Origin of the sequence: Streptomyces bullii, from assembly GCF_042657145.1 — a bacterium.
GTDB classification, from domain to species: domain Bacteria; phylum Actinomycetota; class Actinomycetes; order Streptomycetales; family Streptomycetaceae; genus Streptomyces; species Streptomyces bullii.
This window is the reverse complement of the sequence record NZ_JBHSNY010000008.1, coordinates 272,810-330,356: the sequence shown is the minus strand read 5'-3', so window position 1 is coordinate 330,356 and position 57,547 is coordinate 272,810. Positions and strand designations below refer to the sequence as shown.

48 protein-coding genes, 1 tRNA gene and 2 pseudogenes (1 of these 51 only partly in view) are annotated in these 57,547 nt (G+C 71.8%); 26 read left to right on the top strand and 25 right to left on the bottom strand.

The genetic code is table 11. The annotated features are described in order from the left end of the window. From trpB to lgt, 4 genes and pseudogenes are all read left to right on the top strand, one after another. A protein-coding gene (trpB, locus tag ACFPZJ_RS24400; protein ID WP_381025391.1) for a tryptophan synthase subunit beta crosses the window boundary here: on the top strand, positions 1-97 show its 3' end. 1,190 nt of this gene lie to the left of the window's left edge; only the last 97 of its 1,287 coding nucleotides appear in the window; the start codon falls outside the window, past its left edge; its stop codon occupies positions 95-97. Next, the gene (trpA, locus tag ACFPZJ_RS24395) at positions 94-912 is read left to right on the top strand and encodes a tryptophan synthase subunit alpha (RefSeq protein WP_381025388.1); all 819 of its coding nucleotides are present in this window, start codon (positions 94-96) and stop codon (positions 910-912) included. Before trpB ends, trpA begins: the two co-directional genes overlap by 4 nt. Positions 913-999: 87 nt before the next feature. After that, positions 1,000-1,773 (top strand): DsbA family protein, encoded by a 774-nt coding sequence (locus tag ACFPZJ_RS24390; RefSeq protein ID WP_381025385.1) that lies wholly within the window; start codon positions 1,000-1,002, stop codon positions 1,771-1,773. 84 nt (positions 1,774-1,857) lie between these two features. Next, positions 1,858-2,677: pseudogene (lgt, locus tag ACFPZJ_RS24385) on the top strand (prolipoprotein diacylglyceryl transferase); the annotation flags it as partial. A 314-nt stretch (positions 2,678-2,991) separates the two neighbouring features. Here lgt and ACFPZJ_RS24380 read toward each other — a convergent pair. From ACFPZJ_RS24380 to ACFPZJ_RS24355, 6 genes are read right to left on the bottom strand one after another with little or no spacing between them, the layout of a single operon-like run. Further along, positions 2,992-3,822 (bottom strand): HpcH/HpaI aldolase/citrate lyase family protein, encoded by an 831-nt coding sequence (locus ACFPZJ_RS24380; protein ID WP_381025382.1) that lies wholly within the window; start codon positions 3,820-3,822, stop codon positions 2,992-2,994. Next, positions 3,819-5,006 carry a CaiB/BaiF CoA transferase family protein gene (locus tag ACFPZJ_RS24375; protein WP_381025379.1) on the bottom strand — a complete coding sequence of 396 codons (1,188 nt, stop codon included), beginning with the start codon at positions 5,004-5,006 and terminating at the stop codon, positions 3,819-3,821. The genes ACFPZJ_RS24380 and ACFPZJ_RS24375 overlap by 4 nt, the downstream gene beginning before the upstream one ends. Then, a complete protein-coding gene (locus tag ACFPZJ_RS24370) occupies positions 5,003-6,367 on the bottom strand; it encodes an ADP-ribosylglycohydrolase family protein (RefSeq protein ID WP_381025376.1) in 1,365 nt (454 codons plus the stop codon). The genes ACFPZJ_RS24375 and ACFPZJ_RS24370 overlap by 4 nt, the downstream gene beginning before the upstream one ends. Next, positions 6,355-7,530, bottom strand: a complete 1,176-nt coding sequence (locus tag ACFPZJ_RS24365) for an ADP-ribosylglycohydrolase family protein (RefSeq protein ID WP_381025373.1) — start codon at positions 7,528-7,530, stop codon at positions 6,355-6,357. Before ACFPZJ_RS24365 ends, ACFPZJ_RS24370 begins: the two co-directional genes overlap by 13 nt. 7 nt (positions 7,531-7,537) lie before the next feature. After that, positions 7,538-8,917: an ADP-ribosylglycohydrolase family protein gene (locus ACFPZJ_RS24360; RefSeq protein ID WP_381025370.1), complete on the bottom strand. Its 1,380-nt coding sequence runs from the start codon at positions 8,915-8,917 to the stop codon at positions 7,538-7,540. After that, positions 8,914-9,888, bottom strand: coding sequence for an ADP-ribosylglycohydrolase family protein (locus ACFPZJ_RS24355; protein ID WP_381025367.1), 975 nt, complete (start codon positions 9,886-9,888; stop codon positions 8,914-8,916). The genes ACFPZJ_RS24360 and ACFPZJ_RS24355 overlap by 4 nt, the downstream gene beginning before the upstream one ends. Positions 9,889-10,147: 259 nt before the next feature. Between ACFPZJ_RS24355 and ACFPZJ_RS24350 the strand changes: the two genes are divergently transcribed. The 5 genes from ACFPZJ_RS24350 to qcrB all read left to right on the top strand — a co-directional run bounded on the left by ACFPZJ_RS24350 (position 10,148) and on the right by qcrB (position 19,945). Continuing rightward, positions 10,148-10,879 carry a VIT1/CCC1 transporter family protein gene (locus ACFPZJ_RS24350; RefSeq protein WP_381025364.1) on the top strand — a complete coding sequence of 244 codons (732 nt, stop codon included), beginning with the start codon at positions 10,148-10,150 and terminating at the stop codon, positions 10,877-10,879. A 377-nt stretch (positions 10,880-11,256) separates the two neighbouring features. After that, a complete protein-coding gene (gltB, locus tag ACFPZJ_RS24345; protein ID WP_381025778.1) occupies positions 11,257-15,852 on the top strand; it encodes a glutamate synthase large subunit in 4,596 nt (1,531 codons plus the stop codon). Further along, the gene (locus ACFPZJ_RS24340) at positions 15,845-17,308 is read left to right on the top strand and encodes a glutamate synthase subunit beta (protein ID WP_381025361.1); all 1,464 of its coding nucleotides are present in this window, start codon (positions 15,845-15,847) and stop codon (positions 17,306-17,308) included. The genes gltB and ACFPZJ_RS24340 overlap by 8 nt, the downstream gene beginning before the upstream one ends. Positions 17,309-17,455: 147 nt before the next feature. Then, the gene (locus tag ACFPZJ_RS24335; RefSeq protein ID WP_381025357.1) at positions 17,456-18,193 is read left to right on the top strand and encodes a vWA domain-containing protein; all 738 of its coding nucleotides are present in this window, start codon (positions 17,456-17,458) and stop codon (positions 18,191-18,193) included. Positions 18,194-18,292: 99 nt separating this feature from the next. After that, entirely contained in the window at positions 18,293-19,945 is a 1,653-nt protein-coding gene (gene qcrB, locus ACFPZJ_RS24330; protein WP_381025355.1) for a cytochrome bc1 complex cytochrome b subunit, read from the top strand. On the opposite strand, the gene ACFPZJ_RS24325 is transcribed toward qcrB, so the two are convergent. Both ACFPZJ_RS24325 and ACFPZJ_RS24320 read right to left on the bottom strand, forming a co-directional pair. Beyond that, positions 19,920-20,882 carry an acyl-CoA dehydrogenase family protein gene (locus ACFPZJ_RS24325; protein ID WP_381025353.1) on the bottom strand — a complete coding sequence of 321 codons (963 nt, stop codon included), beginning with the start codon at positions 20,880-20,882 and terminating at the stop codon, positions 19,920-19,922. The genes qcrB and ACFPZJ_RS24325 overlap by 26 nt on opposite strands. Positions 20,883-20,898: 16 nt before the next feature. Continuing rightward, positions 20,899-22,038, bottom strand: a complete 1,140-nt coding sequence (locus tag ACFPZJ_RS24320; protein WP_381025351.1) for an acyl-CoA dehydrogenase family protein — start codon at positions 22,036-22,038, stop codon at positions 20,899-20,901. A gap of 68 nt (positions 22,039-22,106) precedes the next feature. On the opposite strand from ACFPZJ_RS24320, the gene ACFPZJ_RS24315 reads away from it, so the two are divergent. Genes ACFPZJ_RS24315 through ACFPZJ_RS24305 form a run of 3 tightly spaced genes read left to right on the top strand, consistent with a single transcriptional unit; the run spans position 22,107 to position 24,711 of the window. Further along, on the top strand, positions 22,107-22,892 hold the full coding sequence (locus tag ACFPZJ_RS24315; RefSeq protein WP_381025348.1) for an SDR family oxidoreductase: 786 nt from the start codon (positions 22,107-22,109) through the stop codon (positions 22,890-22,892). Positions 22,893-22,914: 22 nt separating this feature from the next. Beyond that, positions 22,915-23,529, top strand: coding sequence for a TetR/AcrR family transcriptional regulator (locus ACFPZJ_RS24310; protein WP_381025346.1), 615 nt, complete (start codon positions 22,915-22,917; stop codon positions 23,527-23,529). Positions 23,530-23,553: 24 nt separating this feature from the next. After that, positions 23,554-24,711: an acetyl-CoA C-acetyltransferase gene (locus ACFPZJ_RS24305; protein ID WP_381025344.1), complete on the top strand. Its 1,158-nt coding sequence runs from the start codon at positions 23,554-23,556 to the stop codon at positions 24,709-24,711. A 76-nt stretch (positions 24,712-24,787) separates the two neighbouring features. Here ACFPZJ_RS24305 and ACFPZJ_RS24300 read toward each other — a convergent pair whose 3' ends face one another. From ACFPZJ_RS24300 to ACFPZJ_RS24285, 4 genes are read right to left on the bottom strand one after another with little or no spacing between them, the layout of a single operon-like run. Then, the gene (locus tag ACFPZJ_RS24300) at positions 24,788-25,840 is read right to left on the bottom strand and encodes an NAD(P)H-dependent flavin oxidoreductase (protein ID WP_381025775.1); all 1,053 of its coding nucleotides are present in this window, start codon (positions 25,838-25,840) and stop codon (positions 24,788-24,790) included. Next, the gene (locus tag ACFPZJ_RS24295) at positions 25,840-26,580 is read right to left on the bottom strand and encodes a CoA-transferase subunit beta (RefSeq protein WP_381025341.1); all 741 of its coding nucleotides are present in this window, start codon (positions 26,578-26,580) and stop codon (positions 25,840-25,842) included. The genes ACFPZJ_RS24300 and ACFPZJ_RS24295 overlap by 1 nt, the downstream gene beginning before the upstream one ends. 56 nt (positions 26,581-26,636) lie before the next feature. Beyond that, a complete protein-coding gene (locus tag ACFPZJ_RS24290) occupies positions 26,637-27,485 on the bottom strand; it encodes a CoA transferase subunit A (protein WP_381025338.1) in 849 nt (282 codons plus the stop codon). Then, entirely contained in the window at positions 27,486-28,229 is a 744-nt protein-coding gene (locus tag ACFPZJ_RS24285) for an enoyl-CoA hydratase family protein (protein WP_381025335.1), read from the bottom strand. Positions 28,230-28,328: 99 nt separating this feature from the next. Between ACFPZJ_RS24285 and ACFPZJ_RS24280 the strand changes: the two genes are divergently transcribed. Together ACFPZJ_RS24280 and ACFPZJ_RS24275 are read left to right on the top strand one after the other, a co-directional pair. Beyond that, positions 28,329-29,111 (top strand): SDR family oxidoreductase, encoded by a 783-nt coding sequence (locus ACFPZJ_RS24280; RefSeq protein ID WP_381025332.1) that lies wholly within the window; start codon positions 28,329-28,331, stop codon positions 29,109-29,111. A gap of 13 nt (positions 29,112-29,124) precedes the next feature. Then, positions 29,125-30,033: an SDR family oxidoreductase gene (locus ACFPZJ_RS24275; RefSeq protein WP_381025329.1), complete on the top strand. Its 909-nt coding sequence runs from the start codon at positions 29,125-29,127 to the stop codon at positions 30,031-30,033. Between the two features lie 484 nt (positions 30,034-30,517). Here ACFPZJ_RS24275 and ACFPZJ_RS24270 read toward each other — a convergent pair whose 3' ends face one another. Beyond that, on the bottom strand, positions 30,518-31,420 hold the full coding sequence (locus ACFPZJ_RS24270; protein WP_381025326.1) for a hypothetical protein: 903 nt from the start codon (positions 31,418-31,420) through the stop codon (positions 30,518-30,520). 120 nt (positions 31,421-31,540) lie between these two features. On the opposite strand from ACFPZJ_RS24270, the gene ACFPZJ_RS24265 reads away from it, so the two are divergent. The 9 genes and pseudogenes from ACFPZJ_RS24265 to ACFPZJ_RS24225 all read left to right on the top strand — a co-directional run bounded on the left by ACFPZJ_RS24265 (position 31,541) and on the right by ACFPZJ_RS24225 (position 40,934). Beyond that, positions 31,541-32,017, top strand: a complete 477-nt coding sequence (locus ACFPZJ_RS24265) for a GNAT family N-acetyltransferase (RefSeq protein WP_381025323.1) — start codon at positions 31,541-31,543, stop codon at positions 32,015-32,017. 11 nt (positions 32,018-32,028) lie between these two features. Next, positions 32,029-32,379, top strand: coding sequence for a chorismate mutase (locus ACFPZJ_RS24260; RefSeq protein ID WP_381025321.1), 351 nt, complete (start codon positions 32,029-32,031; stop codon positions 32,377-32,379). 141 nt (positions 32,380-32,520) lie between these two features. Next, on the top strand, positions 32,521-33,072 hold the full coding sequence (locus ACFPZJ_RS24255) for a response regulator (protein WP_381025318.1): 552 nt from the start codon (positions 32,521-32,523) through the stop codon (positions 33,070-33,072). Positions 33,073-33,139: 67 nt separating this feature from the next. After that, positions 33,140-35,638, top strand: a complete 2,499-nt coding sequence (gene pepN / locus ACFPZJ_RS24250) for an aminopeptidase N (RefSeq protein ID WP_381025315.1) — start codon at positions 33,140-33,142, stop codon at positions 35,636-35,638. 110 nt (positions 35,639-35,748) lie between these two features. Further along, positions 35,749-35,841: pseudogene (locus ACFPZJ_RS24245) on the top strand (NAD-dependent epimerase/dehydratase family protein); the annotation flags it as partial. Positions 35,842-36,187: 346 nt separating this feature from the next. After that, entirely contained in the window at positions 36,188-36,760 is a 573-nt protein-coding gene (locus tag ACFPZJ_RS24240; protein ID WP_381025796.1) for a Rossmann-fold NAD(P)-binding domain-containing protein, read from the top strand. A gap of 194 nt (positions 36,761-36,954) precedes the next feature. Then, positions 36,955-38,400 (top strand): pyridoxal phosphate-dependent decarboxylase family protein, encoded by a 1,446-nt coding sequence (locus ACFPZJ_RS24235; RefSeq protein ID WP_381025313.1) that lies wholly within the window; start codon positions 36,955-36,957, stop codon positions 38,398-38,400. After that, on the top strand, positions 38,397-39,836 hold the full coding sequence (locus tag ACFPZJ_RS24230; RefSeq protein WP_381025310.1) for a lysine N(6)-hydroxylase/L-ornithine N(5)-oxygenase family protein: 1,440 nt from the start codon (positions 38,397-38,399) through the stop codon (positions 39,834-39,836). Before ACFPZJ_RS24235 ends, ACFPZJ_RS24230 begins: the two co-directional genes overlap by 4 nt. After that, positions 39,837-40,934, top strand: a complete 1,098-nt coding sequence (locus tag ACFPZJ_RS24225; protein ID WP_381025308.1) for an SGNH/GDSL hydrolase family protein — start codon at positions 39,837-39,839, stop codon at positions 40,932-40,934. Here ACFPZJ_RS24225 and ACFPZJ_RS24220 read toward each other — a convergent pair. After that, entirely contained in the window at positions 40,931-42,733 is a 1,803-nt protein-coding gene (locus tag ACFPZJ_RS24220; protein ID WP_381025306.1) for a bifunctional metallophosphatase/5'-nucleotidase, read from the bottom strand. The two genes, ACFPZJ_RS24225 and ACFPZJ_RS24220, sit on opposite strands and share 4 nt — an antisense overlap. 164 nt (positions 42,734-42,897) lie before the next feature. Between ACFPZJ_RS24220 and ACFPZJ_RS24215 the strand changes: the two genes are divergently transcribed. After that, positions 42,898-43,614 (top strand): SIMPL domain-containing protein, encoded by a 717-nt coding sequence (locus tag ACFPZJ_RS24215; RefSeq protein WP_381025303.1) that lies wholly within the window; start codon positions 42,898-42,900, stop codon positions 43,612-43,614. Positions 43,615-43,783: 169 nt separating this feature from the next. After that, positions 43,784-45,220: a pyruvate kinase gene (pyk, locus tag ACFPZJ_RS24210; protein ID WP_381025300.1), complete on the top strand. Its 1,437-nt coding sequence runs from the start codon at positions 43,784-43,786 to the stop codon at positions 45,218-45,220. A 163-nt stretch (positions 45,221-45,383) separates the two neighbouring features. On the opposite strand, the gene ACFPZJ_RS24205 is transcribed toward pyk, so the two are convergent. Beyond that, positions 45,384-45,457, bottom strand: a tRNA-Leu gene (locus ACFPZJ_RS24205). Between the two features lie 104 nt (positions 45,458-45,561). Here ACFPZJ_RS24205 and ACFPZJ_RS24200 point away from each other — a divergent pair. Further along, positions 45,562-46,218: an ANTAR domain-containing response regulator gene (locus ACFPZJ_RS24200; protein ID WP_381025297.1), complete on the top strand. Its 657-nt coding sequence runs from the start codon at positions 45,562-45,564 to the stop codon at positions 46,216-46,218. Between the two features lie 80 nt (positions 46,219-46,298). Here the strand turns inward: ACFPZJ_RS24200 and ACFPZJ_RS24195 are convergent, their stop codons facing one another. The 10 genes from ACFPZJ_RS24195 to ACFPZJ_RS24150 form a co-directional block, all read right to left on the bottom strand. Next, positions 46,299-47,015, bottom strand: a complete 717-nt coding sequence (locus tag ACFPZJ_RS24195) for an ABC transporter ATP-binding protein (RefSeq protein ID WP_381025294.1) — start codon at positions 47,013-47,015, stop codon at positions 46,299-46,301. After that, a complete protein-coding gene (locus ACFPZJ_RS24190; protein WP_381025292.1) occupies positions 47,012-47,929 on the bottom strand; it encodes an ABC transporter ATP-binding protein in 918 nt (305 codons plus the stop codon). Before ACFPZJ_RS24190 ends, ACFPZJ_RS24195 begins: the two co-directional genes overlap by 4 nt. Before the next feature lie 5 nt (positions 47,930-47,934). After that, positions 47,935-49,761 (bottom strand): branched-chain amino acid ABC transporter permease, encoded by a 1,827-nt coding sequence (locus ACFPZJ_RS24185; protein ID WP_381025290.1) that lies wholly within the window; start codon positions 49,759-49,761, stop codon positions 47,935-47,937. Between the two features lie 5 nt (positions 49,762-49,766). Further along, positions 49,767-50,699, bottom strand: a complete 933-nt coding sequence (locus tag ACFPZJ_RS24180) for a branched-chain amino acid ABC transporter permease (protein ID WP_381025288.1) — start codon at positions 50,697-50,699, stop codon at positions 49,767-49,769. A 112-nt stretch (positions 50,700-50,811) separates the two neighbouring features. Beyond that, complete coding sequence (locus ACFPZJ_RS24175; RefSeq protein WP_381025285.1) at positions 50,812-52,044, bottom strand: branched-chain amino acid ABC transporter substrate-binding protein; 1,233 nt, start codon at positions 52,042-52,044, stop codon at positions 50,812-50,814. Positions 52,045-52,330: 286 nt separating this feature from the next. Beyond that, positions 52,331-52,948 carry a Tat pathway signal sequence domain protein gene (locus ACFPZJ_RS24170; protein WP_381025282.1) on the bottom strand — a complete coding sequence of 206 codons (618 nt, stop codon included), beginning with the start codon at positions 52,946-52,948 and terminating at the stop codon, positions 52,331-52,333. After that, entirely contained in the window at positions 52,945-53,361 is a 417-nt protein-coding gene (locus ACFPZJ_RS24165) for a hypothetical protein (RefSeq protein WP_381025280.1), read from the bottom strand. Before ACFPZJ_RS24165 ends, ACFPZJ_RS24170 begins: the two co-directional genes overlap by 4 nt. 146 nt (positions 53,362-53,507) lie before the next feature. Next, positions 53,508-54,380: a trypsin-like serine protease gene (locus ACFPZJ_RS24160; protein WP_381025277.1), complete on the bottom strand. Its 873-nt coding sequence runs from the start codon at positions 54,378-54,380 to the stop codon at positions 53,508-53,510. A 122-nt stretch (positions 54,381-54,502) separates the two neighbouring features. Next, the gene (locus ACFPZJ_RS24155; RefSeq protein WP_381025274.1) at positions 54,503-54,991 is read right to left on the bottom strand and encodes a PaaI family thioesterase; all 489 of its coding nucleotides are present in this window, start codon (positions 54,989-54,991) and stop codon (positions 54,503-54,505) included. A 59-nt stretch (positions 54,992-55,050) separates the two neighbouring features. Further along, positions 55,051-57,330 carry an FdhF/YdeP family oxidoreductase gene (locus tag ACFPZJ_RS24150; RefSeq protein WP_381025272.1) on the bottom strand — a complete coding sequence of 760 codons (2,280 nt, stop codon included), beginning with the start codon at positions 57,328-57,330 and terminating at the stop codon, positions 55,051-55,053. Between the last annotated feature and the right edge of the window lie 217 nt (positions 57,331-57,547).

Below are 57,547 nucleotides of genomic sequence, written 5' to 3'. Positions count from 1 at the left end.
CACCGCCGCCCGCTACTTCGGCCTGTACGACACCGACGCCGAGGTCGCCGCCGACGCCGACACCGACACCGCCGAGATCGAGGGGGACGCCAAGTGAGCGGGAACATTCAGCTGCTGACCGACACCCTCGCCGCGGCGAAGTCCGAGGGACGCTCGGCGCTCATCGCCTACCTCCCGGCCGGGTTCCCGACCGTGGACGGCGGCATCGAGGCGATCAAGGCCGTCCTGGACGGCGGCGCCGACGTCGTGGAGGTGGGGCTGCCGCACAGCGACCCCGTCCTCGACGGCCCCGTCATCCAGACCGCCGACGACATCGCCCTGCGCGGCGGCGTCCGGATCGCCGACGTCATGCGCACGGTCCGGGAGGCCTTCGAGGCCACCGGGAAGCCCGTCCTCGTCATGACGTACTGGAACCCGATCGACCGCTACGGCGTCGAGCGGTTCACCGCCGAACTCGCCGAGGCGGGCGGGGCGGGCTGCATCCTGCCCGACCTGCCGGTGCAGGAGTCGGCGCTGTGGAGGGAGCACGCCGACAAGCACGGGCTCGCCACCGTCTTCGTCGTCGCGCCCAGCAGCAAGGACGAGCGGCTCGCCGAGATCACCGCGGCGGGCAGCGGCTTCGTCTACGCCGCCTCCCTCATGGGCGTCACCGGCACCCGCGAGACGGTCAGCTCGCAGGCCCGGGACCTGGTGGCACGCACCCGTGCGGCCGGCACCGGCCTGCCGGTCTGCGTCGGGCTCGGTGTCTCCAACGCCCAGCAGGCGGCCGAGGTCGCCGGCTTCGCCGACGGCGTGATCGTCGGCTCGGCCTTCGTCAAGCGGATGCTGGACGCGCCCGACCACGCGGCCGGTGTCGAGGCGGTCCGCGCGCTCGCCGCCGACCTCGCGAAGGGCGTGCGCCCGCAGGCATGATCCACCGCGCGGTCATACGGGTCCCTCGTACGGGTGGACCTGGGACCGGGGAGGCGCGCTGCGCCTCCCCGGTTCGTTCTGCGGGGTGTGAGCGAGAAGAACCGTGAGGGAAAGCGCACCGCCAGGGAGCGGCTGGCGGTCGAGCGTGAGAAGCAGAAGGCCGCGGACAAGCGCAGGCGCGCGCTGATCGTGGGCGCGACCGTCGCCGCCGTCCTGGGACTCGCGGCGGTGATCGGTGTCGTCGCCGCCAACGCCGGCAAGGACGACAGCGAGGCGACGGGCCCGGTCGTCGCGCCGTCCGGAGCACAGGGCAAGGACGGCCTGGCCATCGCGGTCGGCAAGGACAGCGCCAAGTCCACCCTCACGGTGTGGGAGGACTTCCGCTGCCCGGCCTGCAAGGCCTTCGAGCAGGCGTACCGCCCGGTCATCCACGAGCTGACCGAGGCGGGACAGCTGAAGGTGGAGTACCACCTGGTCCGGCTCATCGACGGCAACATGGGCGGCGCCGGCTCCGGTGCCTCGGCCAACGCCGCGGCGTGCGCGCAGGACGCCGGGAAGTTCGCCGCGTACCACGACGTGCTGTTCGACAACCAGCCCGCGGAGGCCGACGACGCCTACGCCGACAGCGACAGGCTCATCGAGCTGGCCGGCAAGGTCGACGGCCTCGACACCCCCGCCTTCCGCACCTGCGTCGAGGACGGCACGCACGACGGCTGGGTCGAGAAGTCCAACGAGGCCTTCCAGAAGGGCGGCTACTCCGGCACGCCGACCGTGCTGCTGGGCGACAAGAACATCTACCAGGACCAGACGATGACGCCGGCGAAGCTGAAGCAGATGGTCCAGGAAGCAGCCAAGGGGTAAGGCACATTCTCACCCGCCCGTTATGGAGCCGTAGCCGGGCTGCCTGCCGCGCCCGCGGTCCGGCACGGTAGCGTCGACCTTGCCATGGAACTTGCCTACATTCCCAGCCCGTCGCGCGGGGTGATCCACCTCGGCCCCATTCCGCTGCGCGGCTACGCCTTCTGCATCATCATCGGCGTCTTCGTCGCCGTCTGGCTCGGCAACAAGCGCTGGATCGCCCGCGGCGGGCGGGCCGGCACGGTGGCCGACATCGCGGTCTGGGCCGTGCCCTTCGGTCTCGTCGGCGGCCGGCTCTACCACGTGATCACGGACTACGAGCTGTACTTCAGCGAGGGCCGTGACTGGGTGGACGCCTTCAAGATCTGGGAGGGCGGCCTCGGCATCTGGGGCGCCATCGCGCTCGGTGCGCTCGGCGCGTGGATCGGCTGCCGACGCCGGGGCATCCCGATGCCCGCGTACGCCGACGCCGTCGCGCCGGGCATCGCCCTCGCGCAGGCGATCGGCCGCTGGGGCAACTGGTTCAACCAGGAGCTGTACGGGCGGCCCACGGACGTGCCGTGGGCGCTGGAGATCACGTCCTCGGCGGACGGGCGGGTTCCGGGCACCTACCACCCGACGTTCCTCTACGAGTCCCTGTGGTGCATCGGCGTCGCGCTCCTGGTCATCTGGGCCGACCGCCGCTTCAGGCTGGGCCATGGCCGGGCTTTCGCGCTGTACGTCGCCGCGTACTGCGTGGGCCGCTTCTGGATCGAGTACATGCGGGTCGACGACGCCCACCACATCCTCGGCCTGCGGCTGAACAACTGGACCGCGATGTTCGTGTTCATCCTCGCGGTGATCTACATGGTGCTGTCGGCGAGGAGGCGGCCGGGCCGGGAAGCCGTGGTGGAGCCGGGTGCCTCCGACGGGGGAGCCGACGGGGCGTCCCCCACGGATGGGGACGAGGAGGCCGCCGCGGAGTTCTCCGACAAGGAGTCCGCGGGCGAGCCCGGGCGGAAGTCCGCAGGGCAGTCGGGCTCGAAGTCCGAAGGGGCGTCCGACTCGAAGGCCGCAGAGACGTCCGGGCCGGAGTCCGGGGACACCTCCGGTGACGAGTCCGGGGAGCAGGAAGACGTGAAGGACGGGGCCGAGTCGGCGAAGAAGAGCTGACGGCCGCGTGAACGACGCCGAGGGCGCCCGGGTTGCCGGGCGCCCTCGGCGTCGTCCGGCGCGGGGGCGTCAGGTCCTGCGGGCCAGTGCCAGCGTGCGGCGGGCTTCCGCCACCACCGCCGCGTCGACGAACCTCCCGTCGGGGAGCGCCTGGGCGCCCTGCTGGGCGGTTGCGGCCTTGATGATCGTCTCCGCCCGTTCGGTCTCCTCCTGGGTGGGCAGGTAGGCCCGCTCGATCACCGGCAGCTGCCGGGGGTGGACGGCGGCCCGGCCCAGGAAGCCGAGGGAGCGGCCGTGGGCGCAGGAGGCGGCAAGGCCCGCCAGGTCACGGGTGTCCGGATGGACCGACTGCGCCGGCGGGGGCAGGCCGGCCGCCCGGGCGGCCACGACCACGCGGGAGCGGGACCAGTCCAGGCCCGCGTCGTCGCGGACGCCCAGGTCGGCGCGCAGGTCGGTCTCTCCGAGCGCGATGCCGCGCAGGGCGGACTGGGCCGTGGCGACGGCGAAGGCGCGCTCCACGCCGAGCGCCGTCTCCAGCAGGGCGTACAGCGCAAGCTCCCCGCCGCCGGCGGGGACCGCGCGTCGGGCGACGCCTGCGACCTCCGCGGGAGAGGTCACCTTGGGCAGCCGGAGGGCGGACAGGCCCGGGGCCGGGGCGATGGCGGCGAGGTCCGCTTCCGCCCAGGGCCCGTCCAGGGCGTTGACGCGGACGTGCACCGGGACGGGCTGCCGGTCACGGAGCAGTTCGGCCGTGGCCTGGCGGGCGTAGGCCTTGCGGTCGGGGGCGACCGCGTCCTCCAAATCGATCACGACGACGTCGGCGCCGCAGGTGAGGGCCTTGGCGACGACGTGCGGTCGGTCGCCCGGGGCGTACAGCCAGGTCAGCGGGACGGCCGTCACAGGGCGCCCTCCGCCCGCAGGGCGGCCAACTCGTCCGGGGTGAGGCCCAGTTCCGTCAGGACCTCGTCCGTGTCCGCGCCGTGCGGCCGGCCCGCCCAGCGGATCGCCCCGGGCGTGGCGGACAGGCGGAAGAGGACGTTCTGCATGCGGAGCGGGCCCAGTTCCGGGTCGTCGACGGTGGTGATGGTGTCCAGGGCCCGGTACTGCGGGTCCGCCATCACGTCGCGTACGTCCTGCACCGGGGCGACCGCCGCCTCGGCCTTCTCGAAGGCCGCGAGGACCTCCGTACGGGTGCGGCCGGCGATCCAGGCGCCGACCGCCTCGTCGAGGACGTCGGCGTGCCGGGCCCGGTCGGCGCCCGTCGCGAACCACGGTTCGTCGATCAGCTCGGGGCGGCCGACCAGGCGCATCACGCGCTCGGCGACCGACTGGGCGGAGGTCGAGACGGCGACCCAGGTGCCGTCCGCGGTGCGGTAGATGCCGCGCGGGGCGTTGTTCTGGGAGCGGTTGCCGGTGCGGGGCTGGACGTGGCCGAGCTGGTCGTACCAGAGCGGCTGGGGGCCGAGGGCGGTCAGGATCGGCTCGATCAGGGCCAGGTCGACGATCTGCCCCTCGCCGGTGCGGTCGCGGGCGGCGAGCGCGGTGAGCACCGCGTACGCCGTGGTCAGACCCGCGATCGAGTCGGCCAGCCCGAAGGGCGGGAGGGTCGGCGGCGCGTCCGGCTCCCCGGTGATCGCGGCGAAGCCGCTCATGGCCTCGGCGAGCGTGCCGAAGCCGGGGCGGTGCGCGTACGGGCCGAACTGGCCGAAGCCGGTGACCCGGGCCAGGACCAGGCGGGGGTTGGCGGCCGACAGCTCGGGCCAGCCCAGGTCCCACTTCTCCAGGGTGCCGGGGCGGAAGTTCTCGATGACCACGTCGGCGGTGGCGGCCAGGCGCAGCAGGGTGGCGCGGCCCCCCGGTGTGGACAGGTCGAGGGTGATGGTGCGCTTGTTGCGGCCGAGCAGTTTCCACCACAGGCCCACGCCGTTCTTCGACGGGCCGTGGCCGCGCGAGGGGTCGGGCTTGGCCGGGTGCTCGACCTTGACGACGTCCGCGCCGAAGTCGCCGAGCAGTGTCGCGGCGAGCGGGCCGGCGAAGAGGGTGGCGAGGTCGAGGACGCGCAGGCCGGTGAGGGGGGCGGTCATGAGCGACGGGTCTCCTGGTGCGTGAGGTGGGCGAGCGCGTCGAAGCCGATGCCGTCGAAGTCGCCGACGGACGTGGACAGTCGGTTCTTGAGGGGGGCGGTCCAGTGGTCGGGGAGCGCCGCGGGGTGTCCGGCCAGCAGGGCCGCGATGCTGCCGGCCGTCGCGCCGTTGGAGTCCGTGTCCCAGCCCCCGGACACCGCACGGCAGATGGAGCCGGTGAAGTCGCCGTCGGCGTGGGTGAGGGCGGCGGCGACGAGGGCGGTGTTGGGGACGGCGTGCACCCAGTGGTGAGTCGCGCCGTGGGTGGCGTGGAGTTCGTCCACGACCGTGTCGAAGTCGTCGTGGGCCCGGGCCAGGTGGACGGCGTGGCGGACGGCGCGGGCCAGACGGGAGTTGGGGGGGACGACCGCGAGGCCGGTGCGCAGGCAGGCGTGCACGTCCTGGCCGCCGGTCGCGGCGGCGGCGATGGTGGCCGCCGCGAACATCGCGGCGTAGACGCCGTTGGCGGTGTGGGTGAGCGTGGCGTCGCGGTGGGCCTGTTCGGCGGCGGCCGCCGGGTCGCCGGGGTTGGTCCAGCCGTGCACGTCGGCGCGGATCAGCGCGCCGATCCACTCGCGGAAGGGGTTGCGGTGGCGGGCCGTGCGCGGGGGCTCCACCCCGGTGAGGAGGTTGCGGTAGGCGATGCGTTCGGCGGTGAAGGTGCGGCCGGCGGGGAGGTGGTCGAGCCAGGTGCGGGCCACGTCCGCGGTGGTGAAGTCCCTGCCGTGGCGTCGCAGCAGGAGCAGGTTGAGGAGCGGGTAGTTGAGGTCGTCGTCCTCGGGCATGCCGTCGATGTTCTCGGCGAGGGAGGTGGCCGCCGAGCGGCGGTTCCAGGGGTACCGCGCTGCCAGGTCCTCGGGGACTCCGCGGGCGGTGAACCAGGTGTGCAGGGGCCAGTTGCCGGTGGACCGGGCGAGTCGGCGGATGCCGTCGAGGGGGAGTTTCTCGACCGGCTTGCCGAGCAGGCAGCCGACGGCCCGGCCGAGCCATGCGGCCTCCAGGGAGGCTGCCGCTCCACCGGCGCGACGGCCCGCGGGCTGCGGCCAGCCGGGGCACAGCGACCTGATCCGCTCCAGGTCCGTCGGTTCGTCGTCCGCCAACCTGCTGGGCAGGTCGGCCAGTTCGTCCAGCAGGTCCTGCGCGAGCCGGCGCAGGTAGCGGGAGGCCGGTTCGGGGGAAGCACCCGCGCGCGACGGGGCCTCGCTGCCGCCCGCCGCTCGCCATCGCGCCGCGATCGCGGACGGTTCGCGGCCGTCCTGGACAGCCTGGCGCAGTTCGTGGCCGATGAGGTCCTCCGGCTGGACCCAGGTCAGTCGGAGCATGCCGGGCCTCCCAGCTCCGCGAACGCCCGCTCGTGGGCGCGGCGTCGGCGTACGTCGCGGGCGAAGACCTCCCGCGTCACCTCGGTGAGCGTGCGCGCCGGCTCCCACAGGTCCAGGCGGCTGGCCTCCCCGACCGCTTTCGCCCAGTCCTCCGGCACGGGTGAGCCCAGCGCCCCGGCCAGGGCGCCGGCCATCGTGGCGATGGAGTCGCAGTCGCGGCCGTAGTTCACCGCGCCCAGAACCGCGTGGCGGTAGTCGCCCCGGGCCACCAGCAGCATGCCCAGCGCGATGGGCAGTTCCTCGATGGCGTGCAGGCGGGAAGGGCGGCGGGCGCCCAGCGAGGGGGAGCGGTAGTCGGGGCCCACCGTGTCGTACGGGGCGACGGCCGCCCGCAGCGGGCGCAGCGCGGACTCGAAGTCCTCGTGGCGGGACGCCTCCTCGCAGACCCGCTCGATCGCCGCGCGGGTGCCGTCCTTGGCCAGCGACAGACAGGCCGCGACGACCGAGTCCGCAGTCGCGCCCGGTGCGCAGGCCGCCGCGACCGCCGCCGCGAGGACGCCGGCCGCCTCACGTCCGTACGACGACTGGTGGGCGCCCGCGATGTCCAGCGCCTCGGCGTAGGCGCCCGCCGGGTTGGCCGCGTTGATCAGGCCGACGGGGGCCATGTACATCGCGGCGCCGCAGTTGACGATGTTGCCGACACCGGCCTCCCGTGGGTCGACGTGGCCGTAGTGGAGACGGGCCGCCAGCCATTTCTCCGCCAGGAAGATCCGCTGCAGGGGCAGGGCCTCCGTCTCCAGTTCCGGGATCCAGCGCGGGGTCGTCATCAGGTCCGGGACCAGGTGGTCGGCGATCGCGTAGGCGTCCAGGTGGTCCCGGACCGTGCCGTAGACCCGGACCAGCGCGTGCGTCATCAGGGTGTCGTCGGTGACGTGGCCGTCGCCCTTGTGGTACGGGGCGAGGGGGCGGGCGGTGCGCCAGGCGTCGCCGTTCCAGGGACCGACGATGCCGTGGACGCGGCCGCCGTGCCGTTCGGTGATCTGCTCGGGGGAGTAGCCCTCGACGGGGCCGCCGAGGGCGTCGCCGACGGCGGCTCCCACGAGCGCGCCGGTGATCCGCTCGTCCAGAGGCACGTCCCGGCTTTCTTGGTATTTGGGCGTCATGCCCGAATCATCCACCTGGCGCGGCCGGTTGCGCGGCTTCCAGCAGTCCGGCGAGTTCCACCAGGTCCGTGCCGGTGAGCCGGGGCAGGACGCAGCCGGGGAGGGTGCGGCAGGTCTTCCGCCAGGTCGCCGGGATCGCCGCGCCGCCGCCCAGCGCGCCGGTGAGGGCGCCGGTGAGCGCCGGGGCCGAGTCGGCCACCCGGGACAGGCAGGCCGCCGCGGGGACCGCGTCCGCGATCCGGCCGCGGGCGGCGGTCGCCAGGGCGAGGGCGACCGGCACGGTCTCGGCGGCGGCGACGCCGTAGCTGTAGACATGGTCGACGATCTGGTGTTCCAGAGGGGGGACCAGGGCGAAGGCGCTGTCCGCGTCCCGGGCCAGGCGCAGGGCGTGGCGGGCGTTGCGGCCGATCTCCGTCTCCTCGGGCAGTTCGGCGAGCGCGGCCGTGACGCAGGCGTCGACCTGGGCGCCGGCCAGCGCGAGTGCGAGGGCCGCCGCCATGGCGCGGGCGCCGTGCACACCGTCCTCGTCCTGGGTGTAGCGGGCGTCGAACTCGGCCAGTTCGGCGGCGCGTCGGGGGTCGCCGGGGTGCGCCACGGCCAGGACGCAGGCCCGTACGCAGGCCGCGTCGTCGAAGTAGTGCGGGTTGTCGTGACCGGTGGCGGGCGGGCGCAGGCCGGTGGCGAGATTGCCGAGCCCGGCGCGGACGGAGATACGGGCGCGCAGCGGGAGGACGGCCGACTCGGTCTCCGGGGCCCGTTCGGTGGCCGCGGCCACCTCGCCGGCCAGGGCGCTCCAGGTGAGGTCGATCGCGGCGCGGGTGCGGCGTTCGCGGCTCAGGTCGCCGAGGGCGGTGTCGTCGCCGGCGCGCAGGACGGCCTCCGCGGCGAAGGCCGCCCATTCGGCGTCGTCGGAGGGGCCCAGGCGGAGGGGTTCGGGGGGCTGATTGAGGGCGATGGGGACGGGGAGGGTGGTGGTCGCGTTCTGCTCGGCGAAGGTGTCCAGTTCGCGGGTGAGGCGGCGGGTCCACTCGGGCATGCGGGCAGCGCGGTGGCGTGCGGCGGGCCAGCCGGCGGCGTCGCCCGCGGCCAGGCCCAGCAGGAGGCCTTCGATGCGTCGTGCCCGCGGCGGCTGTGCGGTGTCGACGGTTTCGGCTTCGCCTTCGGCCGGGTCGTTCCCGGCCGGTCCAGCCGTGCGGGATCGGTGGTCGGGTGTGTTCGGTGTGTTCGGTGCCTTGGGTGCCTCCGGTGCTTCGCGTGTGTCGAATGCGTCGGGTGCGTGGGGTGCGTGGGGTGCGGGTGGCCGATGGGGGGCGTTCCCGCCGTCGGCGGGCGCGGGTGCGAGAGGGGTCCCGATCAAGCCCTCGTCCCACGGGCCCGGCGGCCTCACGAGGGGACCTCCGCCTGTTCGTGCTCCGGGCTCAGCAGATCGGCGATCTCCAGTACGTGATGCCCGGCCATCGCCGGCAGGCAGCTGCCGCGCGCCGGGCCGATGGCCGCCGCCCAGTCGGCCGGGATCGCGGCGGCGCCCTGGGTCGCACCGGCCAGGGCGCCCGCCACCGCTGCCGTGGTGTCGGCGTCTCGGCCCATGTTGACGGCGGTCAGTACGGCCTGCCGGAAGTCGCCGTCGGCCGCCGCGTACGCGCCGAACGCGAGGGCGACCGCCTCCGGGGCCAGGTCGGTCCACGGGTAGCCGCCGATGACGACCGCCGAGCGGACCGCTCGTTCGCCCCGGTGGGCGACCGCGACGGCCCGGCGCAGGGACCGCGCCGTCCAGGAGTCGTCCGGGACGACGGCGAGGGCGGCGGCGACGACCGCCGTCGGTGGCGCTCCCGCCATCGCCGCCGCCACCCCTGCCGCGACGGCCTGGCCGCCGTAGATGCCCTCGCCGTCGTGGCTGACCGAGCCGTCGATCGCCGCCAGCCGGGCCGCCTCCGCCGGGCGGCCGGCCGCGAAGACGCCGTACGGCGCCGCGCGCATGGCCAGACCGTCGCTCCACGCGTGGCGGTGCTGGGCGGAGATGGGGGCGGCCAGGCCGCGGCGCAGGTTCTCCAGGGTGCCGCGTTCGCTGAAGCCGGCGCCCCGGAAGGGGCCCTCCTCACGGTCCGCGATCCACTCGTGCCAGGCCGCCTCGACAGCGGCCGGGGCGAGCGCGGAGCCGTGCCGGGACAACAGCAGGCCCGAGAAGATCGCGTACTCGGTGTCGTCCGTGCCCGAGGGGTTGTCGGCGACGAAGCCCGTGATACGGCCCCACCGTGCGCGGATCTCCGAGGGCCGCAGGTTCTCGGCCGGGGCTCCGAGGGCGTCGCCGACGGCCAGGCCGAGCAGCGCGCCGCGCGCCCGTTCGCGGATGGATGCCATGCGCGGCCTCCTCTCGGGGAGCACCTGTCACGACGCGGTAGCCCTTTGCGGAACTGTCCCCGGTGCGGTGCGCGGCGCAGCCTCCCACGACCCAGCGTCACCCGGTCGACATCTGAAGATGCCTCGGTACGGATGAGCGTAAACCGGCAAAACCCCAGGTAAGAGCAGCCTCTCCTTGCTGGCGGACCGGAAATGACCAGCGTAGTTTTGTTGTTGTCGAAAGATAGAACGTGTCCAAGGAAGCTCCCAGGGGGACCGTATGGCCATCATCGAAACCGAGGCCGCGCTGCACGAGGCGCACCGTGACAACCACACGCACCGGGACGTCAACGGCGGCTGGTTGCGTCCCGCCGTCTTCGGCGCGATGGACGGTCTGGTCTCCAACCTGGCGCTGATGACCGGTGTCGCGGGCGGGTCGGTCAGCCACCACACCGTCGTCCTGTCCGGCCTCGCGGGCCTGGCCGCCGGCGCCTTCTCCATGGCCGCCGGCGAGTACACGTCCGTGGCCTCCCAGCGCGAACTCGTCGAGGCGGAACTGGACGTCGAGCGGCGCGAGCTGAGAAAGCACCCCAAGGACGAGGAGGCCGAGCTCGCCGCCCTCTACGAGGCGCGCGGCGTCGAGCCCCCGCTGGCCCGCGAAGTCGCCCGGCAGCTCTCGCGCGACCCCGAGCAGGCCCTGGAGATCCACGCCCGCGAGGAGCTCGGCATCGACCCCGGCGACCTGCCCTCACCCACCGTCGCCGCGGTGTCCAGCTTCGGCTCCTTCGCGCTCGGCGCGCTGGTCCCCGTCCTGCCCTACCTGCTGGGCGCGAGCAGTCTGTGGCCGGCCGTGCTGCTGGCGCTGCTCGGGCTTTTCCTGTGCGGCGCAGTCGTGGCCAAGGTGACGGCAAGGACCTGGTGGTTCAGCGGACTGCGGCAACTCGCCCTGGGGGGCGCGGCGGCCGGTGTGACGTACGCCCTGGGCAGTCTGTTCGGAACGGCCGTAGGATAGCGCGGCTCGCACCTATGCGTGGGGCCGCATAAGTAGCCGTTACTCGCTGGTTTCGGATGCGTGACCACGGGGCATGAGCCGTAAGCGCTGTGGGCAATGAGGCCTGCCGCGCACCCGCGGGTGAGCGACGACGCTCCCCCCGCTCCTTCGGGCCGCCGGGCATCGATCTGTCCGTGCCGGTCCCCCCATACTTCCGCCGCCGACGGGCGGCGCATCCGCCGCGTACCCCCTCGCGGCGTCCGCATGTTGGAACGGATTATCCCGGTTCCCGAGAACCGCTCCATCATGTAACCTGCACGAAATTTTGCGATCACGCAGAGGGCCAACGTCGTCCCTCGGCAATCTGCATATGCCACATGACGACGACGGGAGAGCCGATGCGTACGCCGCGCCAGCCGTCCCAGCACTCCGCGAATGGCCAGAACTGGTCGTTCATGGATGCTCGCCCTGCTGCGCAGGGTATGTACGACCCCCGCAACGAGCACGACGCCTGCGGCGTCGGCTTCGTCGCCACTCTCACCGGCGAGGCGTCCCACACCCTGGTCGACCAGGCCCTCACCGTCCTGCGCAACCTGGAACACCGCGGCGCCACCGGCTCCGAGCCCGACTCCGGTGACGGCGCCGGCATCCTGTCGCAGGTCCCCGACGCCTTCTTCCGCGAGGTGGCCGGATTCGAGCTGCCCGAGGCCGGTGCGTACGCCGTCGGTATCGCCTTCCTGCCGGAGGACTCCGCGGCGGACGCCGTGGCGCAGATCGAGTCGATCGCCGCCGAGGAGCACCTGACCGTGCTCGGCTGGCGCGAGGTGCCGGTCGCTCCCGAGCTGCTCGGCGCCACGGCCCGGTCGACCATGCCCGTCTTCCGCCAGATCTTCGTCAGCGACGGCGCCGCCAGCACCGGGATCGACCTCGACCGCAAGGCGTTCGTGCTGCGCAAGCGCGCCGAGCGCGAGGCCGGCGTCTACTTCCCGTCGCTGTCCGCGCGGACCATCGTCTACAAGGGCATGCTGACCACCGGCCAGCTGGAGCCCTTCTTCCCGGACCTGTCCGACCGCCGGTTCGCCTCCGCGATCGCACTCGTGCACTCCCGGTTCTCCACGAACACCTTCCCGAGCTGGCCGCTCGCCCACCCGTACCGCTTCGTCGCGCACAACGGTGAGATCAACACCGTCAAGGGCAACCGCAACTGGATGGTCGCCCGCGAGTCGCAGCTGGTCTCCGACCTGTTCGGCGAGCGCGACCTGGACCGGATCTTCCCGGTGTGCACGCCGGACGCCTCCGACTCCGCCTCCTTCGACGAGGTGCTGGAGCTGCTGCACCTGGGCGGGCGGTCGCTGCCGCACTCCGTGCTGATGATGATTCCGGAGGCGTGGGAGAACCACGACTCCATGGACCCGGCCCGGCGCGCCTTCTACCAGTACCACTCCACGATGATGGAGCCCTGGGACGGCCCGGCCTGCGTCACCTTCACCGACGGCACCCAGGTCGGCGCGGTCCTCGACCGCAACGGCCTGCGCCCCGGCCGCTACTGGGTCACCGACGACGGCCTGGTCGTCCTCGGCTCCGAGGTCGGCGTCCTGGACATCGACCCCGCCAAGGTGGTCCGCAAGGGCCGCCTCCAGCCCGGCCGCATGTTCCTGGTGGACACCGCCGAGCACCGCATCATCGAGGACGACGAGATCAAGGCGCAGCTCGCCGCCGAGCACCCGTACGCGGAGTGGCTGGAGGCCGGCGAGATCGAGCTGGGCGACCTGCCCGAGCGCGAGCACATCGTGCACACCCACGCCTCGGTCACCCGCCGCCAGCAGACCTTCGGCTACACCGAGGAGGAGCTGCGCGTCATCCTCGCGCCGATGGCCAAGTCCGGCGCCGAGCCGATCGGTTCGATGGGCACCGACTCGCCGATCGCCGCGCTGAGCGAGCGTCCGCGGCTGCTCTTCGACTACTTCACCCAGCTGTTCGCGCAGGTCACCAACCCGCCGCTGGACGCCATCCGCGAGGAGCTCGTCACCTCCCTGCGGTCCTCCCTCGGCCCGCAGGGCAACCTGCTGGAGCCGACCGCCGCGTCCTGCCGCTCCGTCGTCCTGCCGTTCCCGGTGATCGACAACGACGAGCTGGCCAAGCTCATCCACATCAACGCCGACGGCGACATGCCCGGCTTCAAGGCCGCGACGCTCTCCGGCCTGTACCGGGTGCACGGCGGTGGTGAGGCGCTGGCCGCGCGCATCGAGGAGATCTGCGCCGAGGCCGACGCCGCCATCGACAACGGCGCCCGCCTGATCGTCCTGTCGGACCGCCACTCGGACGCCGAGCACGCCCCGATCCCGTCGCTGCTGCTCACCGCGGCCGTCCACCACCACCTCATCCGCACCAAGCAGCGCACCCAGGTGGGCCTGCTGGTCGAGGCCGGCGACGTCCGCGAGGTGCACCACGTCGCCCTGCTCATCGGCTACGGCGCCGCCGCCGTCAACCCGTACCTGGCGATGGAGTCCGTCGAGGACCTGGTCCGCGCCGGTACCTTCCTGCCCGGCATCGAGCCCGAGCAGGCCATCCGCAACCTGATCTACGCCCTCGGCAAGGGCGTGCTGAAGGTCATGTCCAAGATGGGCATCTCGACGGTCGCCTCCTACCGCGGCGCCCAGGTCTTCGAAGCCGTCGGTCTCGACCAGGCCTTCGTCGAGAAGTACTTCAACGGCACGGCCACCAAGATCGGCGGCGTCGGCATCGACGTCATCGCCAAGGAGGTCGCCGCCCGCCACGCCAAGGCGTACCCGGCCTCCGGGATCGCCCCGGCGCACCGCGCGCTGGAGATCGGCGGCGAGTACCAGTGGCGCCGCGAGGGCGAGCCGCACCTGTTCGACCCGGAGACGGTCTTCCGCCTCCAGCACTCCACGCGCACCGGCCGCTACGACATCTTCAAGAAGTACACCGAGCGCGTGAACGAGCAGTCCGAGCGGCTGATGACGCTGCGCGGCCTGTTCGGGTTCAAGTCCGACCGCAAGCCGATCCCGCTGGACGAGGTCGAGCCGGCCTCCGAGATCGTCAAGCGCTTCTCCACGGGCGCCATGTCGTACGGCTCCATCTCGAAGGAGGCGCACGAGACCCTCGCCATCGCCATGAACCAGCTGGGCGGCAAGTCCAACACCGGTGAGGGCGGCGAGGACCCGGAGCGCCTGTACGACCCGGCGCGCCGCTCCTCCATCAAGCAGGTCGCCTCCGGCCGCTTCGGTGTGACGAGCGAGTACCTCGTCAACTCCGACGACATCCAGATCAAGATGGCCCAGGGCGCCAAGCCCGGCGAGGGCGGCCAGCTGCCCGGCCACAAGGTCTACCCGTGGGTGGCCAAGACCCGTCACTCGACGCCGGGTGTCGGCCTGATCTCGCCGCCGCCGCACCACGACATCTACTCCATCGAGGACCTGGCCCAGCTGATCCACGACCTGAAGAACGCGAACCCCCAGGCGCGGATCCACGTCAAGCTGGTCTCGGAGGTCGGTGTCGGCACGGTCGCCGCGGGTGTGTCCAAGGCGCACGCGGACGTCGTGCTCATCTCGGGCCACGACGGCGGTACGGGTGCCTCCCCGCTGACCTCGCTGAAGCACGCGGGCGGCCCCTGGGAGCTCGGCCTCGCCGAGACCCAGCAGACGCTGCTCCTCAACGGCCTGCGCGACCGGATCGTCGTCCAGACCGACGGCCAGCTGAAGACCGGCCGCGACGTCGTCATCGCCGCACTGCTCGGCGCCGAGGAGTTCGGTTTCGCCACCGCGCCGCTCGTCGTCTCCGGCTGCGTCATGATGCGCGTCTGCCACCTGGACACCTGCCCGGTCGGCATCGCCACGCAGAACCCGACCCTCAGGGACCGGTTCTCCGGCAAGGCCGAGTACGTCGTGAACTTCTTCCAGTTCATCGCCGAGGAGGTCCGCGAGCTCCTCGCCGAACTGGGCTTCCGCTCCATCGAGGAGGCCGTCGGTCACGCCGAGGCGCTCGACGTGACCCGCGCGGTGAACCACTGGAAGGCGCAGGGCCTGGACCTGGAGCCGCTGTTCCACGTGCCCGAGCTGCCTGAGGGCGCGGTCCGCCACCAGGTCATCGCCCAGGACCACGGCCTGGAGAAGGCGCTCGACAACGAGCTCATCAGGCTCGCCGCCGATGCCCTGGCCGCTTCGGACGCGACCGAGGCACAGCCGGTGCGCGCCCAGGTCGCCATCCGCAACATCAACCGCACGGTCGGCACCATGCTCGGCCACGAGGTGACGAAGAGGTTCGGCGGCGCCGGCCTGCCCGACGACACCATCGACATCACCTTCACCGGCTCCGCCGGCCAGTCCTTCGGCGCCTTCGTCCCGCGCGGTGTCACGCTGCGCCTGGAGGGCGACGCCAACGACTACGTCGGCAAGGGCCTCTCCGGCGGCCGGATCATCGTCCGCCCGGACCGCGCGGCCGACCACCTCGCCGAGTACAGCGTCATCGCGGGCAACACCCTCGCGTACGGAGCCACGAGCGGTGAGATGTTCCTGCGGGGCAAGGTCGGCGAGCGCTTCTGCGTCCGCAACTCCGGCGCGCTGGTCGTCTCCGAGGGCGTGGGCGACCACGGCTGCGAGTACATGACCGGCGGTCACGCGGTGGTGCTCGGCGAGACGGGCCGCAACTTCGCGGCCGGCATGTCAGGTGGTATCGCGTACGTCATCGACCTCGACCGCGACAACGTCAACGTCGGCAACCTGAACGCCGTCGAGGCGCTCGACGACGCCGACAAGCAGTGGCTGCACGACGTGGTCCGCCGGCACCAGGAGGAGACGGGCTCGACCGTCGCCGAGAAGCTGCTGGCCGAGTGGGACAGCGCCGTGGAGCGCTTCAGCAAGATCATCCCCAGCACGTACAAGGCAGTGCTCGCCGCCAAGGACGCCGCCGAGCGAGCCGGTCTCTCCGAGTCCGAGACCCACGAGAAGATGATGGAGGCGGCGATCAATGGCTGACCCGAAGGGCTTTCTGAACCACGGCCGTGAGGTCGCCAAGTCCCGCCCGGTCGAGGAGCGCGTCAGGGACTGGAACGAGGTCTACGTCCCCGGCTCGCTGCTGCCGATCATCAGCAAGCAGGCCAGCCGGTGCATGGACTGCGGCATCCCGTTCTGCCACAACGGCTGCCCGCTGGGGAACCTGATCCCCGAGTGGAACGACTACGCCTACCGCGAGGACTGGGCGGCGGCGAGCGAGCGCCTGCACGCGACGAACAACTTCCCGGAGTTCACGGGCCGTCTGTGCCCCGCTCCGTGCGAGTCGGCATGCGTGCTCGGCATCAACCAGCCGCCGGTCACCATCAAGAACGTCGAGGTCTCGATCATCGACAAGGCGTGGGAGACCGGGGAGGTGGCCCCGCAGATCCCGGAGCGCCTGTCCGGCAAGACGGTCGCGGTCATCGGCTCGGGCCCGGCGGGCCTGGCCGCCGCCCAGCAGCTGACCCGGGCCGGTCACACGGTCGCGGTGTACGAGCGGGCCGACCGCATCGGTGGTCTGCTGCGCTACGGCATCCCCGAGTTCAAGATGGAGAAGCGGCACATCAACCGCCGTATCGAGCAGATGCGCGCGGAGGGCACCCGCTTCCGTACCGGCATCGAGATCGGCCGCGACCTGAAGGCGACGGACCTGCGCAAGCGGTACGACGCGATCGTGATCGCGGCGGGCGCCACGACGGCACGCGACCTGCCGGTGCCGGGCCGCGAGCTCAAGGGCATCTACCAGGCGATGGAGTACCTGCCGCTCGCCAACAAGGTCCAGGAGGGCGACTACGTGGCGCCCCCGATCTCGGCCGAGGGCAAGCACGTCGTCGTCATCGGCGGCGGTGACACCGGCGCCGACTGCGTGGGCACCGCCCACCGCCAGGGCGCGGCCTCCGTCACGCAGCTGGAGATCATGCCCCGCCCGAACGACGAGCGGAACCCGGTCTCCCAGCCGTGGCCGACCTTCCCCATGCTGTACAAGGTCACCTCGGCGCACGAGGAGGGCGGCGAGCGGATCTACTCCGTCTCCACGACCCACTTCGAGGGCGACGAGGACGGCAACGTGCAGTGGCTGCACATGACCGAGGTCGAGTTCGTCGACGGCAAGCTCACCCAGAAGCCGGGCACCGAGCGCAAGATCCCGGCCCAGCTGGTCACCCTCGCCATGGGCTTCACCGGCACCGACCGGGAGAACGGCCTGGTCGAGCAGCTCGGCCTGGAGCTCGACGAGCGCGGCAACATCGCCCGCGACGCAGACTTCCAGACCAACGTGCCCGGCGTGTTCGTCGCCGGTGACGCGGGCCGCGGCCAGTCGCTCATCGTGTGGGCGATCGCGGAGGGCCGCTCGGCGGCACGCGGTGTGGACCGCTTCCTCACGGGCGTCAGCGACCTGCCGGCCCCGATCCGCCCGACGGACCGCGCACTGACGGTCTGACCCGCCCCCTATACGTCCCGTACAACGGCGTACGGAACACCAGACGGCGCCTGCCCACTGTCCCCGACCGGACGAACGGGCAGGCGCCGTTGCCTGTGCGCGTGCCGTAGCCTCGGCCCAGTTCAGCCGGAGCGAGGGGGAAACCGTATGGCCGCGATCAGTCTGCGCAAGGTGGAGGAGACCGCGCCCGCGCTGGTCAGCCTGTACAAGAGCGCTGGGGTGTCGCTCGCGAAGCACGGGCTGGACGGGGTGCGGGCCGCGGTCTACCTGGTCCTCGACTACTCCGGCTCCATGCGGCCGTACTACAAGGACGGCACCATGCAGGCGCTCGCCGACCGGGTGCTCGGGCTGTCCGCGCACCTCGACGACGACGGGACCGTGCCGGTGGTGTTCTTCTCCACGGACGTCGACGCCGTCACCGACATCGCGCTCGCCGACCACGAGGGGCGTGTCGAGCGGATCGTCGCCGGCCTCGGGCACATGGGGAAGACCAGCTACCACCTGGCGATGGACGCCGTCATCGACCACTACCTGGACAGCGGGGCCACCGAGCCCGCCCTGGTCGTGTTCCAGACCGACGGCGGGCCCGTCAACAGGCTCGCGGCCGAGCGGTACCTGTGCAAGGCAGCCGAACTGCCGCTGTTCTGGCAGTTCATCGGCTTCGGCGACCCGGACAGCAAGCAGTTCGACTACCTGCGCAGACTCGACGAGCTGGCGGTGCCGCAGAAGCGGGTCGTCGACAACGCCGGGTTCTTCCACGCCGGTGCGGATCCGCGGCGGGTGTCCGACGCCGAGCTGTACGACCGTCTGGTCGGCGAGTTCCCGCAGTGGCTGGTGGCGGCACGGGCCCAGGGCATCGTGCGGTCAGGGGACGCCGGTCGCTGAGCCGGCCCTCGCCCCGTTGGCCTAGGCGGACCGCTTCTCCCGTTGGCGTACCCGTGTCCCCGTGCCACGCTGGGAAGACCGACGGGGAGGCGACGACGTATGGGCGACGGCGCGCGATCAGTGGGTGTGACGGCGGGTGCCGACCGCGCGAGGACTCCCGGCAAGGGCGAGAGCCTCGCGGTGTGGGCCGACGGGCGGCTCGGCCTGTTCGCGCTGGCCAAGGCCAACATGCGCAAGGTCTTCCCGGACCACTGGTCGTTCATGCTGGGCGAGGTCAGCCTCTACAGCTTCCTCGTGCTGATCCTCACCGGGGTCTACCTCACCCTGTTCTTCGAACCGAGCAGCGCCGAGGTCGTCTACCACGGCTCCTACACGCCGCTCAACGGCATCCTCATGACCCGCGCGTACGAGTCCACGCTCGACATCAGCTTCGATGTGCGCGGCGGGCTGCTGATGCGGCAGATCCACCACTGGGCCGCCCTGGTCTTCGTCACCGCCATGCTCACGCACATGATGCGGGTGTTTTTCACCGGCGCCTTCCGCAAGCCGCGCGAGGTCAACTGGGTGTTCGGCTGGACGCTGCTGATGCTGGGCATCATCACCGGCCTGACCGGCTACTCCCTGCCCGACGACCTGCTGTCCGGCACCGGAGTGCGCTTCGCGTACGGCGCGATCCTGTCCATCCCGATCGTGGGCACGTACCTGGCGTTCTTCCTGTTCGGCGGGGAGTTCCCCGGCGACGACTTCATCGCGCGGCTGTACCCGATCCACATCCTGCTGCTGCCCGGGCTCATGCTGGGCCTGGTGGCGGTCCACCTGATCCTGGTCTTCTACCACAAGCACACCCAGTTCCCGGGGCCCGGCCGCGAGGAGAAGTCGGTCGTCGGCATGCCCTTCCTGCCGGTGTACATGGCCAAGGCGGGCGGCTTCTTCTTCCTCGTCTTCGGCGTCCTGGCGATCATGGGCGCCGTCGCCCAGATCAACCCCGTGTGGGCCTACGGCCCCTACCGCGTCGACCTCGTCACCACCGGCGCCCAGCCCGACTGGTACCTCGGTTTCTCCGAGGGGCTGATCCGGGTGATGCCGGGATGGGAGATCAACCTGTGGGGCCACACGCTGGTGCCGGGCGTGTTCATCCCGTTCGCGCTGTTCCCGCTCGTCATGATCGCCATCGGGCTCTATCCGTTCATCGAGGCGTGGATCACGGGGGACAAGCGTGAGCACCACGTCCTGGACCGGCCGCGCAACGCGCCCGTGCGCACCGGGCTCGGCGTGGCCTGGATCAGCCTCTACGCGGTGCTGCTGATCGGCGGCGGCAACGACATCGTCGCCACCCACCTGCACCTGTCCATCAACGTGATCACCTGGTTCGTGCGGATCGCCGTCTTCGTGGTGCCGGTCCTCGCCTTCGTCGTCACGAAGAGGATCTGCCTGGGCCTGCAGCGCCGGGACCGGAACAAGGTGCTGCACGGCAGGGAGACCGGCACCATCAAGCGGCTGCCGACCGGCGAGTACACCGAGACCCACGCACCGCTCTCGCAGGCCCAGATGTTCACCCTCACCCAGCACGAGCAGCCCCGGCCGTACGAGATCGGGCCGCTCGTCGACGCGGGCGGTGTGCGCCGCCGGGTCAGGCCGTCGCAGCGGCTGCGGGCCCGGCTGTCGCGGGCCATGTTCGGGCCCGACGCGCAGATCGCGAAGCCGACGGTGGAGGAGTACCGGGAACTCACCAGGGGCGATCACCAGCACTGACGACGACGGCCCGGCACTCCCGCGGACTGCCCCAGGCGGTGCGCAGGGCACGGGCCTTGGTCAGCCACAGCGACAGGTCGTACTCCGCCGTGTAGCCGATCGCGCCGTGCGACTGCAACGCGGTACGGGCGGTGGCGTACGCCGCCTGGCACGCGGCGACCTTGGCGGCGGCCACGTCGGCGGGGCTCATGGTCAGCGCGGCGCCGAAGACCAGGGGACGCGCGAACTCCAGGGCGATCCGCGCGTCGGCCAGTCGGTGTTTGACGGCCTGGAACGAACCGACCGGGACCCCGAACTGCGTGCGCCGCCCGACATACCCGACGGTCCGGTCCAGGAGGGCGAGTCCGACGCCGAGCGCCTGGGCGGCGGTGGCGAGGCGGGCCCAGGTCAGGGCCCGGCCCAGCGGCGGGTCGGAGGTGAGGAGCTCCCCTCCGGGGGTGAGCCGGGTGAGGCGGCGGGCCGGGTCGAGGCTGAGGCGCACGGGGCCGTGGCCGGGGGCGAGGCGCAGACCGTCGGGGGAGCAGGAGAGGCGGACCGCCGCCGCGTCGCCGTCCAGGGCGTACGCATCCGCCGGTGCCACCGTCGCCATCGTCGCGCCCGAGGCGAGGGAGGGCAGCAGGCGCTGCGCGGGGCCCGGGTCCGTGAGCAGCGCGGCGGCCGTGACGGTCTCCACCACGGGGCCGGGCACCGCGTGCCGTCCCAACTCGACGAAGGCGACGACCATTTCCAGGGGCAGCGGCCCCACCCCCTGGTGCTCCTCCGGTACCGCGAGCGCGAAGACGCCCGCGTCGGCGAGGCGGCGCCACAGCACACGCCCGCGCGCGTGGTCGCCGCGGCTCCAGTCCCGGATCGCGGCCGGGGTGTCGGCGGCCGCGAGCATCGCGTCAAGTGAGGCGGCGAACGCGCGTTGTTCCGTGTCGAGGAGAAAGCGCGTCATGCCGGTCCCTCCCGCATCAGCGGCGTCCCTTCGGCAGGCCGAGCAGGCGCTCGGCGACGATGTCGCGCTGGATCTCGTTCGTGCCCGCGTAGAGGGGGCCGGCGAGGGCGAAGACGTACCGCTCGCACCAGTCGGTGTCCGCGCACTCGCCCTCCGCGTCCAGCAGATCGAGGGCCGTCTCCGTGAGCGCGATGTCGTACTCGGACCAGAAGACCTTGTTCAGGCTGGACTCCGGGCCGAGGGGCGCGCCGTCGAGGAGGCGGCAGGCCGCCGCGTAGGTGAACAGCTGGTACGCGCGGGCGCCGATCAGGACGTCGGCCACCCGGTCGCGGGCCCACTCCGGGCTGCCCCGCGCCCGCCACAGCTCGTGCAGCCGCCGCGCGGCGGCGAGGAAACGGCCGGGGGAGCGGAGCATCAGCCCGCGCTCGTTGCCCGCCGTCGCCATGGCGATGCGCCAGCCCTGCCCGGGCGCGCCGATCACGTCCTCGTCGGGCACGAAGACCTCGTCCAGGAACAGTTCGGCGAAGGCCGGTTTCCCGTCGAGACGGGCGATCGGGCGGACCGTGACGCCGGGCGCGCGCAGGCCGAACATGAGGTAGGTCAGCCCCTGCTGGGGCTTCGGCGTGTCCGGGTCGCTGCGGAACAGCCCGAACGCGCGGTCGGCGAAGGCGGCCCGGGACGACCACGTCTTCTGCCCGGTCAGCAGCCAGCCGCCGTCCGTGCGTACCGCCCGGGCCCGCAGCGCGGCCAGGTCGGAGCCGGCCTCGGGTTCCGACCAGGCCTGCGCCCAGACGACCTCGCCGGTGGCCATCGGCGGCAGCACACGGGCACGCTGCTCCTCGGTGCCGTGGTCCAGGAGGGTGGGGGCCAGCAGGCTGACGCCGTTCTGGCTGACGCGGTTCAGGGCGCCGGCCGCGTAGTACTCCTCCTCGAAGAGCAGCCACCGCAGCAGACCGGCGTCCCGCCCGCCGTACCGCACCGGCCAGTGCACCGCCGACCAGCGGCCGGCGGCCAGCTCGGCCTCCCAGGCACGGTGGGCCGCGAAGCCCTCCGCCGTCTCCAGGGAGGGCAGCGGCTCGCGCGGCACACGGGCCCGCAGCCACTGCCGCGCCTCGGCGCGGAACGCCTCGTCGTCCGGGCTGAAGGCGAGGTCCACGGCGTGCCTCCTTCCCGGGCTTCCCCCGACTCTTCCCTAACAAGTGTTTGGTAGGTTAGCGTGAGGCCATGACAGACGTCGAGAGTCCGGCGTACGTGCCCGGCCACGGGCTGCTGCGCGGGCGCACCGCCGTGGTCACGGCGGCGGCGGGCGCGGGCATCGGCGGGGCCACCGCGCGCCGCTTCCTCCAGGAGGGCGCGCGTGTCCTGATCAGTGACGCGCACCTGCGGCGGCTGAAGGAGTACGAGGCGGAACTCGCCCGGGAGTTCGGGGACGCGGTGACGGCCGTGCCCTGCGACGTCACGGACGAGGCCCAGGTGCGAACACTGTTCGAGACGGCGGTACGGGAGCACGGGCGGCTCGACGTGGTGGTCAACAACGCCGGACTGGGAGGCACCGCGGCCCTGGCCGACATGACCGACGAGCAGTGGTCCCGCGTCCTGGACGTGACGCTGAACGGCACGTTCCGCTGCACGCGCGCGGCCCTTTGCCTGATGCGGGACACGCGCGGCGGCGTGATCGTCAACAACGCCTCCGTCGTCGGCTGGCGCGCCCAGGCCGGGCAGGCGCACTACGCAGCGGCCAAGGCGGGCGTGATGGCGCTGACCCGGTGCGCGGCGGTGGAGGCGGCCGCCTACGGGGTGCGGGTCAACGCCGTCGCGCCGAGCCTGGCCCTGCATCCACACCTGGTGAAGGTGACGACGCCCGAGGTGCTGGAGGAGCTGACCGCGCGGGAGGCCTTCGGGCGGTACGCGCACCCGTGGGAGGTAGCCAACGTGATCGTGTTCCTGGCCTCGGGCTACTCGTCGTACATGACCGGGGAGGTCGTGCCGGTGAGCAGCCAGCGCGCGTGAGTCGGGGAGCGACAATGTGCGCGTGCCTACGAAGAAGAAGCCCCAGGTGACCGCCGCCGCACCCGCCCGCCGCCGGGAACTCCTCGACACCGCGGCCGAGGTCTTCGCCGAGCAGGGCTACAACGCCACCACCGTCCGCAAGATCGCGGACCACGCGGGCATGCTCGCGGGCAGCCTCTATTACCACTTCGACTCCAAGGAGTCGATGCTGGAGGAGATCCTGCGCACTTTCCTCGACGAGCTCTGGGACGGCTACGACACCGTCCTGGAGGCGGGGACCGGGCCGCGGGAGACCCTGGAAGCGCTGGTCACCGAGTCGTTCCGGGAGATCGACCGGCACCGTGCCGCCGTCGCGATCTACCAGAAGGAGTCCAAACAGCTCGTGGCGCAGGAGCGATTCGCGTTCCTCGCCGAGTCGCAGCGCAGGTTCGAGAAGGCGTGGCTGTCCACGCTGGAGCGCGGGGTCGCCGAGCGGGTCTTCCGGGCCGACCTCGACGTCCGGCTCACCTACCGGTTCGTGCGCGACACGGTGTGGGTCGCCGCGTCCTGGTACCGGCCGGGCGGGCAGCACAGCCCGGAGGAGATCGCCCGGCAGTACCTGTCGATGGTCCTGGACGGGATCGCCGTACGCGCATAGCCCTTCTGTCTTCAGGGAGTCGCCATGGCCGAGGCCTACATCGTCGAAGCGGTCCGCACGCCCGTCGGGCGCCGCGGGGGAGGACTGAGCACCGTCCACCCGGCCGACCTCGGCGCGCACGTCCTCAAGGAGCTCATGGCCCGCTCGGGCGTCGATCCGGCCGCCGTCGAGGACGTCGTACTCGGCTGTCTGGACACGGTGGGGCCGCAGGCCGGCGACATCGCGCGCACCTGCTGGCTGGCGGCCGGGCTGCCCGAGGAGGTGCCGGGTGTGACGGTGGACCGGCAGTGCGGCTCCTCGCAGCAGGCCGTGCACTTCGCGGCGCAGGCCGTCCTGTCCGGCACGCAGGACCTGGTGGTCGCGGGCGGCGTGCAGAACATGTCGCAGGTGCCGATCGCCTTCGCCTCCCGGCAGGCCGCCGTGCCGCTGGGCCTGACCGAGGGGCCGTTCGCGGGCAGCGGGGGCTGGCGGGCGCGGTACGGGGACCAGCCGGTGAACCAGTTCGCCGGCGCCGAGATGATCGCCGCCAAGTGGGGGATCAGCCGGCGGGACCAGGAGGAGTACGCGCTGCGCTCGCACCGGCGGGCGGTGCGGGCGATCGACGAGGGCCGCTTCGACCGCGAGACCGTGCCGTACGGAGAGGTGACCGTCGACGAGGGGCCGCGCCGGGACACCTCCGTGGAGAAGATGGCCGCGCTGAAGCCGGTCCTCGACGGCGGTACCGTCACCCCCGCCTGCTCCTCGCAGGTCTCCGACGGCGCGGCGGCCCTGCTGCTGGCCTCCGAGCGGGCGGTGCGCGAGCACGGGCTCACGCCCCGGGCGCGCGTGCACCACCTCTCGGTGCGCGGCGAGGACCCGATCCGCATGCTCACCGCGCCGATCCCGGCCACCGCCCACGCCCTGGAGAAGACCGGACTCACCCTGGACGACATCGACCTCGTCGAGATCAACGAGGCCTTCGCCCCTGTGGTCCTGGCCTGGCTGAGGGAGACCGGCGCGGACCCGGACAGGGTCAACGTCAACGGCGGCGCGATCGCCCTGGGGCACCCCCTGGGCGCCACCGGCGCGAAGCTGATGACGACGCTGCTGCACGAACTGGAGCGCACCGGCGGGCGGTTCGGCCTCCAGACCATGTGCGAGGGCGGCGGCCAGGCCAACGTGACGATCATCGAGCGGTGCTGAGGGGGCGGCGGGCCAGGGGCGGGCTGGGGCGAGCGGGGACCGGGTGAGGCGGGGCCGGGGGGACGAGCCGCCCGCCCTACACACGGCCCCCCGACAGCGCAGCGACGACGTCCCCGGCCTCGGTCATGATCCGCTCCACCAGTTCCGCGCACGACGGCAGGTCGTCGATCACCCCGGCGACCTGGCCGCAGGCCATCACCCCGAGGTCCGTACGGCCGTCCACCATCGCCGCCTTGAGCAGCATCGGCGTGTTGGCCGCCAGCAGCACCTGGCCGAAGGACAGGTCCGTGCCGCGCTTCAGGGCGAGTCCGTCGCGCATCATCTGCCGCCAGGTGAGGCCGGACAGTCTCCGGAAGCCGGCCGCGTGACAGAGGGCCTCCAGCAGGGCTCGCACCGGGCCGGCCCGCTCCAGGGAGCCGACGAGGTCCGTGCGCAGCATGCGGTGCGGCAGCCCGTCCACGGCCCTGGTCACCGTCACGTCCCCTACCGTCGCCGCCAGATACCGGGCCTTCACCGCGTCCGGCACGGTCGAGTCCGACGTGAGCAGGAACCGCGTGCCCATCGCCACGCCCGCCGCCCCGTAGGCCAGCGCCGCGACCAGACCCCGCCCGTCGAAGAAACCGCCCGCCGCCACGACGGGTATCCCCACCGCGTCCACCACCTGCGGCACCAGCACGGTCGTGGCCACCTCGCCGGTGTGCCCGCCGCCCTCCGCGCCCTGCACGACCACCGCGTCCGCGCCCCAGGCCGCGACCTTCTCGGCATGCCGCCGCGCCCCCACGGTCGGCACGACCACCACCCCCGCCTCCTTCAACTCCGCGATCAGCTCCCGGGAGGGGGCCAGGGCGAAGGAGGCGACGCGGACGCCCTCCTCCACCAGGATCCGCACCCGGTCGGCGGCATCGGACGCGTCGGCCCTCAGATTGACCCCGAAGGGCCGCGCGGTACGGGACTTCACCTCGCGTATCGCCTGACGCAGCCGGTCCGGTGTCATCGTCGCGGAGGCCAGGATGCCGAGCGCCCCCGCGTTCGCCGTGGCGGAGACCAGGCGGGGGCCCGCCACCCAGCCCATCCCCGTCTGCACGATCGGGTGCCGCACGCCGACCAGCCGCGTCAGGGCGGTCTCCATCACGGCCCTACCTCCCGTTCGCGTGCGCCCGCCGGGTCGATCACCTCGCGGATCAGCCGCAGCTCCTCGGCGGTGGGCTCACGCGTGCACGGCACCTCGTCCGGCACGGTCAGCTCGAAGCCCGTCGCCTCCCTGACCCGCTCCACCGTCACGCCGGGATGCACGGCGGCCAGCCGCATCGAGTGGTCCGGCGTGGCGAAGTCGAGGACGCCGAGGTCGGAGACCACCCGCGCGAGGTGGTGGAAGCGGGCCGCTCCCGGCTGCTCGGCGGCCCTGTCGTACCCCACTCCGCACACCATGTCGGCCTTCTCCACGAACACCCGCCGAGAGTGCCGGGGGATCCAGTAACTCGTCGGATGGTTCAGTGTGTTGACCGGCGCTCCGCGCACCCCCAGCAACTGCCGCCGGGGCCGCGCCCAGTCGCCGACACACGAGATGTTCTGGTTGCCGTACCGGTCGATCTGGCTCGCGCCCATCATCACGTGCCGCCGGCCGCCCGTGACCAGGGCGAGGTGCCGGCGGTACGGCAGCCAGCCCTCGACGGTGCCGTCGGCGTCGACCAGCATCGCCTCGCCGTCGGTCAGCAGCAGATCCGGTGCGAAGGTCAGCCGGGCGAGCCGGGCGCCGATGGACGGAATCACGCCCACGGGGCTCGCCAGGATCTCCCCGGCCCCCCGCCAGGCCTCGGCGCAGGCGATCACGCAGTACTCGGCGCGGGTGGGCGGGGATGCAGGGGACACAGGGGACGCAGGGGCGCGGGTGGGCGGGGACCCAGGGGGGCGGGAGCCGCGTGTCGTCATCGCCGCTCCTCGTGCCAGGCCCGGGCGGCCGACTGGTACGCCTGCTCGTCGCCGCTCAGGAACCGCTCGGCGAACTTAGGCCACGGCATGGCCGCGTAGCACGACTGGAACGCCTCGTCCCGGCCGTAGTCCGGCGCACAGGACGTGAAGTGCGCCCCGCTTGGGGCCTGCACCACGCCGGTCACCGTGTGGCGGGGGATCAGCAGTGTCTGCGGTGCGGCCTCCTTCGTCAGCTCGGCCGTGTCCACGATCCGCTCGCAGGAGACGTACGCCGTGTCCGCCGCCGCGCAGAACAGGTCGTCGAAGTACGGGTCGGGGCCCAGGTACTGGCCGTTGCCCCGGCGGTCGGCGCGGTTGACGTGCACCAGGGCCGCGTCCATCCGCAGGGCGGGCATGGCCACGAACGTCTCCCCGTCCTCGTAGGGCGACGTCACCGTGCGCAGGCCGGGGCCGACCCGCATCACGTCCGAGCCGAGCCCGGCGCGCACCGGCAGGAACGGCAGCCGGTTCGCCGCCGCGTGCAGTCCCCACAGGAACATCGCCTCGTCGATCTCCGTCAGGGCGAAGGCGGCGCGCTCACGGGCCGCCCGGTAGTGCGGTTCGAGCGGGATCGAGTCGAGGGTGACGAAGGGCGTGACCAGGGTGGCGATCCGTCCGGCGGCGGCGAGCACGCCGACGTCCGGGCCCCCGCACGAGACGACCGTCAGATCGGTGACCGGGGACCGCAGCAGTGCTCTGACCAGCGCCATCGGTTTGCGGCGCGAGCCCCAGCCGCCGATGCCGAGGGTCATGCCGCTGTGCAGCCGGGAGACCACCTCGTCCGGAGTCATGGTCTTGTCGCCCACCTACGTGCCCTCCTTCCCGAAACCGGCGCGCACCCGCTCGCCCACCCCGCTCAGCGCGGCCTCGAAGGTGAAGCCCTGCTCGAAGCGGTAGCCGCGGTGCACGTCGACCGGGTCGATCCCGTTCAGGGCGGCCTTGGCCAGGCGCAGCAGCCGGCCGTCCTTGACCGCGATCTCCCGCGCCAACTCCAGGGCGGCAGCCCGTAGTTCACCCCGGGGTACCACCCGCCACACCGAGCCGTGCGCGTGCAGTTCGGCCGCCGTGACCGTCCGGGCCGTGTAGTACAGCGTCCGCATCAGGTGCTGCGGGACCAGGCGGGCCAGATGCGTGGCCGCGCCCAGCGCCCCCCGGTCCAGCTCGGGCAGCCCGAAGGCGGCGTCCTCGCTCGCCACGATCGCGTCCGCGTTCCCCACCAGGCCGACACCGCCGCCCAGGCAGAAGCCCTGCACCGCCGCCACGACCGGCACCTCGCACCCGTACACCGCCGCGAAGGCCGCCGCGCAGCCGTGGTTGGCGCCGATCAGCGCGCCGTGCCCGTCCGTCTGTATCTCCTTGATGTCCACGCCCGCGTTGAACCCGCGTCCCTCCGCCGTCAGCACCACGCACCGGACCTCCGGGTCGCGCCCGGCGGCGCGCACGGCGTCGGCCAGCGCGAACCAGCCGGCGACCGGCAGGGCGTTCACCGGCGGGAAGTCGACCGTGACGACGTAAATCCCCTTTTCCGGGGACGAGGTGCAGACACCCATGGGCGCATCAGCTACCTTCCACTCACTGCCTTTCCACCAAACATTTGTTAGGTGCGAGGCTTCGAAGCTAGCAGTCGGCGGATCGGAGCGGGAGGGCCTGTGGACAACTCGCCGGGCGGGCGAACCGTCGTCGTGACCGGAGGCACCCGAGGGGTGGGCGCGGGCATCGCACAGGCCTTTGCCGCAACCGGCGCCGAGGTCGTCACCTGCGCCCGCAGGCCCCCCGAACGGCCCGTCGAGGGAGTCCGGTTCATCCCACTCGACCTCCGCGACCGGGACGCCGTACGCGCCTTCTTCGACGCCCTGCCCCGCCTCGACGTCCTCGTCAACAACGCGGGCGGCACGCCGTACCGGCTGCTGGCCGAGGCGGACGCCGAACGGCACGCGCGGGTCGTCGAACTCAACCTCCTCGCACCGCTGACGGCGTCCCTCGCCGCCTACGAGCACCTGGCGCGGGCCCGGGGCGCGATCGTCATGATCGGCAGCGTCAGCGGCACGCGCCCCTCGCCCGGTTCGGCGGCGTACGGCGCGGCCAAGGCCGGCCTGGAGAACCTGGCCCGTTCCATGGCGGTGGAGTGGGCCCCGGACATCCGCGTCAACACCGTCGTCGTCGGCATGGTCCGCACCGAGCTGTCCCACCTGCACTACGGCGACGAGGACGGCCTCGCCGCCGTCTCCCGCACCGTCCCGCTCGGCCGCCTCGCCGACCCCGGCGACGTCGCAGCCGCCGCCGTCTTCCTCGCCTCCGACGCCGCCGCCTACATCACCGGGGCGAGCCTGCTGGTGCACGGCGGCGGCGAGCGGCCCGCGTTCCTGGACGCCGCGGCCGCCGGCGAGGAGAGGAACCCGAGATCGAGCGGAGGGGTGACATGGGAGAGGTGACATGCGGCGTGACATGAGCGGAATCTGCGACGGACGGGTCGTCGTCGTCACCGGCGCCGGACGCGGACTCGGCCGCGCCCACGCCCTCGCCTACGCCGCCGAGGGAGCACGGCTGGTCGTCAACGACCTCGGCGTCGGCCTCGACGGCACGCCCGGCCCCGGCGGCCCCGCCGCCCGGGTCGCCGACGAGATCCGCGCGGCGGGCGGCGAGGCCGTGGCGCACGGGGACGACATCGCCACCGCCGAGGGCGCCGCATCCCTGGTGCGGGCCGCCCTGGAGGCGTACGGCCGCCTGGACACGCTCGTCACCAACGCCGGGTTCCTGCGCGACCGGATGCTGGTCAACCTCGACGAGGACGACTGGGACGCCGTCGTACGCGTCCATCTGAAAGGCCACTTCCTGCCCCTGCAGCACGCCGCCGCACACTGGCGGGCCGAGACCAAGGCGGGGCGGACGCCCGTGGCCCGGGTCGTCACCACCAGCAGCGGCGCGGGCCTGCTGGGCTCGGTGGGACAGGCGAACTACAGCGCCGCGAAGGCGGGGATCGTCGCGCTCACCCTGGTCGCGGCGGCCGAACTGGCCCGGTACGGCGTTCAGGTCAACGCCATCGCGCCCGCGGCCCGCACCCGCATGACCGAACGCACCTTCGCCGAGACCATGACGGCCCCCGGGGCCGGCTTCGACGCGATGGCCCCCGAGAACGTCTCGCCGCTGGTGGTGTGGCTCGGGTCCGCCGCCAGCGCCGGGGTGACGGGGCGGGTCTTCGAGGCGGAGGGCGGACGGATCACCGTGATGGAGGGCTGGCGTCCCGGGCCGAGCGCGGACAAGGGCGCACGGTGGGACCCGGCCGAGGCGGGCGAGACGGTCCGCGCCCTCCTCGCCGCGGCGGAGCCACCCGGGCCGGTGTACGGGGCGCGGTGATCCTCGGTAAGCGCGCCCGCCGGTCGGTGCGCCCGCCGGTCGGTGCGCCCGCCGGTCGGTGCCCCGCCCGGCCTGTGAGCCCGCCGGGCTGTGCGCCCGGGGTTCAGTCGGTCAGCCGGTCAACGGTCGGCCGACCGCCGACGCCGGTCGTTGTTTCGGCGGCCCGCCAGCCGGTCGGCCGGCCAGCCGGGCGGCCCGCCAGCCGGTCGGCCGGCCAGCCGGGCGGCCCGCCAGCCGGTCGGCCGGTCCGCGATCGGCCCGCCAGTCGGTCGGCTGTTCCGTCGGCCGGCCAGCCGGTCAGCCCACCAGCCGGTCCGTCCGCCGCCGGTCCGCAGGTCGGCCGGTCCGGTCGGCGCGATCGGCCTGTCGGCCGGTCCCGGGTCAGCCTGTGGGCCGGTCCGGGGCCTGTCGGCCGGTCCGTGGTTCAGCCGGCCGGTCGGCCTGTCGACCGGTCGACCGGCCGGCAGGCGCACGCCTTCGCCCCCTACGTGTCGCACTCCAGCACAGTCCTGCACAGCGCGCACCGCGCCCTCATCCGCCCCCGCACCGGAACCCTGATCCGCTGATGGCAGGTCGGGCAGGGGAAGGTGACCCGCAGCGGGCCGTGCCCGTCCGGGGTGAAGCTGTACGGCGTGCCGCCCTCGGCGGGCACACGCGCGTGCGGGGGGTCCTGCGCGTGCCGCCGGTCACGCGCGTACCGGCGGCGCCCGGCCCAGCCCGCCGCCGTCAGCGGCGGCTGCTGCTCGTCGCGGCGGGCCAGTGCCATGCCCTTGACGTACGCCGTGTACGCCTGCGGACTGGTGAACCACACCGATGGATCCTCGCCGAACACCAGCGCACGCTTGGCCAGCACGTACCCGAACTCCTCCGGCGTGAGATACCCGAGCTTCTGCGACGACGTCGCGTCCTCCCGGTAGGCGTCGAGCAGCAGCCAGCCCGCCCCCAGATACGTCGCCGCCGTGTCGGTGAGGATCTCGTTCTCCCGCGTCCCCCGGAACGACAGGTCCAGCCGGTGCAGGTAGACATGCATGATCTCGTGGGCCAGGGCCGCGCCGATGTCCCGGCGATGGGTGCGGAACCGGTCGTTCAGCTCCACGAAGTACTCCGGGCCCGCCGCGAGTTCGATGTTCGCCGCGTGTGTCATCTCGCGGAAGGAGACGATCAGCCGGGCGTCCGGCAGACGGTAGTGCCGCACCAGCTCGCGCGCCACCCGCTGCGCCCCCAGATACAGGTCGTCGGTGTCGCAGAACGCCACGTCGGCCGGGGCCACACTGGCCGAGAACGTCTGGATCGTGTCGTAGGACAGGCGCCGGTACAGCGCGGTGACGGCGGCCCGCACCGTCTCCAGGTGCGGGTAGCCGTGCTCGACCGGCCCGTCGTTCGCCACGCCTCACCCCCAAGACGCCCTGAACCCGATTCCACTGTACGGGGATGTCGCGGGCCTGGGCCGGGATGCGGCCGGAAACCCGGTCGTCGCCGGACGTCGGACGCTGCCAGAATCCTGGCCGTGACCGGCGAACAGAGTTCCGCCGCCTCGGTGCGGGTGGGCGGCCAGGACGACGACCTCGAAAAGCGGCTCGACGACGAGCTCACCGCCTTCAACGCCGAGGCGACCGGCGCCGGCGAGCCCGAACCGCTCACCGTCCGCGCCACCGACGACGCCGGCGACCTGGTCGGCGGGCTCACCGCCTGGGTCTGGGGCGGACAGTGCTGCGTCGACATGCTGTGGGTGCGCGAGGACCAGCGGCACGCCGGCTGGGGGAGCCGGCTGATGCGGGCGGCCGAGGAGGAGAGCGCCCGGCGCGGCTGCACGAGCATGACCGTCTCCTCGTACACCTTCCAGGCCCCCGATTTCTACCGGAAGCTCGGGTTCCGGGAGGTGGGCCGTGTCGAGGGCGTCCCCGGCGGCCACGCCGACGTCTCCCTCCACAAGGCCGTCGCCCCGAGGCCGAGCCGGATGATCGCGCACCCGCCGGCCCCGTAGGCTGACTCCCCATGAGCACCAGCAACACCGGCACCCCCGACGTCGACCCCGCCGTCCGGGAGGAGCTCGCCCGGCTGCGCGACAGCATCGACAACATCGACGCGGCCGTCGTCCACATGCTCGCCGAGCGCTTCAAGTGCACCCAGCAGGTCGGCCACCTCAAGGCCAGGCACCACCTGCCGCCCGCCGACCCGGCCCGCGAGGCCCGGCAGATCGCCCGGCTGCGCGCGCTCGCCGAGAACGCCAAACTGGACCCGGCGTTCGCCGAGAAGTTCCTGAACTTCATCGTGGCCGAGGTGATCCGCCACCACGAGCGGATCGCCGACGAAGCGGTGAACGGCGCTACGCCCACCGTGAACTGAGCCCGGCGACGTCCCCGGGGGGAGTGACACGACGGCCCGCGAGGGGCATGCTGCGCTGTGCACTGCTCGTCAGCCGGCGAGCACACCGCGTCGTCAGTGTCCCGGACACAGCTGGTCGTCCATCAGGAGGGACGTCGGGCCATGCCGTCGGATGCCAGGATCCTCATCGTCGACGATCACGTCGACGCGCTGTACGCCCTGGAGAGCGCCCTCGCCCCGCTGGGCTACCTGATCGGCCGGGCCACCAGCGGCGACGAGGCGCTCAAGCAGGTGCTGCGCGGCCAGGTGGGCCTGCTGCTGCTGGACGTGCGCATGCCCGGCGTCAGCGGCCTGGAGGTGGTGCGCTACATGCGGCGCCTGGAACAGACCCAGCACATCCCCGTCGTGCTGCTCACCGGCTTCGGCGCCGACCACGCACTGACCTCGGCCGCCTTCCGGCTGGGCGTCGCCGACCTCGTCATGAAACCCGTGGACCCCTGGGCCCTGCGTACCAAGGTGCGCTACCTGTACGACAGCCACCAGCGCCACCTCGCCCTGCAGCGCGAGGTCCGCGAACTGCGCGCCCTGCTCCGCAAGAACGCCGAGCCCGCCGAACACCACCCGCGTCCCGCCCCGCCCCACCCCGACGCGCGGTCCCCGCTCCAGCGTCCCCCGGGGGCGCACGCCGGGGAGCTCGAGAAGGACCGCACGTAGACAGGACATTGGGCGCGTACCGATCCGCCTCTGTGCCTTGTCAGCGCCATCAGGCAGCATGTCCTGCATGTCCGTACTGACGCGCGACGAAGCGCAGACCCGAGCAGAGCTCCTCGACGTCCACCGCTACACGATCGAACTCGATCTGACCGCCGGCGACGAGACCTTCGACTCCCGCACCCTGATCAGGTTCAGCGTCCTCGCCGGCCAGGACGCCACGGACACCTTCGTCGAGGTCAAGCCCGCCGAGCTGCGCTCCGTCACCCTCGACGGACAACCCCTGGACCCGGAGACGCTGGACGGCAACCGGCTCCCGCTGAAGAACCTCACCGTCGGCGAACACGAACTGCGCGTCGACGCGGCGATGCGCTACTCCCGCACCGGCGAGGGCATGCACCGCTTCACCGACCCCACCGACGGCCGGACCTACGTCTACACCCAGCTGTTCATGGACGACGTGCAGCGCGTCTTCGCCGCGTTCGACCAGCCCGACCTCAAGGCCGTCTTCGACCTGTCCGTCAAGGCGCCCGAGGACTGGACCGTCCTCGCCAACGGCGTCACCGAGCACCTCGGCGACGGCCGCTGGCAGGCCGCACCCACCCCGCTGATCTCCACGTACCTCGTCGCCGTCGCCGCCGGCCCCTGGCACTCGGTGCGCACCGAGCACCGCGGCCTGCCCTTCGGCATCCACTGCCGCCGCTCGCTGGCCCCCTACCTCGACGCGGACGCCGAGGAGATCCTCGACATCACGCGCGCGTGCTTCGACCGCTACCACGAGAAGTTCGAGGAGCCCTACCCCTTCGACTCCTACGACCAGGCCTTCGTCCCCGAGTTCAACGCGGGCGCCATGGAGAACCCGGGCCTGGTCACCTTCCGTGACGAGTTCGTCTACCGCTCCGCCGTCACCGACACCGAGCGGCAGACCCGCGCCATGGTCATCGCCCATGAGATGGCCCACATGTGGTTCGGGGACCTCGTCACCCTCCAGTGGTGGGACGACATCTGGCTCAACGAGTCCTTCGCCGAGTACATGGGCTACCAGACCCTCACCGAGGCCACCCGCTTCACCGACACCTGGACCGACTTCGGCGTCGCCCGCAAGGCCTGGGGCTACGACGCCGACCAGCGCCCCTCCACCCACCCCGTCGCCCCCGAGGCCGTCGACGACACCGCCTCGGCGCTGCTGAACTTCGACGGCATCTCCTACGCCAAGGGCGCCTCCGCCCTGCGCCAACTCGTCGCGTGGCTCGGCGAGAAGGACTTCCTGGCCGGCATCAACACCCACTTCGCCCGCCACCGGTTCGCCAACGCCACCCTCGCCGACTTCATCGACTCGCTCGCCGGAGCCACCGAGCGCGACGTCCACGCCTGGGCCGACACCTGGCTGCGCACCACCGGCGTCGACACCCTCACCCCACGCCTCACCAACGGCGACAGCAGCGGCACCTACACCCTCACCGTCGACCGCACCGGCAGCCGCCCGCACCGCATCGCCGTCGGCCTGTACGACCGCGACCTCACCGACGAGGGCCGCTTCAGCCTGCGCGAGCGCCTCGACCTGGACGTCCCGCAGACCACCGCCCAGCCCGTCGGCAAGCGCCCCGCGCTGCTCCTCCTCAACGACGGCGACCTCACCTACGCCAAGATCCGCTTCGACGCCGAGTCCTTCGAAGCCGTCCGCACGAACCTGTCCGGCCTGCCCGAGCCCCTCACCCGCGCGGTCGTGTGGAACGCCCTCAGGGACGCCGTCCGCGACGGCGAACTCCCCGCCACCGCCTACCTGGACACCGCCCGCACCCACCTGCCGCACGAGACGGACCTCGCCCTCGTCCAGGGCGTCCTGGCCTTCGCCACCGTGCACATCGCCGACCGCTTCCTCACCCCCGAGCAGCGGCCCGCCGCCCTGAGCACGCTCACCGCCCTGTGCCGCGACCTCATCCGCCGCACCGAGGACGGCGACCATCCGGGTCTGCGCCTGATCGCCGTACGGCACTTCATCGACGTCGCCGCCCACCCCGACACCATCGACGCCTGGCTCGCCGACGGCACCGTGCCCGGCGGCCCCGAACTCGACCCCGAGCTGCGCTGGCGCATCCTGTCCCGCCTCGCCGTCCTCGGCGCCACCGACGAGGCCGCCATCGCCGCCGAACTGGACCGCGACCCGAGTGCCACCGGCCAGGAGGGCGCCGCCCGCTGCCGCGCCGCCCTGCCCGACGCGCAGGCCAAGGCGAAGGCGTGGGAGGCGATGTTCGCCACCGACGACCTGTCCAACTACCTCTTCACCGCCACCGCCCAGGGCTTCTGGCAGCCGGAACAGGCCGACCTCGTCAGGGAGTACGTGCCGCGCTACTACACCGACGCGGTGGCCGTCGCCGCCCGCCGCGGCCCCGCCATCGCCGACGCCGCCGGCCGCTGGGCCTTCCCCGCCCACGCCGTCGACGCCGAGAGCCTGCGGCTGGGCGAGGACTGCCTGCGCGACGCCGACCCGATCCCGGCGCTGCGCCGCAAGCTGGTCGACCAACTGGACGACCTTGCCCGGGCGTTGCGGGTACGGGAGGCGTCGTAGGACCCGCGACGTAGGGCGCGGCTGGCCCTGGTGACGATGCGGCGGCTGCTCGTCCTTCCCAGGCTCGGACGGGCCCGAGGACGATCAGCCCCCCTCCCAGGAGGACCGCTGTGATCGTGGTGACCGGTGCCACCGGGAACGTCGGCCGCGCCCTGATCGAGCGGCTCGTCGCCGCCGACCGGCCCGTACGGGCCCTGACCCGCGACCCGCAGCGGGCCGGCCTGCCCGCCGGAGCCGACGTCGTCCGGTTCCGGCCACCCCGACGAACCCGCCGCCCTGTTCGAGGGCGCGACCGAGCTGTTCCTGTACGTCCAGGCCGGCGGCGACCGCACCCCCGACCTCCTGCGCGCCGCCGGCACCGCCGGAGTGCGGCACCTCTTCTGCTGTCCTCCGGCATCATGCAGGAGGGCGCCGACCCGTCTCACCCCCTCCACGTCATGCACGCCACCGTGGAGCGGCAGGTCCGCGACAGCGGCCTGGCGTGGACCTTCCAATGCGTTCGCCACCAACGCCCTGCAGTGGGCCCCGCAGATCCGCGCCGGCGACACCGTGCGCGGCGTCTTCGCCGACGGGCTGTCCGCGCCCATCCACGAGGACGACACCGCTGCCGTCGCCGAACGCGCCCTCCACGACGACGGCCACGAGGGCGCCGCCCACCGCCTCACCGGGCCGGAGGCCGTCGCCAACGCCGGGCAGGTCGCCGCGATCGGTCGCACCCTTGGCCGCGACCTGCGCTTCGTCGAGGTGCCGCCGCGGGAGGCCGGCCCCGAGCTCTTCCCCCACGTACCGCCGGGCATGCTCCAGGCCCTCCTGAAGTCCCAGGCGGACACCGTCGGCGCCCCCCCGAGATCACCACCACCGTGCGCGACGTCACCGGCACCGCGGCCCGTCCCTTCACCGTCTTGGCCGCGACCTGCGCTTCGTCGAGGTGCCGCCGCGGGAGGCCGGCCCCGAGCTCTTCCCCCACGTACCGCCGGGCATGCTCCAGGCCCTCCTGAAGTCCCAGGCGGACACCGTCGGCGCCCCCCCGAGATCACCACCACCGTGCGCGACGTCACCGGCACCGCGGCCCGTCCCTTCACCGTCTGGGCCGCGGACCACGCCGACGACTACAAGAACTGAGCGCGGGCCGCCGTCTGGGCCGGGCCGACGCCGCACCGGGCTGTCCGGCCGGACACGTCCAACGCCGTTGTCGTCCACCGGCTTTCGCCGCACGGACGTACCCCTGCCGCCTCCCGCTCGTTGGGGTCTTCGGGCGCGGCCACGCATCCAGGCACCAGCTGGAACTCCCCCTCAGCCCGCGCCCGGAGGACCCCATGCCCATACCGCCCCTCGCCTCAGGCCCCCAAGGCCCCGACGCCCTGCGGCCGTTGCTCGACACCGTGCTCGACGCGCTGCGCGCCGGCACCCGGGCACGCGGCGGACCCCTGCCCGTGGGCGGGCCGGAGGCGGTCGCCGCGCGGGTGCGGGAGGCGGTGGGGGACGTCCTGCCCGCGCAGGGCGCCCCGGACGCCCTGCGCGCCCTGGTGCACATGTTCGCCGAGGGCGCCGCCGACCCGGCGGACCCGCTGTGCGCCGCCCACCTGCACTGCCCGCCCCTGGCCGCCGCCACCGCCGCCGACCTGGCCGCCTCCGCCCTCAACCCGTCCCTCGACTCCTGGGACCAGGCCCCGGCCGCCTCCGCTCTGGAGGCCCTCGTCACCCGGGCCCTCGCCGCGGAGGCCGGACTCGCCGACGCCCTCGTCACCACCGGCGGCACCGAGGCCAACCAGCTCGCCCTCCTCCTGGCCCGCGAACGGACCCGCGAACAGTCCCGCCAGGAGACCCGCGAACGGCCTCGCGAGCTGACCCGCGAACAGGCCCGCGCAGCACACGGCGGCACCGTACGGCTCGTGTGCGGGGCCAACGCCCACCACTCGTTGCCCCGCGCCGCCTGGCTGCTCGGCCTGCCCGAGCCCGTCGTCCTGCCCACACCCGCCGGCGTCCTCGACCCCGCCGTCCTCGACGAGGCCCTCACCCACCTGGAAGGCCCGCTGCTCGTCGCCGCCACCGCCGGCACCACTGACGCCGGCCTCATCGACCCGCTGCCCGACATCGCCGCCCGCTGCGCCGTCCACGGCGCCCGCCTGCACATCGACGCCGCGTACGGCGCGGGCCTGCTCTTCAGCGACCGGCACCGGGCCCGGCTCACCGGACTCGACGCCGCCGACACCGTCACCCTCGACCTGCACAAACTCGGCTGGCAGCCGGTCGCCGCCGGTCTCCTCGCCGTACGCGATCCCGGCGACCTGGCCGCGCTCCGCCAGCGCGCCGACTACCTCAACGCCGACGACGACACCGAAGCCGGTCTGCCCGACCTCCTCGGCCGGTCCCTGCGCACCTCCCGCCGCCCCGACATCCTCAAGATCGCCGTCACCCTCAAGACCCTCGGCCGCACCGGCCTCGGACAGCTCGTCGACCGGGTCTGCGCCCTGGCCCACGAGTTTGCCGACCTCGTAGGGAACCACCCCCGCCTCGACCTCCACGACCGGCCCACCCTCAGCACGGTCCTGTTCCGGCCCACGGGCGCGAGCGACGACACCGTCGCCGCCGTACGCCGCAGGCTCCTCACCGAGGGCCGCGCGGTCCTCGGCCGGGCCCGCCTCGACGGCCGGCTCTGGCTCAAGGCCACCCTCCTCAACCCCGCCACCAGCCCCGCCGACCTGGCCGCCCTCCTGACTCTCGTGGAAGCGACACTCGCGGAAGGAAACACCCCCGGATGACCCCCCCGACGCCCCCGACGACCCCCGCACGCCACGCCCCGCGCCACGAGCCCGACGCACCCCGCGACCTGGTCGGCATCGGCATCGGACCGTTCAACCTCTCCCTCGCCGCCCTCGCCCACCCGCTCACCGAACTGGACACCGTCTTCTACGACCAGCGCCCCGCCTTCGGCTGGCACTCCGGCCTGCTGCTGGACGGCACCGCCCTCCAGGTCCCCTTCCTCGCCGACCTGGTGACGCTCGCCGACCCCGCCAGCCCCTGGACGTTCCTCAACCACCTCAAGGCCCGCGGACGGCTCTTCCCCTTCTACTTCGCCGAGCGCTTCCACATCCAGCGCGCCGAGTACGACGCCTACTGCCGCTGGGTCGCCGAGCACCTCCCCGGCCTCCACTTCGGCCACCGGGTCGACGCCGTGCGCTGGGACCCCGAACGCGACCTGTTCGAGGTCGACTTCACCCGGCTCGACGCCGACGGCGAGGCCGAGGCGCTCGGCCGCACGTACGCGCGCAACGTCGTCCTCGGCGTCGGCACCGAGCCCCATGTGCCCGAACCGCTCAAGCCCCTCGTCGAGGCCCCCGGCGTGCCTGTCGTGCACGCCGCCGACTACCTCCACCACCGCGACACGATCCTCGCCGCCGAGCACGTCACCGTCGTCGGCACCGGACAGTCCGGCGCCGAGGTCTTCCTCGACCTGCTGCGCACCCGGCCGCCCGGCCGCGAGAAGCTCCACTGGCTCGGCCGCACCGAGGCCTTCGCGCCCATGGAGTACTCCAAGCTCGGCCTGGAGCACTTCACCCCCGACTACACCCGCTACTTCCACGCCCTCGCCGAACCCGTACGCGACCGGCTCGTCGCCTCCCAGTGGCAGCTGCACAAGGGCATCGCCGCCGACACCATCGCCGCCATCCACGACGAGCTGTACCGCCGCACCCTCGACGGCGGCTGGCCCGACGCCGTCCTCACCCCCGGCGTCCGCGTGCGCACCGCGGGCCGCGTCGCCACCAGCAAAGTCGAACTCCACCTGGAACACGTCCAGCAGGAGACCCGTTCCCGCCTCACCACCGACGCCGTCGTCCTCGCCACCGGCTACCGCGAACGCCCCCTCGACCGCATCCTCGCCGGCCTCGACCCCTGCCTGCGCCGCGACGGCCGCGACCGCCTCCAGGTCGACGACCACTTCCGCCTCGTCCTCGACCCGTCCGTCACCGGCACGGTGTACGTCCAGAACGCCGAGACCCACACCCACGGCGTCGGCGCCCCCGACCTCGGACTCGCCGCCTGGCGCAGCGCGACCATCCTCAACTCCCTCGTGGGGGAGGAGACGTACGCACTTCCGCGGCGCACCGCCTTCACCACCTTCGGCCTGGACCGGCAGCCCCGGGTCCCGGCCGCCCGGCCCGCACCGACCCTCACCCCGCTCGTCGACCGACGGTAAGTGAGAACCTTCCACCCCTTCGCGGTCCGCGGCTTCACCGACCAGACCGTACGCCAGACGCTGCGCCCCGCCGGAAGCGGCGAGGCGCTGCGCATCCGCCTCAGCAACCGCTACGGCACCGCACCCCTGGAGGTAGGCGGCGCCCACCTCGCCGTACGCACCCGGGGCAGCGGCATCGACCCCGCCACCGATACCACCCTGCTCTTCGCAGGCTTGGAGACCGCCACCGTCCCACCCGGCGACGAGATCGTCACCGACCCCGCCGAACAGCCGGTGACCGCCGGTGAGGAACTCGCCCTCAGCCCCTACGTGCCGGGCGACACCGGCCTGACCACCTACTCGGCCGTCCCGTACGACATCGGTCACGCCACCCCCGGCAACCGGCTCACCGCGGACCACTGCGACACCGCCGAGGAACTCCCCACCGGCCACTTCGTCACCGGCGTCGACGTCCGCGCCCCGCACGGCACCCGGATCGCCGTCGCCTTCGGGGACTCCTGGATCGAGGGCATGAACACCACCCCCGGAACCGGCAGCGCCTTCCCCGCTCAGCTGAACAGCCACCTCACCCGCGGCTGGATCGTCAACCAGGGCATCTCCGGCAACCGCCTGCTCACCGATGAGATCGGCGAGCACCTCCTGGCCGCGTCGACCGCGACGTCCTCTCCGTCCCCGGCGCCACGCACGTCCTCGTCCACGTCGGCCTCAACGACCTCGGCCTGCCCGGCGCCATCGCCTTCCCCGACACCGGCAAATCCCCACCGTCGACGACCCGATGACCGGCCTGACCGCACTCGCCGACCGCCTGCACGCCGCCGGACTCACCGTCATCGGCAGCACCATCGGCCCTTACGCCGGCACGTCTACCCGGGCTACGACACCGAGGAAGGCCAGAGCGTACGGCGCGAGGTCAACACCTGGCTCCTCGGCGACACCCACCCCCTCTACGCCGTCGCCGACCTCGCCGCCGCCGTCGCGGACCCGGACCGGCCCGACCGGATCCGGGACGCGTTCAACAGCGGTGACGGCCTCCACGTCAACGACGCCGGCGCGAAAGCCCTCGCCGACGCCGTCGACCTGACACTCCTCCGGCTCTAGAAGACCGGTGTGCCGTTGCGCGTGAGCTTCCAGTCCACCGAGGCGAACTCGGCCGGATCCAGCGCCCCCTTCGCCTTCACCCAGGCGATCATGGTGTTGCGGATCTCGTCCGAGTTCGACCACAGCAGCTGCGCCGCCGCCACATGCGGGAAGTTCCCGCCGCCGTTCGCCCGGTAGTTGTTGACCGCGAACACGAACTTCGCGTCGTCCGCGAGCGGCTCGCCCCCGAACCGCACGTCCCTCACCCGCGCCCCCGCCGGCTGCGCGATGTCGATCTCGTAGGTCAGACCGCTCACCACGTCGTAGTTGTAGTCCGGCGTACCGTTCGCGTTCGTCAGCTTCGCGGGGTCCACCTCGGCGCCCGCCGGCGTCTGCACGTAGTAGTTCGCCGAGAACTCCAGGTACGCCTTCATCTGCGCGCCCGTCATCAGACGCGCCTCCAGCGTGTTCTCGAACACGTACAGCCCCGCCACGTCCCGGATCGTCACCTCACCCGCCGGGATCCTCGCGCTGCGCGAGAAGCACGCCGCCTGCGACAGCACCGGCAGCGACGCGTACTCCGTGCCCGCCAGCGCCTGCTTCACCGTGTCCGCCTGGATGTGGTTGATCAGGTCGATGATCGGCACGTCCTTGTACGGTGCCTCGGCCGACGTCATCTCCGCCGCGTTCGTCCCGATGACCTGGTTGACGTACGCCACGACCTTCTCGTGCTCGTCCGACAGCAGCCGGACGATCTTCGGGTCCTCCTCGACGGTGTTGGAGTTGAGGACCTTCGCGCTCACCTTCTCGACCGTCCAGCGGCCCTTGCCCCACGCCAGCTCGAAGTCGAAGAGCGTCAGCCGCTGACCCCACTTCAACGGCTCGGACAGCACGACCGGCCGACCCGTCTCCTTGTTGGTGACGAAGTACTCCGGGATCTCCGTGTGCGCGTGACCGACCAGAATCGCGTCGATCCCCGGCACCTGCTCCGCCACCAGCCCGGCCGCGTTCTCGATGTACGGCAGCTGGTCACCGTACGACGACGTGCCCGAGGAGCCGCTGTGCGCCGACACGATCACCACGTCGGCACCCATCGACCGCAGCTTCGGCACCCACTTCGCCGCCTGCTCCTCCAGACCGGGGAACGTCATCTTCCCCTGCACGTTCGCCTTGTCCCAGATCGCGATACCCGGATTGGTCAGCCCCAGGACCGCCACCTTCACATCACGACCGAACGGCGTCCGCAGCCGGTGCATGCTGTACGGCGGGAAAGCGGGCCGGAGCGTCTTCGCGTCCAGCGCGTTGGCGCCCAGCAGCGGAAAACGGCACTGCTCCTCGAACTTCCGCAGCACGGGAATGCCGTAGTTGAACTCGTGGTTGCCGAGCGCGGCGGCGTCGTAGCCGATGGCGTTCATCGCCTGCGCCATCGGATGCACCGGACCGCCCTGCGCGGTGATCGGGTCCACCTTGGCGTAGTAGTACGACAACTGCGTGCCCTGGATGGTGTCACCCGCGTCGATCAGCAGTGTGTTGCGCCGGCCCTTCTCCGCCCGCACCTGGTCCACCAGCGTGGAGATCTTCGCCAGGCCGATGTCGTTGTGCGCCTTGTCGTCGAACTCGGCGTCCGTGAAGTAGTCCCAGTTGAAGACGTTCCCGTGCAGGTCCGTCGTGCCCATCACGGTGAAGGAGTACCGCTTGACGGGCTCTCGGGCCGAAGCGTCCTCCGCGGCCCGAGCCGCCGGAGCCGCCGCACCGGCGAGCGCCACTCCCGCCCCCGTCACGGCGGACCTCTTCAGAAACTTCCGGCGGTTCAAGGGCATCTTCGGCTCTCCTCGGGCAGGACGACGGCACGCTGGACAACAACGCGCGTAGATAACGCGCGTAGATTCTGACCTGGGCATGCCGTACCGGAACAGACCCGTCAGGTTGCGATCTGATGACCGGCCGCCCCCGCAACCAGTCCAGAGGTGACAGAGTGGGGCGTATGGCCGCCCCCTCACCCGACGAGCCCCAGCCCGCCGTCCCCTACGGCACCCCCGACGCCCCCCGCATCGCCGTCCGCGGCGAGGCCCACCTCGAGGTCGACCCCGACATCGCCCGCATCGGCATCACCGTCACCGCCCGCGGCCGCGACCGCCGCGCTGCCCTCGACGACCTGACGCGCCGCAACACCGCCGTCCTCGACCTCGTCAGGTCCTACGGGCAGGCCGTCGAACGCCTGGAGACCGGCGCCTTGTGCCTCACGCCCGAGCTGACCAGGCAAGGGCGCGGCGAACGCGTCCGCACTTACCACGGCACCGTCCACGTCACCGCGGAACTGAGCGACTTCACCGCTCTGGGTGAACTCACCACCCGACTGGCCGACATGGACCTCACGCGCGTGGACGGCCCCTGGTGGGCCCTGCGCCCCGACTCGCCGGCCCACCGCGAAGCACGGCAGAAAGCCGTACGGGAAGCCGTCCAGCGTGCCCGCGAGTACGCCGAAGCGCTCGGCACCTCGCTCGCCGCCCTCGTCGAGCTCGCCGACATCGGCGCGGACGGCGCACCGGCGTACCCACCGCCCCCCGGCCGCATGCGATCCGTGGCCTACGCCGCGGACACCGAGGACACGGCAGCGGCACCCCTCGACCTCGAACCCCAGCGGCAACAGGTGCACGCCGAGGTGAACGCACGGTTCACCATGAGGCCGCCCCGGCTGTGACCGAGGTGGATCCGCAATTCGCATTTCCTCGAAAGCGCATCCGAATTGAATGCTCATCGGAGCGCGTCGGCGCACAATTCAACACTTGTCAATAACGCTTCATCGAAAGTCTGTTGAGTAGTCACGCCCGACCAATTAACTACCCACCGGTAAGTCATAGGCTCGACCCATGCGCCGAGCAAAGATCGTCTGCACCCTGGGGCCCGCCACCGACTCGTACGACCAGATCAAAGCCCTGGTCGACGCCGGTATGGACGTAGCCCGATTCAACCTTAGCCACGGTGGCCACGCCGAACACGAGGAGCGTTACCAGCGGGTCCGGAAGGCCGCTGACGAAACCGGCCGCAGCGTCGGCGTCCTCGCCGACCTTCAGGGCCCGAAAATCCGACTCGGCCGCTTCACCGAAGGGCCCGTACTCCTTGAACGCGGCGACTCCTTCACCATCACCGTCGAAGAAGGCGTCGAGGGCGACCGCGACCTGTGCGGCACCACCTACGCCGGCCTCGCCGACGACGTCACCCCGGGCGAACGCGTCCTCGTCGACGACGGCAAGGTCTGCCTCGAGGTGACGCGGGTCGACGGGCCCCGCGTCCACACCACCGTCGTCGAGGGCGGCATGGTCTCCGACCACAAGGGCCTCAACCTCCCCGGTGTCGCCGTCTCCGTCCCCGCACTGTCCAAGAAGGACGAGGACGACCTGCGCTGGGCGCTGCACGCCGGCTTCGACATCATCGCCCTCTCCTTCGTCCGCAGCGGACGCGACATCAAGGACGTGCACCGCATCATGGACGAGGAGGGCCGCCGCCTCCCCGTCATCGCCAAGATCGAGAAACCCCAGGCCGTCGAGAACCTCGACGACATCGTCGCCGCGTTCGACGGCATCATGGTCGCCCGCGGCGACCTCGGCGTCGAAATGCCCCTGGAGCAGGTCCCGATCGTCCAGAAGCGCGCGATCAAACTCGCCAAGCGCAACGCCAAGCCGGTCATCGTCGCGACCCAGATGCTCGACTCCATGATCGACAACTCGCGCCCGACGCGAGCCGAGGCCTCGGACGTCGCCAACGCGGTCATCGACGGCACGGACGCCGTGATGCTGTCCGGCGAGACCAGCGTCGGAAAGTACGCCATCGAGACGGTCCGGACGATGGCCCGCATCGTGGCGGCGGCGGAGGAGGACATCCTCGCGAAGGGCCTCCCGCCCCTGACCGAACGCAACAAGCCCCGCACCCAGGGCGGCGCGGTGGCACGCGCGGCGGCGGAGATGGGCGACTTCCTCGGCGCCCGCTTCCTGGTCGCCTTCACCCAGTCCGGCGACACGGCCCGCCGCCTCTCGCGCTACCGCTCCCCGATCCCCCTGCTGGCCTTCACTCCCGACCCGGCAACGCGCTCGCAGTTGAGCCTGACGTGGGGCGTGGAGACGTTCCTCGGCCCCCACGTGGGATCGACGGACGCGATGGTCGACCAGGTGGACGAGCTGCTGCTGCGGTACGGCCGCTGCCGCAAGGGAGACACGGTCGTCATCACGGCCGGCTCGCCTCCTGGGGTCCCGGGCTCGACGAACATGGTCCGGGTCCACCACATCGGGGAGGACGACAGTCCCCGGTAGCGCACGCTCTGGCAGGGCCCCTCGGCGTGAGGGGCCCCCTTCCGTGGTCGGGGGCACATGAGACCCGACGGGACAGCGCCGTGACCGCGGACAGCAGAAAGCGGATGCTCACGACACCGTGGACATCCGCTGGAAACAGGCGACCTTCAAATCGAAGGAAAAGTGCCCCGGGTGGGATTCGAACCCACACTGAATACCTTTTGAGGGTATCGTCTCTGCCGATTGGACTACCGGAGCTCCTGCGAATCGAAGGTTTTCTCCGACCCGCTGCCTGTCCACCATACCGCAGCTGGGTACGCTCTTGGGAGCAGTACCAGCCTGCCCCGCACCAAGGAGCCCACGTGAGCGCCCCCGAGTCGCCCCAGCCTGTTGACGTGCCCGATGACGACAAGTCGCACGTGCCTCCGCTGACGACCCGTGTCGTCATCGCCGAGGACGAGGCCCTGATCCGGCTCGACCTCAAGGAGATGCTGGAGGAGGAGGGCTACACGGTCGTCGGCGAGGCCGGGGACGGTGAGCAGGCGGTCGAGCTGGCCCGTGAGCACCGGCCGGACCTGGTGATTCTCGACGTGAAGATGCCGAAGCTGGACGGCATTTCCGCCGCCGAGAAGATCGCCGAGGAACGCATCGCGCCGGTTTTGATGCTGACCGCGTTCTCGCAGCGCGATCTCGTCGAGCGGGCCCGGGACGCCGGCGCCATGGCGTATCTGGTCAAGCCCTTCAGCAAGAGCGATGTCGTGCCGGCGATCGAGATGGCCGTGTCGCGGTTCACGGAGTTGAAGGAGCTGGAGAAGGAGGTCGCGGACCTCTCCCAGCGGCTGGAGACGCGGAAGCTGGTCGACCGCGCCAAGTCCATCCTGCAGACCGAGTACGGGCTGACGGAGCCCGCCGCGTTCCGGTGGATCCAGAAGACGTCGATGGACCGGCGGATGTCGATGCAGCAGGTCGCGCAGGCGGTCATCGACGACTCCGAGGAGAAGAAGGCGTCCAAGGGCTGAGCCCCGGAGCCGTACGACGAGGCCCGCGTCCCCCGGAGCAGGGGGCGCGGGCCTCGTCGTGTGAGCCGTGGCGGCGGACCTCAGTCCTCGCCGAGGTACGCCTTGCGGACGGACTCGTCGTGGAGCAGGTCCTGGCCGCTGCCGGACAGGGCGATCTTGCCGACCTCCATGACGTGGCCGTGGTCGGCGAGCGACAGGGCGGCCTGGGCGTTCTGCTCGACCAGCAGGATCGTGGTGCCCTGGGCCTTGAGCTCGGCGATGGTGGACATGATCTTCTGCATCATGATCGGGGAGAGACCCATGGAGGGCTCGTCGAGCATGAGCAGCTTGGGCTGGGACATCAGGGCCCGGCCCATGGCGAGCATCTGCTGCTCACCGCCCGAGAGGGTTCCGGCGGCCTGCTTCCGGCGTTCCCCGAGGATGGGGAAGAGGTCGTAGGCGCGCTGTATGTCCTTCTCGATGCCCGGCTTGTCGTTGCGGAGGAACGCGCCGAGCCGGAGGTTGTCCTCGATCGTCATGCGGGGGAAGATGTGCCGCCCCTCGGGGGAGTGGGCGAGTCCCAGGGAGACGATCTGGTGCGCGGGGATCTTCTTCAGCGACTTGCCGTTGAACTTGATCTGGCCGCCCACGGGCTTCAGCAGACCCGACAGGGTGCGCAGGGTCGTGGTCTTTCCCGCGCCGTTGGTGCCGATGAGGGTGACGACTTCCCCGGCGTCGACCTTGAAGGAGATGCCCTTGACGGCTTCGATCTTGCCGTAGGCGACGCGGAGGTCCTCGACTTCGAGCAGTGCGGTCATCGGTCGTTCTCCTCGGGCGCGGCGTCCGTCGTGGTGTCGGAGTGGGCCTCGGCGTGTGCTTCGGCGGCTTCGACCTCCGCGATCTCCTCCTTGCCGGGGGCGTCCTCGAAGGGTTCGCCGAGGTAGGCGGCGACGACGCGCTCGTCGCCCTGGACGGTGGCGCTGTCGCCCTCGACGAGCTTTTCGCCCTGGACGAGGACGGCGACGCGGTCGCACAGGTTGAAGATGAAGCGCATGTCGTGCTCGATGACGAGGACGGCGATGCCCTTGTCGCGGATGGCGAAGACGAGTTCCTCGGTGGCGCGGGTCTCCTGGGGGTTCATGCCGGCGGTGGGCTCGTCGAGGAGCAGCAGGCCGGGTTCGCTGGCCAGGGCGCGGGCGATCTCCAGTTTGCGCTGTTCGCCGTAGGGCAGGTTCCGGGCGAGGTGCTCGGCCTTGTCGGCGAGTCCGACGAACTCCAGCAGTTCCATGGCGCGTTCGCGGGAGGCCGCTTCGGCCTTGTGGAAGCCGGGGCCGCGCAGGAGGGCGGACCAGAGGCCTTCCTTGGTGCGTGTGTGGCGGCCGACGAGCACGTTCTCCAGGACCGTCATGTTGGCGAACAGACGGATGTTCTGGAAGGTGCGCGCGACGCCGGCGGCGGTGACCTTGAAGGACTTGGGCGGCAGGACCTGGCCCTTGTAGCGGACCTCGCCCTCGGTGGGGATGTAGAGGCCGGTCAGACAGTTGAAGAAGGTGGTCTTTCCGGCGCCGTTGGGGCCGATGAGGCCGACGATCTCACCGCTGTTGACCTGAAGGTCGACGTTCCGGACGGCGGTGAGGCCGCCGAAGCGCATCGTGACGCCGCGTGCGTCGAGGACGGACTGTCCGGGGGTGGTGCCGGACGTGGCGTCCTGGGTGGTGGTGTTGGTGGTCATCGTGGTCAGACCCCTGCCTTGCTGAGGACTGTGGGCGCTTCGGCCTCTTCGTGGAATTCGAGCTTGCGGCGCTTGTTCGGGATGAGGCCCTCCGGACGGAAGCGCATCAGCAGGACGAGCGCGAGGCCGAAGGCGAAGAGCTGGTAGTCGCCGAGGAACTGGAGCTTGGCCGGGATGAGGTAGAGCAGGGCAGCGCCGACGAGGGGACCGAGGATGGTGCCCATGCCGCCGAGGACGACCGCCGCGAGGAGGAAGGCGGAGTTGGGCGGGACGACGTGCGCGAACTGGTACTGCTCCGGCGTCACCGTGTAGGTGACGTGCGCCTGGACGGTGCCGGCGAGGCCGGCGAGGCAGGCACCCAGAGCGAAGGCGATGAGCTTCACCCGGAAGCCGTTGATGCCCATGGCGAGGGCGGCGGTCTCGTCCTCGCGGATCGCGACCCAGGCCCGGCCGATACGGGAGTCGCTGCTGCGCCGGAAGACGATCACCACGACCAGCGTGATGAGGAGCATCAGCAGGAAGTAGTTGGCGAACCGGGCGATGGTGAAGCCGGCGAAGGTGTGTTCCTGGCCGAAGTCGAACCCGAGGATGTTGAGGTTCGGGATCGAGGAGATGCCGTTGGAGCCGTTGGTGATGTCGGGTCCGGAGGTGCCGTCCATGTTGAGGACGGCGATACGGAAGATCTCACCGAAGCCGAGCGTGACGATGGCGAGGTAGTCGCCGCGCAGGCGGAGGGTCGGGGCGCCGATGATCACGCCGAAGACCATGGCGACGGCCGCGCCGAGGAGGGCCGAGAGCCAGAACGGCAAGTGGATGTCGAAGGGGGACGACGGGGAGCCGGAGACCATGGCGGCGGTGTACGCGCCGACGCCGAGGAAGGCGACGTATCCGAGGTCGAGGAGGCCCGCGAGGCCGACGACGATGTTCAGGCCGAGGGCGACGGTGGCGAAGATGAGGATGTAGACGCCGATGGTGGCGTACTGGTCGTCGGACTGGGTGAAGGGGAAGGCCGCGGCCGCTACGAAGGCGCCGGTCATGGTGATGGTGCGGTGCTTGGCGGTGATCGCGGAGATCCGCTGGACGAGTCCGGCCTTGGCGACGGCGGCGAAGCCGAAGCCCGCGGTGATGAGGAAGCCGATGAAGAGTTCGTCGTACTCGGTGCCGATGCCGTAGGTGAAGACGGTCAGGCCGACGGCGAGGGCGGCGACGACGACGAGGATCTCGGCGTAGGACGGCAGTGCGCGCGCCGGGCTGAGCGATCCGGTCGTGAAGGCTGCCTTGATGACGGTGGCCTTGGTGCGGAGGGTGTGGCGGAACTGCTCCCAGCCGGCGTCGTCCGGGTCGTGGGGCTCGGGTGCCGGGTGTTCGAACGGCAGGGCGAGCGCGCCGAGGACGCCGGCGAGGGTGACGACGGCGACGATCCAGCCGCCGGGTTCGAGGTTGACCAGGCCGCCGAGCTTCACGCTGATGGCGACGACGGTGTACCAGGCGGTGGCGAAGGTGCCGAGGGCGGCCAGCTTGAGGGCGCTGTCGGCTCCGGCGGGGGTGAGCCAGCGCAGGCCCTTGACGCCGTAGGAGGCGAGGCCGAACAGGGCGGTGAGGGCCCCGCCGACGAGGACGAGGACCTGCAGGCCGCCGGGGTAGCCGTAGACGGTGAGGTTGCCGGGGAATTCGGCGGTCCAGGTCCAGGCGAGGAAGGTGGATATGACGGCGAGGACGCCGCCGCCGGTGGCGAGGGCGCGGCCGATGTTCTCGGGGATGCCGACCAGGCCCCTGGGTGCGGTGCCGGCCGGGGTGCTGGGGGTCTCGGGTGCTGTGGTCTGTGTCGTCATCGGTGTCACGCCCTGTCCGCGACGCGCTCGCCGAGCAGGCCCTGTGGCCGGAAGAGGAGCACGAGGATGAGGAGTACGAAGGCCCAGACGTCTGCCCAGGACTGGCTGCCGAACTGGTGCATGCCGGGGATGTCGGCGATGTAGGCCGTGGACAGTGCCTCGGCGATGCCGAGGACGACGCCGCCGATCATGGCTCCGTAGATGTTGCCGATGCCGCCGAGGACGGCCGCGGTGAAGGCCTTCAGGCCGAGGATGAAGCCCATGCGGAACTGGACCTGGCCGTACTTGAGGCCGTAGGCGACGGCTCCGATGGCGGCGAAGGCGGCACCGAGGGCGAACGCGATCACGATGATGCGGTCGGTGTTGATGCCCATGAGCTTGGCGGTGTCGGGGTCCTGGGCGGTGGCCTGCATGCCGCGTCCGGTGCGGGTCTTCATGACGAAGTAGGCGAGGAAGGCCATGCTGATCGGGGCGGCGATGAGCAGGAAGATGTCACCGGTCTGGATGGTGACGTTGCCGATTTCGAAGGGGCCGCCCTCGATCTGGGGGAAGTTGAGGGAGTCCTCGCCTCCGGGGTACCAGGCCCACACGGCTTGCTGCAGGGCGAGTGAGAGGCCGATGGCGGTGATGAGCGGGGCGAGGCGGGGCGCGCCTCGCAGGGGGCGGTAGGCGAACCGTTCCGCTCCCACGGCGACCAGGACGGCGACGATGATGCCCGCGATGAGCATCAGGGGTAGTGCGACCCACATGGAGGTGCCGTCGGGCAGTACGTACAGGTAGACGGTGAGGGCGCCGAAGCCACCCACCATGAAGATCTCGCCGTGGGCGAAGTTGATGAGCTGGACGATGCCATAGACCATCGTGTAGCCGATGGCGACCAGCCCGTACATGGATCCCAGTAGCAGGCCGTTGACCAGCTGCTGCGGCAGTTCGTTCACCGCATGTCCTCCGAGACGTTCGGAATGTTCGACGGATGGGGCTCGGATGTGAGTCCGCGCGGGGCGCCAGTGGAACAGCGCCCCGCGCGGCTCTGGTTTGGTGCGGGGTGGGTCAGCCGGTGTACGTACCGGACTTGACCGGCTTCCAGGCACCGTCCTTGACGGCGTAGACGGTGAGCTGCTTGTTGGTGGCGTCACCGTACTCGTCGAAGGAGACCTTGCCGGTCACACCGTCGAAGGAGACGTTCTGCATGGCCTCGGTGACCTTGGCGCGGGCGTCGTCGGGGAGCTTGCCGCCGTTGTCCTCGACGACCTTCTTGACGGCCTCGATGATCGCCCAGCCCGAGTCGTAGGAGTAGCCGCCGTAGGCCTCGTAGGCGTCCTTGTAGCCGGCGGCCTTGTAGTTGGCGACGAATTCCTTGGCCGAGGGGAGCTCCTCGACCGGGGCGCCGACGGAGGTGGCGAGGTCGCCGGTACCGCTCGGGCCGGCGAGGTTGATGAAGTCGGCGCTGTAGATGCCGTCGCCGCCGACCAGCGGCACCTTGGCACCGGCGGCCTTGATCTGCTTGCTGAGCGGTCCGGCCTGCGGGTACTCACCGCCGTAGTAGACGACGTCGGCGCCGGAGTTCTTGACCTTGGTGGCGACCGCGGAGAAGTCCTTGGTCTCCGGGTTGATGTGGTCGGTGCCGACGACCTTTCCGCCGAGCTTCTTGAACTCCTCGCTGAAGGTGGCGGCGAGTCCGGCGCCGTAGGTCTTCTTGTCGTCGATGACGAAGACCTTCTTCTTCTTGGCGTCGTTGTACAGGTACTGCGCGGCGAACGGGCCCTGGATGGCGTCCGTGGTCGCGGTGCGGAAGTACGACTTGTACGGGCGGGTCTTGCTCTTCTGCCAGTCCGGGCCCTGGGTGAGGGCCGGGTTGGTGTTGGCGGGCGAGACCTGGACCAGCTTGGCGTCGTCGAAGACCTTCTGCATGGACTCGGCGACGGAGGAGTTCAGCGGGCCGACGACGCCGAGGACGTCCTTGTTGGCGACCAGTTTGGTGGCGTTCTGCTGGCCCGAGGAGGGCTGGGCCTGGTCGTCGAGGGCCTGGATCTCGAACTTGATCCCGTCGACGTAGTTCTCCTTGTTGGCGGTCTTGGCCGCGAGGTCCACGGAGTTCTTGATTCCGAGGCCCAGCGCGGACAGGTCACCCGTCAGCGGCGCGTCGACGCCGATGACGACGGTGGTGCCACCGTTGCCTTTGTCCGAGCCGCCGCCGCTCTCGTCGCGCGAGCCGCAGGCGGTGAGGGTGAGTGCTCCCGCCGCCAGCGCGGCGGTGATGGCGATGAGCGAACGTTGACGCACGATCAGTCCTTTCCCCAGGCAGCCGCTTCCGGTCGGAACGGCCGAGTCGAGCGCTGGGCCGACGTGACTATCGGACGGCGCGGTGACTGGCCGTGACTCTAAGCGTGTGTGGGGAACGTGGAGGAGAGTCTGACGAAGGCTGTGACGCTCTTGTTATGACACGACGTATTGCAGAGCGGTACTGAGTGGGGGGAACAGATGAATTCCTGCCGATTCGCCCAGTCCACATACTGAGAACCCGCAGGACTTGCGGGCGTGCGTTCAGGTGTGTTCGGGGTTTTGCTGATTACCTGGAATCGTTGCTACAGGCGACTTGTAGAGCCTTGGAGAGGTGTCGCGCATAACGCGGGCCCAGGATGAAACTGTGAAGCTCCATTGCGCGCGCATTACGTAGAGTTACGTCGAGGAATGGAAGTCCGGCGCTTCCCGGCACATTTCCGCAGTGGGTCACCCGTACCGTGATGGTGATCTTGCGAGGCGTCTCCGCCGATGTCCGGAAGGGAGCCGACGGGGCCGAGGTCAGCCGTAGGCCGGCGTACGGCTGGTCGATCCGTGTCACGGTGACGGGCGGGCCGGACGCCACGCTCACCAGCACGTCGAAGCTGAAGGTGCGCGCCGGGGCGTCTCGAGCGGTGGACCGCGTGTCCAGATAAGTGATCGCGACGACCTGGGAGGGATACGGCGGGGGTGGCGCGGCCGGCTCCTGGGGGCGGGTGGCGTACAGATAGCCGCCGCCCGCCACGACGGCGGCCACCGTCGCGGCGATGAGGACGGCCCGGCGGTGCTCGGCGTAGCGGCGCGCCACGCGGTGGCCCGGCAGGCCGGAAAGCACCGGTGCGTGCGGGGCAGGGGCGTCCCAGGCGTGCGTGCCTTCGCCCGGCTCGACGGGACCGAGGCCGCTCACTGCCACGGGCCCTTGCTCGGTGCCCCGGCGCGGTAGCGGTCGGCGCAGCGCTGGCGTGCCTCACGGCCGATCGACTCGTCGACGGCCCGGGCGCCTCGGCGTTTCCGCTCGGCCCGCGCGGCGTCGAGGACCTCGCGCAGGATTTCGTACTGCCGATTGGACAGGCCCATCGACTGGTAGTCCCCGTAGGTGCCGCTCTCCAGCGACCTGCGCGCCCAGTCGGCGACGACGCGGACGCACAGATCCTCGGGGGACGTGGTGCGGGGCTCCGGGGCGGAGGCCGGGGAGGAGGTGGCGGGTGGCGCGGCGGTGTCCTGTGCCGTGTCCGACGGCCCGCATCCGGTGACAGGACCCGCGAGCAGCAGTACGAGGCCCAGCGGCGCCCTCGACCGGAGTGCTCCTCCCCTTGCCATGCCCCGACCGTAGGGCTGCGCGGCGGATCCGGCCAGGGGGCCGGAGCCCTGGAACGGGCGGACCCGCCGCCCGGTGGCTCGTGAGGCCGGGGGCGGCGGGTCCGGTGGCTGGTTCGCCTGGCTCGTACGGGCTGCGCGGGTACCGGCTACGGAAGGGCGACGAACGGCGCGAGGAAGGCCCGGGCGCCGGGAGTGTCCAGACGGTACGTCACATTCGTGGCGTAGCAGGGCGTGTCACCGGTGATGGTGGTGGAGGCGAGGATCCGCTTGCCGCCGATCACCGCGAAGTTCGGCCCGCCCGAATCTCCGTAGCACGCACCGCCGTTGCCCTGCGGCGCGGTCATCGCCAGGCGGACCCAGGAGTCGTTGAGGGCGTCGAAGGTGACGGGTGCCTTCATCCGGACGCCGCCGCCGGGGTGGGTCTGGCCGCCGGGGCCGTTCACGGCCTCCTGGGTGCCGTATCCGGCGACGACCCAGTCGGTGGAGTTCAGGCCCTGCGGGCCCAGCCTGCCGAGCTGGTTCGCGGTCGGCAGGGCGGCCGGCGTGAAGCTCCAGCGGGCCTTCATCCTCGCGGCGGGCACCTCGATCACCGAGATGTCGCGGGTGTCGGACGCGGGCCCGGGGTAGCCGGGGTGGCTGTGGGCGGTTCCCTGGACGGCGACGGCGTTCGCCTGCGCGGCCGGGTCGCCCGGGTACTTCTTCGCGGCGGCGTCCAGACCGGCCTGCACGTCCTGGTCCAGCGACACGTAGAACCTGACGTTGTCGGGCCAGTCGGTGGTGCAGTGTGCGGCGGTCAGGAAGGTGTCCGCGTCGATCATGGTGCCGGAGCAGACCCAGTCGACCCGGTCCGGGGTCGCGGGGTTGCCGTCGTTGTCCCAGGTGGCCACGAGCGCGCCGACCTCGGTGCGTTCGGGCGCGGGCGTCGCGTTGTACGAGTTGATCGCGGAGGACGGCAGCGCGGTGGCGAGCACGGCGGCGCAGGCCGCGGCGGTGACGACGGAGGCGCGTAGGGCGGTCAAGAGAGACCCTTCTCGGGGTGGGACGGGGGTTCTCCTGCGGGGGGTGAGCAGCGCCAGTGAAACGTGCGGGGGCGGCCGCGACAAGAGCGCGCCCGCCCCTCCAGGGTTTTCCCTATGCCTGGTCAGCTCGCCGCGCCGACGTGCTCGCCGTCGCCGGGTCGTACGTCCCGCAGCAGACAGGTCAGCCGGGCCGTGCACACCCTCTTGTCGTCCTCGTCCGTGATGACGATCTCGTACGTGGCGGTCGAACGGCCCCGGTGCACGGGGGTGGCCACGCCCGTCACGAGACCGGAGCGCACGCCCCGGTGGTGGGTGCAGTTCAGGTCCACGCCCACGGCGATCTTGGAGCTGCCGCCGTGCAGCATGGACCCGACCGAGCCGAGGGTCTCCGCCAGCACGGCGGACGCTCCGCCGTGCAGCAGCCCGTACGGCTGGGTGTTGCCCTCCACGGGCATGGTGCCGACGACGCGGTCCGGCGAGGCCTCCACGATCTGCACGCCCATCCGCGTGCCCAGATGCCCGGCGGAGAACAGGGCCACCAGGTCGACGCCGAGCGCCGCGTACTCGTCGATCACCTCTTGCGGGAACTTCACGGTGTGCTGTTCGCCCATGGGGTCCGGCTCCGTTCGTCGTCGGTCACTCTGGCTCGGTTCAGTGACTGAGCAAACGCTCAGTCGGTCGCCGATTGTTCCAGACGGACGACGACGGACTTGCTGGCCGGGGTGTTGCTGACGTCCGCGGTGGCGTCCAGCGGGACGAGGACGTTGGTCTCCGGGTAGTACGCGGCGGCGCAGCCGCGGGCCGTCGGGTAGTGCACCACGCGGAAACCAGGGGCGCGCCGCTCCACACCGTCCTTCCACTCGCTGACCAGGTCGACGTACGAGCCGTCCGCGAGGTGCAGGGCGGCGGCGTCCGCCGGGTTGACCATGACCACCCGGCGGCCGTTCCTGATCCCCCGGTAGCGGTCGTCCAGGCCGTAGATCGTGGTGTTGTACTGGTCGTGCGAGCGCAGCGTCTGCAGCAGCAGCCGCCCCTCGGGCAGCTTCGGGTACTCCACCGGGGCGGTGGTGAAGTTGGCCTTGCCGGTGGCCGTCGGGAAGCGGCGCTCGTCGCGCGGGGCGTGCGGCAGGGCGAATCCGCCGGGGCGGGCCACGCGCGCGTTGAAGTCCTCGAAGCCGGGGATCACGCGCGCGATGCGGTCGCGGATCGTCGCGTAGTCCTTCTCGAACTCCTCCCACGGCACCGTGCTCTCCGCACCGAGCACCCGGCGGGCCAGACGGCACACGATGGCCGGCTCGGACAGCAGGTGCGGGCTCGCCGGCTCCAGGCGGCCGCGCGAGGCGTGCACCATGCCCATGGAATCCTCCACGGTCACGAACTGCTCGCCGCTGCCCTGCAGGTCGCGTTCCGTGCGGCCCAGGGTCGGCAGGATGAGCGCACGCGCGCCCGTGACGGCGTGCGAGCGGTTCAGCTTCGTCGACACGTGCACGGTGAGCCGGGCGCGCCGCATCGCCGCCTCGGTGACCTCCGTGTCGGGGGACGCGGAGACGAAGTTGCCGCCCATGGCGAAGAAGACCTTCGCCTCGCCGTCGCGCAGCGCGCGGATGGCCTGGACGACGTCGAAGCCGTGCCGGCGCGGGGGCGCGAAGCCGAACTCCTTCTCCAGGGCGTCGAGGAACGCCGGAGCCGGCCGTTCGAAGATGCCCATCGTGCGGTCGCCCTGCACGTTGGAGTGACCACGCACCGGGCACACGCCGGCGCCCGGGCGGCCGATGTCGCCGCGCAGCAGGAGGAAGTTGACGATTTCCTTGACGGTCGACACGGCGTGCTTGTGCTGGGTGAGACCCATGGCCCAGCAGACGATGGTGCGCCGCGAGGCCAGCACCATCCGAAGGGCCTCCTGGATCTCCGCCCGGGTCAGTCCGGTCGCCGTGAGCGTCTCGTCCCAGTCGGCGGCGCGGGCGGCCTCGGCGAAATCCTCGTAGCCGTGGGTGTGCTCGCGCACGAACTCCTCGTCGACCGCGCCCTCCGTCTCGACGATCAGCTTGTTGAGGAGGCGGAAGAGGGCCTGGTCGCCGCCGATGCGGATCTGCAGGAACAGGTCGGTCAGGGGGGAGCCGCTGGTCAGGCCCTTGGCGGTCTGAGGGTTCTTGAAGCGCTCCAGGCCCGCCTCGGGCAGCGGGTTGACGCTGATGATCCGCGCGCCGTTGTCCTTGGCCTTCTCCAGGGCGGAGAGCATGCGCGGGTGGTTGGTGCCGGGGTTCTGGCCGGCGACGATGATCAGGTCGGCCTTGTAGAGGTCCTCCAGCAGGACACTGCCCTTGCCGATGCCGATCGTCTCGGACAGGGCCGAGCCGGACGACTCGTGGCACAGGTTCGAGCAGTCGGGCAGGTTGTTGGTGCCGAGCTCGCGGGCGAAGAGCTGGTAGAGGAAGGCGGCCTCGTTGCTGGTGCGGCCCGAGGTGTAGAAGACGGCCTGGTCGGGGGAGTCCAGGGCGGCGATCTCCTCGGTGACGATGTCGAAGGCGCGCTCCCAGGTCACCGGCTCGTAGTGCTCGCCCCCCTCGGGCAGGTACATGGGGTGCGTGAGCCGTCCCTGCTGGCCGAGCCAGTAGCCGCTGCGGCCGGCGAGGTCGGCGACGGAGTGTGCGGCGAAGAACTCGGGCGTGACCCGGCGCAGCGTGGCCTCCTCGGCCACCGCCTTCGCGCCGTTCTCGCAGAACTCCGCCTTGTGCCGGTGGTCCGGCTCCGGCCAGGCGCAGCCCGGGCAATCGAAGCCGTTCTTCTGGTTGACGCTCAGCAGGGTCAGCGCGGTCCGCTTCACACCCATCTGCTGCTGCGCGACGCGCAGGGTGTGCCCGATGGCCGGGAGCCCCGCAGCCGCGTGCTTCGGCCCGGCGACCTGCGGCGCGTCCTGAACCGGGTCGCTCTTGGGCGGCTTGGTGGCCATTGCACACTCCCCTTCGACTGTGCATGTGAGGTACATCTCCGATCCTCGCACGGGATGGTGACAACGACCGTGGGCGGTCCCCTTCGGCTTCCTGCCCGCCGTCCGGTCCGCTCCTTCCTGCCCGCCTTCTCGGTCCGCTGCGGTCCGCCTCTTCCTGCCCGCCGTCCGGTCCGCTCCTTCCTGCCCGCCTTCTCGGTCCGCTGCGGTCCGCCTCTTC

Coding starts and splice junctions, on each gene's coding strand:
- ACFPZJ_RS24375 (WP_381025379.1), bottom strand. CDS start 5,006: ATGACCGCCCCCCTCACCGGCCTGCGCGTCCTCGACCTCGCCACCCTC.
- ACFPZJ_RS24370 (WP_381025376.1), bottom strand. CDS start 6,367: ATGCTCCGACTGACCTGGGTCCAGCCGGAGGACCTCATCGGCCACGAA.
- ACFPZJ_RS24365 (WP_381025373.1), bottom strand. CDS start 7,530: ATGACGCCCAAATACCAAGAAAGCCGGGACGTGCCTCTGGACGAGCGG.
- ACFPZJ_RS24355 (WP_381025367.1), bottom strand. CDS start 9,888: ATGGCATCCATCCGCGAACGGGCGCGCGGCGCGCTGCTCGGCCTGGCC.
- ACFPZJ_RS24350 (WP_381025364.1), top strand. CDS start 10,148: ATGGCCATCATCGAAACCGAGGCCGCGCTGCACGAGGCGCACCGTGAC.
- gltB (WP_381025778.1), top strand. CDS start 11,257: ATGCGTACGCCGCGCCAGCCGTCCCAGCACTCCGCGAATGGCCAGAAC.
- ACFPZJ_RS24340 (WP_381025361.1), top strand. CDS start 15,845: ATGGCTGACCCGAAGGGCTTTCTGAACCACGGCCGTGAGGTCGCCAAG.
- ACFPZJ_RS24335 (WP_381025357.1), top strand. CDS start 17,456: ATGGCCGCGATCAGTCTGCGCAAGGTGGAGGAGACCGCGCCCGCGCTG.
- qcrB (WP_381025355.1), top strand. CDS start 18,293: ATGGGCGACGGCGCGCGATCAGTGGGTGTGACGGCGGGTGCCGACCGC.
- ACFPZJ_RS24325 (WP_381025353.1), bottom strand. CDS start 20,882: ATGACGCGCTTTCTCCTCGACACGGAACAACGCGCGTTCGCCGCCTCA.
- ACFPZJ_RS24315 (WP_381025348.1), top strand. CDS start 22,107: ATGACAGACGTCGAGAGTCCGGCGTACGTGCCCGGCCACGGGCTGCTG.
- ACFPZJ_RS24305 (WP_381025344.1), top strand. CDS start 23,554: ATGGCCGAGGCCTACATCGTCGAAGCGGTCCGCACGCCCGTCGGGCGC.
- ACFPZJ_RS24300 (WP_381025775.1), bottom strand. CDS start 25,840: ATGGAGACCGCCCTGACGCGGCTGGTCGGCGTGCGGCACCCGATCGTG.
- ACFPZJ_RS24285 (WP_381025335.1), bottom strand. CDS start 28,229: ATGGGTGTCTGCACCTCGTCCCCGGAAAAGGGGATTTACGTCGTCACG.
- ACFPZJ_RS24275 (WP_381025329.1), top strand. CDS start 29,125: ATGAGCGGAATCTGCGACGGACGGGTCGTCGTCGTCACCGGCGCCGGA.
- ACFPZJ_RS24260 (WP_381025321.1), top strand. CDS start 32,029: ATGAGCACCAGCAACACCGGCACCCCCGACGTCGACCCCGCCGTCCGG.
- ACFPZJ_RS24255 (WP_381025318.1), top strand. CDS start 32,521: ATGCCGTCGGATGCCAGGATCCTCATCGTCGACGATCACGTCGACGCG.
- pepN (WP_381025315.1), top strand. CDS start 33,140: ATGTCCGTACTGACGCGCGACGAAGCGCAGACCCGAGCAGAGCTCCTC.
- ACFPZJ_RS24235 (WP_381025313.1), top strand. CDS start 36,955: ATGCCCATACCGCCCCTCGCCTCAGGCCCCCAAGGCCCCGACGCCCTG.
- ACFPZJ_RS24230 (WP_381025310.1), top strand. CDS start 38,397: ATGACCCCCCCGACGCCCCCGACGACCCCCGCACGCCACGCCCCGCGC.
- ACFPZJ_RS24220 (WP_381025306.1), bottom strand. CDS start 42,733: ATGCCCTTGAACCGCCGGAAGTTTCTGAAGAGGTCCGCCGTGACGGGG.
- ACFPZJ_RS24215 (WP_381025303.1), top strand. CDS start 42,898: ATGGCCGCCCCCTCACCCGACGAGCCCCAGCCCGCCGTCCCCTACGGC.
- pyk (WP_381025300.1), top strand. CDS start 43,784: ATGCGCCGAGCAAAGATCGTCTGCACCCTGGGGCCCGCCACCGACTCG.
- ACFPZJ_RS24195 (WP_381025294.1), bottom strand. CDS start 47,015: ATGACCGCACTGCTCGAAGTCGAGGACCTCCGCGTCGCCTACGGCAAG.
- ACFPZJ_RS24190 (WP_381025292.1), bottom strand. CDS start 47,929: ATGACCACCAACACCACCACCCAGGACGCCACGTCCGGCACCACCCCC.
- ACFPZJ_RS24185 (WP_381025290.1), bottom strand. CDS start 49,761: ATGACGACACAGACCACAGCACCCGAGACCCCCAGCACCCCGGCCGGC.
- ACFPZJ_RS24165 (WP_381025280.1), bottom strand. CDS start 53,361: ATGGCAAGGGGAGGAGCACTCCGGTCGAGGGCGCCGCTGGGCCTCGTA.
- ACFPZJ_RS24155 (WP_381025274.1), bottom strand. CDS start 54,991: ATGGGCGAACAGCACACCGTGAAGTTCCCGCAAGAGGTGATCGACGAG.
- ACFPZJ_RS24150 (WP_381025272.1), bottom strand. CDS start 57,330: ATGGCCACCAAGCCGCCCAAGAGCGACCCGGTTCAGGACGCGCCGCAG.